This is a genomic window from Palleronia sediminis, from assembly GCF_004358695.1.
GTDB classification, from domain to species: Bacteria; Pseudomonadota; Alphaproteobacteria; order Rhodobacterales; family Rhodobacteraceae; genus Palleronia; species Palleronia sediminis.
The window spans coordinates 54118-110733 of record NZ_SNAA01000011.1; the positions used below are offsets into that span (position 1 = coordinate 54118).

The window sequence follows — 56616 nt, forward strand, 5'->3', positions numbered from 1 at the left end:
CTCAGTTCGCTGCGCGCGAGATTTATCGCCAGATCCAGAAGGAACCGTGCGTGATCGCGGGCCGCCGGACCGCGCATCCGGCGCGGACGGTCGATCGCTACAGGGCCTTGCGGGTTCAGTATGAGGTTCTTGGCCGCAAAATCCCCAAAGACGCGCACCTCGTCGCAAGGCGCTCCGGTCAACGCCGACGCGCGCCGGTCCAACGCCGCAAGTGCGGCGGCGCAGTTCGGCCCAAGCGTTCCGGCCGCGCGCAGATCAGCAAGCGGGTCGGTCAGCAGTTCGGGCGCGAAGGCCCGCAGCCCCACCGCACCGCGCCGGTGCCAATCGGCCAGCCACTCGCCGGCAGCGACGATCTGGACTTCGCGTGCCGTGGCATTCTTCGACAGCGCCTCGATCATCGACTCATCGCCGGCCCAAGCCGTGGCAACGATCCCGTCGGCATCGTCGCAAAACAATGGGCGCGCGACACGTGCACCCAAAAGCCATGCCTCGCTCATCCCCTCGAATTGCGGGCGCGCCATGTCCCGGCGATCATAGACCTTGATCGCGATACGCCGCCGCGAGACCGGGGCGCGTGCCTCGATCACATCACGCCGTCCACGAGGCGGCGAGGCGGTCCAGATCGTTCGAAGCCGCCAGCCCGGCCATCGCCCTTCACGCATGTGGGATGCAAGTGCGCGGGCCGCGCGGGTTTCGGGGCTGTCGTGAAAGGAGTCGATTCGCGGCGCTATCGTCATCCGCGACGATCTAGGGCCGGTCGGGCGCCCCGGCAATCGCCGCGGCGCCCGGTGGCCGTGTCAGGTCACGTTGAAGCGCAGCGGGCGCACCGCGTTGAACACGCCGCTGTCGCGCAGCTTGTCCAGCACCTCGGCCGCGGGGTCCGCGTCGAGATAGAGCAGCGCGATGGCGTCCTTGCCGCGCTCGGACCGGCCCAGCGTGAAATTGGCGATGTTCACGTCGTTCTCGCCCAGGATCCGCCCCAGGGTTCCGATGATGCCGGCGCGATCCTCGTTCGTGGTATAGAGCATGTGCGCCCCGACCTCGGCGTCGATGTTGATGCCCTTGATCTGGATGAAGCGCGGCTTGCCGTCCGAGAACACGGTGCCCGCGATGGAGCGGGTCCGCTTGGCCGTCTTCATCGTGACCTTGACGTAGGATTCGAACACGCCAGTCTGATCCTGCGTCGTCTGGGACACCTCGATGCCGCGGTTCTTTGCCATGATGGGCGCCGAGACCATGTTCACCTCGGGGCTGCCGGCCTGCATCAGGCCCGCCACCACCGAATTGCGCAGGGCCGAGACGTTCATGCCCGCCACCGCGCCGTCGAAGAGGATGTTGACCTCCTGCACCGGCTCTTCGGTCATCTGGCCGATGAAGCTGCCCAGGTATTCGCAAAGCCGCAGCCAAGGCCCCATGACCGCGGCCTCTTCGGCGGTGACGGAGGGCATGTTGAGCGCATTGCTGACCGCGCCCGTCAACAGGTAGTCCGACATCTGCTCGGCCACCTGCAGGGCGACGTTCTCTTGCGCCTCGGTCGTGGCCGCGCCCAGATGCGGCGTCACGACGACATTGGGCAGGTTGAACAGGGGGCTGTCGGTCGCGGGTTCCTCGGCAAAGACGTCGAAGGCGGCGCCCGCCACGCGGCCCTCGGTCAGGGCCTCGGCAAGCGCGGCCTCGTCCACCAGCCCGCCGCGGGCACAGTTCACGATCCGCACGCCGGGCTTGAGCCTGGCGATATTGGCGGCCGACAGGATGTTGCGCGTCCTGTCGGTCAGCGGCACATGCAGCGAGATGAAATCGGCGCTGGTCAACAGCTCGTCCAGATCGGCCTTGCGGCAGCCCAGTTCGGTCGCGCGCTCTTCGGAGAGGAAGGGATCGTAGGCGATGACCTTCATCCGCAGGCCCAGCGCCCGCGCGATGACGATCGAGCCGATATTGCCCGCGCCGATCACGCCCAGCGTCTTGCCGCTCAGCTCGACCCCCATGAAACGCGACTTTTCCCATTTGCCCGCATGGGTCGATGCGCTCGCCTCGGGGATCTGGCGCGCCACGGCGAACATCATGGCGATGGCATGTTCGGCGGTGGTGATCGAGTTGCCGAAGGGCGTGTTCATCACGATCACGCCCTTGGACGAGGCGGCGGGCAGATCGACATTGTCCACGCCGATCCCGGCGCGGCCGATGACCTTGAGCCGGGTCGCGCGGTCCAGCAGCTTGGCCGTGACCTTGGTGGCGGACCGGATGGCGAGGCCGTCATAACGGTCAATGATTTCGGCCAGACGTTCCTTGTCCTTGCCGAGACCGGGCTCGAAATCGACCTCGATCCCGCGGTCGCGAAAGATCTGGACGGCGGTTTCGGACAGCTTGTCCGAGACGAGAACCTTGGGGGCCATGGGGGGCGCTCCTTCAGTGAAAGGGGGTATGTGGCCCCCGGCGCGGGGCCGGGGGCGGAAAGCTCGGGGACAGGGGCGCGCCGGTCAGCCGGCGGCGGCACGCTCGGTCGCGTAGGCCCATTCGATCCAGGGCAAGAGCGCCTCGATATCCGTGGCCTCGACGGTGGCGCCGCACCAGATGCGCAGGCCCGGCGGTGCGTCGCGATAGCCGCCGATATCGTGCGCCACGCCTTCGGCATCCAGCCGTTGCGCCACGGCCTTGGCAAAACCCCCGTCCCCCGCGACGGCGGGGTCGGTGAACTGGAGGCAGACGCTGGTATTCGACCGCGTCGCCGGATCGGAGGCGAGATTGGCGATCCAGTCGCGCGCGTCGACGAAATCCTGCACCAGCGCGGCATTACGGTCGGCGCGCGCCATCAGCCCGGCAAGCCCGCCCACCGAGCGGCCCCAGTCGAGCGCCTGCAACCAGTCCTCGACACAGAGCATCGAGGGCGTGTTGATCGTCTCGCCGCGAAAGATCCCCTCGATCAGCTTGCCGCCCTTGGTAAGGCGGAAGATCTTGGGAAGCGGCCAGGGCGGGCTGTAGCTTTCCAGCCGCTCGACGGCGCGCGGACCCAGCACGATCATGCCATGCGCCGCCTCGCCGCCCATGACCTTCTGCCACGAGAACGTCGCCACATCGAGCTTGTCCCACGGCAGATCCTGCGCGAATGCGGCCGAGGTCGCATCGCAGATCGTCAGGCCCTTGCGGTCGGCGGGGATGACATCGCCCGAGGGCACGCGCACGCCGCTGGTCGTGCCGTTCCAGGTGAAACACACGTCCTTGTCCCAATCGACGGCGGCCAGATCGACGATCTCGCCGTATTCCGCCTCGCGCACGGTGTTGTCGCTCAGCTTGAGCTGCTTGACGGCGTCCGTCACCCAGCCCTTGCCGAAACTCTCCCAGGCCAGCGTTTCCGAAGGGCGCGCGCCCAGAAGAGACCACATCGCCATCTCGTAGGCGCCGGTATCCGAGGCGGGCACGATCCCGAGGCGATAGCCCTCGGGCAGGTTCAGCAGCTCGGCCGTCTCGTCGATGGCCCGCCGCAGCCGCTCCTTGCCGGGCGCGGCGCGGTGCGACCGGCCGAGCGGAGCGTCCGAGAGGAGGTCGAGCGAATAGCCGGGGGGTTTGGCGCAGGGGCCGGATGAAAAACGCGGATTGCCCGGCCGCGTCGCCGGTCTGGTCGTGCTCATGCTGGTATCCTTGCAGATATGCGCCCTTCGTTGGGGAAGGGTGTCCCGCCGCCGGACATAAGGCGCGGCGGCGGGGCGGGCAATGGCGATCTTGCCAAACCGGGCCCGCCGCGCGATCACGCCGCCGACGCCCCTGCCGGAGCCCGCCCGATGTATGTTGCCACGCTGATCGCCCCCGACGGGCTCGACCCCGCGCTTGCCGACAGCCTGCGCAATGCCTGGGGCGGGGGCGATATCCAGTGGCTCTCGCCCGATCGCGCGGCCGAGTTCGCGCTGGCCACGCGGCCCGCAAACCTCGCCGACGTGCAGTCCGATCTGCGCGGGATGCGCGTCGACAGCGCCGTTCAGCCGGCCGCGGGGCGGCGCAAGCGGGTGCTGATCGCCGACATGGATTCGACCATGATCGGGCAGGAATGCATCGACGAGCTGGCCGACCTCGCCGGCGTCGGTCCGCGCGTGGCCGAGATCACCGCCCGCGCCATGAACGGCGAGCTCGATTTCGAGGGCGCGCTGCGCGAACGGGTCAGGCTGCTGGCCGGGCTTCCGATCGAGGCCATCGAGCGCGTCTGGTCCGAGCGCATCACCCTGACACCGGGCGGGGCCGCGCTGGTGGGCACGATGCGCGCGCATGGCGCGACCGCCGCGCTGGTTTCGGGCGGGTTCACGGGCTTTACCGCCCGCGTGGCCGAGGCGCTCGGCTTCGACCGTCACCAGGCGAACCGGCTGATCGCGCGGGACGGGCGGCTGACGGGCGAGGTGGCCGAGCCGATCCTCGGGCGCGCGGCCAAGGTCGAGGCGCTAGAGGCGCTTTGCGCCGAGCTCGGGGTCGGCCCCGAGGCGGCCATGGCGGTGGGCGACGGGGCGAACGACCTGGGCATGATCGGCCTTGCCGGGGCCGGGGTCGCGCTTCACGCCAAGCCTGTGGTGGCGGCCGCGGCCGGGCTCAGGGTCGATTTCTCGGACCTGACCGCGCTCCTTTACCTTCAGGGCTATGCCGACACCGAGTTCGCCACCTGAGAACCGGCCCCGCGCGTATCAGGCCGGAAAGCCCGCCATCGCCTCGATCCGCCCGACCTCGAGCCCGGCGCGGTTGACGATGGGCACCCCGAGCCGGCGGCGCGCGGCCGGGTGCTCGGGATCGAGCGCGCCCAGATGCACCAGGATCGCCGCGATCGCCGCCTCGGAGGCGCGGGTGGCGCCATCCGCGATCTTGAGCGCGACGCCCATGCCGCGCTCGGGCAGGATCGCGACGAACACGCCCTCGGCGCCGGTCTTGATCGCCGCGGGGGTCGTGCAGGCTGCCATCAGCTCGGTGCAGGCGCGGCCCTCGCCTGCCACCAGCATCGGATGCGCGATCATCGCGTCGCGCAGCGCGGCCATGGCGCCGTCGCGGCCGCCACCGCCCTGCCCCGCCGAAGCAAATCGCTGCATGGCCCGCGCAAGGCCCGTGGTCGTGGTGGCAAAATTGGGGGCCGAGCAGCCGTCGAACCCGAAACCCGGACTGTCCTCGCCCGTCACCTCCTCGAAGGCGGCGCGGACGGCTTTCTGCACCGGGTGATCGGGGTCGACATAGGCCGGCCCGGCGCCGAGATGGCGGGTCAGCGCGAGAAACCCGGCGTGTTTGCCCGAACAGTTGTTATGGACCTGCCCCGGCGCCTCGTGCGCCCGGATCATCGCGTGCCGCAGATCGGTGTCGCGCGACGGCTCGGGCCCGCACATGAGGTCATCCTCGCCCAGCCCCATATCCGCAAGCCAGTGCCGCACGCCCTCGACATGCAGGGCCGCGCCCTGATGCGAGGCGCAGGCCAGCGCCATCCGCTCGGACGGAAGGTCGACCCCCGCCTCGATCAGCGGCAGGGCCTGGAGCATCTTGCACGACGACCGGGGATAGATCACGGCATCGGGGTCGCCCCAGGCCATCGCGATGCCGCCCGCATCCATCACGACGGCATGGCCGCGATGCGTGGATTCGACGAGATCGCCGCGCGTGGCGCGGATCATGTCCTGGGCGTCGGGCATGGGCGGGGTCCTCGGTGCTGTTCAAACGCTATCACGGCGCGGCGATTTTTCGCCACAGGGCCTTTCGTCCTTGCGCCGTCATCCGCTAAGGTCGCACCGCCCGTCGGGAAATGGAACCGGCGATCGATCCGGACCAGGCATCCGGCACGCAAAGGCATGGCAGATGGAGGCCTTAGAGCAGATGACAGCACGTCTTGCACCCGTCGCAATGGGCGCGGCAATCGCCATGGTCCTCGCAGGGGCGCCGCTTGCCGCGTTCGCCCAGGACGAAAGCACCAATAGAGTCGCGGTCGAAACGGCGTGGAGCGTTTTCGTCGAGGACGACCCCAAGGAGTGCTGGAGCGTGTCCAGCCCGACCCGCACCGTGAACACGCGGGGCGGCCAGGTCGTGTCGGTGCGGCGCGGCGACATCCTGATGTTCGTGACTTTCCGACCCGGCGCCGACGTGGAGGGCGAGGTGTCGTTCACCGGCGGCTATCCCTTTGCCGACGGCTCGACGGTCGAGCTCGACGTGGGCGGAACCAAGTTCGACCTGTTCACCGATGGCGAATGGGCCTGGCCCGCCTCGGCCGCGCAGGACGACCAGATCGTCGCCGCGCTGAAGCGCGGGGCCGATGCCACGCTCACCGCGCGGTCGAGCCGCGGCACCCAGACGGCGGACACGTTCTCGCTGTTCGGGTTCACCTCGGCCCTCGAAGAGGCACAGGGCCGCTGCGCGGAATAACCGCGCGCACGGCCCTGCGATTCGTCCCGTCACGGGGCTGCGGGCTTTATTTGATCCGCGGCCCTGTCTATATGCCCTGAATTCCGCAGGACCGAGGCCCGCGCCATGACAGATGCGCCCCAAGCGCCGATCACGCAGGACGTGGTGACGTTCCCCCGCAAGGTCGAGGACGGCCCGCGCCGCAATCTCGTCGGGCTCACGCGTGCCCAGTTGCAGGCCGCGCTGATCGAGGCCGGCACGCCCGAGAAACAGGCGCGGATGCGCACGGGACAGGTCTGGGCCTGGATCTACCAGCGCGGCGTGCGGTCCTTCGACGAGATGACGAACCTCGCCAAGCCGTTCCGCGCTCTTCTGGCCGACCGGTTCGAGATCGCCCTGCCCGAGGTGGTGCGGCGCGAGGTCTCGTCGGACGGGACGCGCAAATACCTGCTGCGCATCGCCGGCGGCCACGAGGTCGAAACCGTCTATATCCCCGAGGAAAACCGCGGCACGCTCTGCATCTCGAGCCAGGTGGGCTGCACGCTGACCTGTTCGTTCTGCCACACCGGCACGCAACGGCTGGTGCGCAACCTGACCCCCGGCGAGATCGTGGGACAGGTGATGGTCGCGCGCGACGACCTTGGCGAATGGCCCGAGCCGGGGCGCAACCCCAAGGACGAGACGCGGCTTCTATCGAATGTCGTTCTCATGGGCATGGGCGAGCCGCTCTACAATTTCGAGAACGTCCGCGACGCGATGAAGATCGTGATGGATGGCGAGGGCATCAGCCTCAGCCGCCGCCGGATCACCCTATCGACCAGCGGCGTCGTCCCCGAGATCGCGCGCTGCGCCGAAGAGATCGGCTGCCTGCTGGCGGTCAGTTTTCACGCGACCACGGACGAGGTCCGCGACCGTCTGGTGCCCATTAACAAGCGTTGGAACATCGCGGCGCTGCTCGACGCGCTGCGCAGCTATCCGCGGCTGTCGAACTCCGAGCGGATCACCTTTGAATATGTCATGCTCAAGGGCGTGAACGACAGCGACGAGGACGCGCGCCGCCTGGTCGAGCTGATCGCGGGCATCCCGGCCAAGATCAACCTGATCCCCTTCAACGAATGGCCCGGCGCCCCCTACGAGAGGTCGTCGAACAACCGCATCCGCGCCTTTGCCGACATCATCTACAAGGCGGGCTATGCCTCGCCCATCCGCACGCCGCGGGGCGAGGACATCATGGCCGCCTGCGGACAGCTCAAGTCCGACACCGAGCGGGCGCGCAAGTCCCGCGCCCAGATCGCCGCCGAAACCGGTGCCTGACGCGGCGCCGGCCGGCGGGGGTCATTCCCCGTCGGCCGCGTTGCGCCCCGGCACGCTCGTGCGCTTCCCGCGATGCGGCCACGTGTCGATGGTCTCGAGCGCCTCTTCGGCCGTCTCGACAAAGGCGAACAGCTCGAGATCGTCGGGCGAGATGGTGCCTGCCTCGGCCAGCGCCTCGAAATTCACGATCCTCTCCCAGAAGGCGCGGCCGAAAAGCAGCACGGGGATCCGCTCCATCCGGCCGGTCTGGATCAGGGTCAGCGCCTCGAACAGCTCGTCCAGTGTCCCGAACCCGCCGGGAAAGACGCAAAGCGCGCGCGCCCGCATCAGGAAATGCATCTTGCGGATCGCGAAATAGTGGAAGTTGAAGCACAGCCCCGGCGTGACATAGGCATTGGGGGCCTGTTCGTGCGGCAGCACGATGTTCAGCCCGATGGAGCGTCCGCCCGCCTCATGCGCGCCGCGGTTGCCCGCCTCCATCACGCCGGGGCCGCCGCCCGTCACGATGACATGGCGCCGCCCGTCGCTTTCCAGCGAACGCTCGGTCATCAGCCGCGCGAAACGCCGCGCCTCGTCGTAGTAGCGCGACAGGTCGGACAGCGTCTCGGTCCGCGCCTCGTCACGGGACGCGGGCGCGGGGATGCGGGCACCGCCGAACAGCACCACGGTCGAGGTTATGCCCTCTTCGGCGAGCGCCATCTCGGGCTTGAGCAGTTCGAGTTGCAGCCGCACCGGGCGAAGCTCTTCGCGGCAGAGGAAATCGTCATCGGCAAAGGCCAGCCGGTAGGCCGGGGCGCGGGTCTGGGGCGTGTCGGGTATCTGCTCGGCCGTGGCCCGGTCGGTATGCGCGTCGCGAAACCGGGTGTTGCGGTCGTCTTTCATCTGCATCCTCCTGCCATTGCGCAGTGCAGGTAGCGGGCTTATAGCCTCGCGGCCAGCAGGAACCGCCACCAGACAAGGAGCGCCCGATGGCCCACCCCGAGCTTCAAACCGCGATCGAGGCCGCCTGGGAAGATCGCGACGCGATCACCCCGCAGACCGGCGGCGAGACCCGTGAGGCGATCGAGGCCACGCTCGAGGCGCTCGATACCGGGGCGCTGCGCGTCGCCGAGAAAGGCGCGGACGGCGCCTGGTCGGTGAACCAATGGGCGAAAAAGGCGGTCCTGCTGGGCTTTCGGGTCCGCGACATGGAAATGCAGCCGGGCGGCCCGCAGGGCGGCGGCTGGTTCGACAAGGTCGACAGCAAGTTCGCCGGCTGGGGCGAGAACCGCTGGCGCGAGGCCGGGTTCCGCGCCGTGCCGAACGCGGTCGTCCGCCGCTCGGCCTATATCGCGCCGGGCGTGGTGCTGATGCCGTCCTTCGTCAATCTCGGTGCCTATGTCGACAGCGGCACCATGGTCGATACCTGGGCCACGGTCGGATCTTGCGCGCAGATCGGCAAGAACGTGCATCTCTCGGGCGGTGTCGGCATCGGCGGCGTGCTCGAGCCGTTGCAGGCCGATCCGACCATCATCGAGGACAACTGCTTTATCGGCGCCCGCTCCGAGGTGGTCGAAGGCTGCATCGTGCGCGAGGGCGCGGTGCTGGGCATGGGCGTCTATATCGGCAAATCCACCAAGATCGTGGATCGCGAGACCGGCGAGGTCATGTATGGCGAGATCCCGCCCTATTCGGTGGTCGTATCGGGGTCGATGCCGTCGAAGAACGGGATCAACCTCTATTGCGCGGTGATCGTGAAACGGGTGGACGAACGCACCCGCTCCAAGGTCGGCATCAACGAGCTTTTGCGCGATTGAGGCACCCCTGCGCTTGACGGATGGATTTGCCGGGCAAGATTGACCCGGATGTTCGATGATCTTTCCGTCACGCTTCTGATGACATTTTTCGCCATCGCCGGTGCGGCGGTGGTGCTGTCGTCGATCAAGGCGACCGAGCTTGCCGACATCATCGCCGACCGCACCCGCATGGGCGAGGCGATGGCGGGCGGGCTGATCCTCGGGGCGGCGACCTCGCTTGCCGGGGTCGTCGTCTCGGTCGACGCGGCGATGTCGGGCGATGCGTCCTACGCCTTTTCGAACGCGGTCGGCGGGATCGCCGCGCAGACGCTGTTCCTGGCGCTGGCCGACATGCTGCACAAGAACGCCAATCTCGAACACGCGGCGGCCGAACCGGCCAACCTGTTCCAGGCGGTGATGCTCATCATGCTGATGAGCCTGCCCCTGGCCGCGATGGCCGGCCCCGAGATGGCCTATCTCGGCATCCATCCCATGTCGGTGCTGCTGTTCCTCGCCTATCTCTACTGCGCGCGCACCGCGGGCTATGTCGCGGACGACCCCATGTGGAAGCCCGTCCAGACCGGCGACACCCGCGAGGACGAACCCGAAGACCCCGAAGAGGCGGACCGTTCGGCGTTCCGGCCCGCCATGACCTTTGTCGGGCTGGTGGCGGTCATGGGCGCGGGGGGCTGGGTCATCAGCCAGATCGGCGGCACCTTCATCACCCGGTTCGGCCTCGCGTCGAGCCTTGTCGGGTCGCTCATCACCGCGGTCGTCACCTCGTTGCCCGAGCTGGTCACGACGCTGGTCGCGGTGCGCCGCGGCGCGCTTCAGCTTGCCGTGGGCGGGATCATCGGCGGCAACACCTTCGACACGCTGTTCCTCGTGGCCTCGGATGTCGCCTATCGCGACGGGTCGATCTATCACGCGGTCGGCGCGTCGGATCTCTACTGGCTGGCCACCGGCATCCTGATGACCGCGATCCTGCTGGCCGGGCTGATCCTGCGCCAGCGCCGCGGCCCCGCGCGGATCGGGGTCGAAAGCGTCGCCATGATCTGCGTCTATGGCGCGGCGGTGCTGCTCGAGGTGTTCGGGCGCGGTGGCGGTGGCGGGACGGGCGGATGAACCCCGCACGGCGCCCGCCCGATGGAACCGCCTGCGCCGCCTCCGTGTTCTCGAGCCTGTAACGAAAGCCGAAAGGACTGACATGGGCTGGCTAATCACTATCATCCTCGGCGGGCTTGCCGGCTGGATCGCCGAAAGGATCATGAAGGCCGATACCGGCCTCCTGATGAACATCATCCTCGGGATCGTCGGCGCCGCGGTGCTGAACTTCCTGCTTAGCACGATCTTCGGCCTCTACCCCGCCGACAACTGGTTCGCCTATCTCGTCGTGGCAATCGTCGGCGCCTGCGGGTTGATCTTTGTCTGGCGCGCGATCGCCGGGCGAAACTGACTGCGCATCCTTGCACCCCGCATTTTGCGCCGGGGGTCCGATCGGGCCCCCGGCGCCGTCATGCGCGGTGCGAATTGACAGATGCCGATCCGGCAGGCACTCCGACCCGATGGACAAAAGCCCCGACAAGAAACGCCAGCAGGTCTTTACCCTCGCCGTCGAGGTCGGGCGCGCGCCCGGCGACGACCTGCCCGAGGGATCGACCGGCGCGATGCTGCTATGCTACGCCTCGGGCATCGACGAGGCCGAAGCCGTGCGCGAAACGGTGGCCGTGCTCAAGCAGGCCGGGCTCAACCCCATCGAGGTCGAGGGCCACGGCACCCGCGCCGAGCGCGAGGCCGACGGCGACGAGATCGACGAGGACGAGGGCGCGCTGATGGATCGCGCGCTCGAACAGAACGCGGTGATCGTCGCCCTGATGACGCCCACCCATGACGAGGACTGACCGGGCGCAGGCGCGTATCGCGCCCGCGCCCCGCCCCATCCCCGCCCGCGAGGAACGCGCATGACCGTCGATCCCGTCGAACTCACCCAGGACCTGATCCGCCTGCCCTCGGTCACGCCCGAAAGCGAGGCCCCCATCGCCATGCTGCACGCGCTGCTCGAGGATGCGGGGTTCCTATGCACGCGGGTCGATCGCAACGGCATCCCGAACCTTCATGCGCGCTGGGGTCGCAAGGGGCCGGTGCTGGGGTTCAACGGCCATGTCGACGTGGTCCCGCCGGGCGATCCCGATAGCTGGACCAGCGACCCGTTCGGCGCCGAGATCCGCGACGGGTTCCTCTATGGCCGGGGGGCCTGCGACATGAAATCGGGCGTCGCGGCCTTCGTCGCCGCCGCGATCGAGGCGACCGAGCGCGACATCGACGGCTCCGTCGTGCTCGCCATCACCGGCGACGAGGAAGGCGACGGCATCGACGGCACCGCCGCCATTCTCGACTGGATGCGCCAGACCGGCGAAGGGATGGACGCCTGCATCGTGGGCGAACCGACCTGCCCCGACCACATGGGCCAGATGATCAAGATCGGGCGGCGCGGGTCGCTGACCGCCTGGATCACGGCCATCGGCCAGCAGGGCCATTCGGCCTATCCGCACCAGGCGCGCAACCCGATCCACGGCATGATCGAATTGCTGGCACGGCTGCGGGCCTTTCCGCTCGACGACGATTCGGACCATTTCGACGAGACGACGCTTCAGGTGACGGGGTTCGATACCGGGAACGCGGCCAATAACGTGATCCCGGCGCGGTGCACCGCCATGGTGAACATCCGATTCAACGACGCGCATAGCGGGGTGTCGCTGTCGAACTGGCTGCGCGCCCAGGCCGAAACGGTCAGCCGGGCGACCGACATCCGCTTCGACACCGATATCAAGGTGTCGGGCGAAAGCTTCGTGACCGCGCCGGGGCCGCTGACCGACATGGTGCAGCGCGCGGTGGGCAACGTGACCGGCATCGTGCCGAGCCTATCGACCACGGGCGGCACCTCGGATGCGCGGTTCCTGGCGCGGCACTGCCCCGTGGTCGAGGTCGGGCTGGTCGGCGCCACCATGCACAAGGTGGACGAACAGGTGGCGGTCGACCATATTCACCAGCTGAAGGCCATCTATGGCCGGATCATCGAGAGTTATTTCGCATGAGCCTCATCATCGGCCGCAGCCCGGACCTCGCCGCCTGCCATTCGGTGCGCCGCGCGGTGTTCATCGAGGAACAGGGGATTTCCGAGGCCGACGAGATCGACGACCTCGACGCGGGCGCCATCCATATCCTCGCACAGCAGGAGGGTCTGCCGATCGGGACGGCGCGCATCCTGCTCGACCCGCCCGTGGGCAAGATCGGACGGATCTGCGTGCTCGCGCCCTATCGCGGCACCGGGCTCGGGCGCAAACTGGTCGAGGCCGCGCTGGGCATCCTGCGCGAGACCCCCCGCATCGACGAGGCGGTTCTGGGTGCGCAGCTCCATACGCTCGATTTCTACCGCAAGCTCGGCTTCGAGGCCGAGGGGCCGATCTTCGACGACGCGGGGATTCCCCATCGGCTGATGCGCCGTGCGCTGTGACATGCCCGCCCTGTCGCTTTGCCGCGCGACGCGCTAGGTCGGGTTCATGGCCCGTATCCCCTCGCGCGACGAGATCATCGACTGGATCTCGCAAAACCCCACGCAAAGCTCGAAACGCGACATCGCGCGCGCCTTCGGAATCAAGGGCGCGGATCGCGTCGACCTGAAGCGCATCCTCAAGGATCTCGAGGATGACGGGCACCTGACCCGACGCCGCAAGACCTATCGCGACCCCGAGGCGCTGCCGCCCGTCACGGTCTGCGAAATCACCGGCCCCGATGCGGATGGCGACCTCTTTGCCCGCCCCGCCGTCTGGGACGGCGACAGCCCGGCGCCGCGCATCCTCGTCACGCTCGGCCGGGGCGACGCCGCGCTGGGGCGCGGCGACCGTGCGCTCTTGCGGCTCGCCCCCGCCGAGGCGACGGACCACGCCTATACGGGGCGGCTCATCCGTCGCCTGCCGCAAACCGTGCAGCGCCTGCTGGGCATCTTTCGCGAGGATCCGCATGGCGGGCGCGTCGTGCCCGTCGACAAGAAGGCCGACCGCGACTGGCTGGTACGCGCCCGCGACACCGACGGCGCGCACGACGGCGAACTCGTCGAGGCCGAGCGGACCGGCGGCAAGGGCGATATGGGCCTGCCGCAGGCCCGCATCGTGGCGCGCCTTGGCGATCCGACGGCACCGCGCGCCGTCTCGCTGATCGCGATCCACCAGCACGACATCCCCCATGTCTTTCCGCAAGAGGTGCTCGACGCGGCCGAGGCCGCGCGCCCCGTCCCCGCCGAGGGGCGCGAGGATCTGCGCCACCTGCCGCTCGTCACCATCGACCCGGCGGATGCGCGCGACCACGATGACGCGGTGCTGGCGATGGCCGATGACGATCCGGCCAATCCCGGCGGGCATGTCCTGTGGGTCGCCATCGCCGATGTCGCCCGTTACGTCCGCCCCGGAACGCCGCTCGACCGCGAGGCGCTGAAGCGCGGGAACTCGTCCTATTTCCCCGACCGCGTCGTGCCGATGCTGCCCGAGGCCCTGTCCAACGGGCTGTGCTCGCTCCACCAGGGCGAGGATCGCGCCTGCATGGCCGTCCGCATGGTGCTCGATGCCGAGGGCAACAAGACCGGCCACCGCTTCGTGCGGGGCATCATGCGCTCGGCCGCTTCGCTGACCTATCAAGAGGCGCAGGCCGCCCGCGACGGCACGCCCTCGGATCGCGCGGCCCCGCTGGTCCAGACCGTCATCGACCCGCTCTACGCGGCCTATGCCGCGCTCAGGGCGGCGCGAGCCCGGCGGCAGCCGCTCGAGCTCGACCTGCCGGAACGCAAGATCGAGCTGGACGAGGACGGGCGCGTGACCTCGGTGGCCTTCCGCGAGCGGCTCGACGCGCACCGCCTGATCGAGGAGTTCATGGTCCTCGCCAATGTCGCCGCGGCCGAGGAACTGGCCGCGCGCCGCCAGCCGCTGCTCTACCGCGTCCACGAAGAACCCTCGCCCGAAAAGCTCGAGGCCCTGCGCGAGGTCGCCGAGGCCTCGGGGCTGGGTCTCGCCAAGGGGCAGGTCCTGCAAACGCGGCAGCTCAACCGCCTGCTCGCCCAGGCCGCCGAGACCGAGTTCGCCGAGCTTCTCAACATCTCGACGCTGCGCGCCATGACGCAGGCCTATTACAGCCCCGACAATTTCGGCCATTTCGGCCTGGCGCTGCGCAGCTACGCGCATTTCACCTCGCCGATCCGCCGCTATGCCGACCTCGTCGTGCATCGCGCGCTCATTTCGGCCCATGGCTGGGGCAAGGACGGGCTCGGGGGGACCGATGCCGAGGACCTGCGCGGGATCGGCGAGCACATCTCCTCGACCGAGCGCCGTTCGATGCTGGCCGAGCGGGACACGACCGACCGCTATCTCGCCGCCTATCTCGCCGACCGGATCGGCACCGACCTGCCCGGCCGCATCTCTGGGGTGCAACGGTTCGGCCTGTTCGTGAAACTCGACGAGACGGGCGCCGACGGGCTGATCCCGGTACGCGCGCTCGGGGCCGAGTTCTTTCACCACGATGCCGACAGTCAGACCCTGACCGGCGCCGATAGCGGGCTGACGCTGGGGCTGGGCCAGCGCGTCGTCGCCCGCCTCGTCGAGGCCGCGCCGATCTCGGGCGGTATGATCCTCGACCTGATCGAGGTCGAGGGCGCGCCGCTCGCGCGCGGACGCGGCCACCGCCGCCCCGGCACCGCCCCCAAACGGGCCGAGGCGCGCAGCAAGGCGCGCCGCGCCGCCGCGGCCAAAAAGGAAAAGCGCAAGGTCACGCGCAAGCGCAAGGGCTGACCGCGCCCCCCCGCCGCCGCACCGGCACCGGGCGCGCGCCCTGCCTTCTCTGTTTCCCCAAATACTCACCGGCCGGACGCCGGCCATCCATGCGCATCGGCGGGGCGGCGTTGACAAGGCCCCGGCCCGGTGCAACCCAAGGTCCAGCATAACCGCCCGAGGCTTCGACATGCGCGACCGGACCCACGCCCTCATCGTCATCGACATGCAGAACGATTTCTGCCCCGGCGGCGCGCTCGGCGTGGCGGGGGGCGATGCGCTGGTCGGCGGGATCAACGCGCTTATGGACGATTTCCCGGCCGTGATCCTGACGCAGGACTGGCACCCGGCGGGCCATTCGTCCTTCGCCTCGTCGCATGAGGGCCGCGCACCGCTCGAGACGATCGCCATGCCCTATGGCCCGCAGGTGCTTTGGCCCGATCACTGCATCCAGGGCAGCGACGGCGCCGCCTTCGTGCCGGGGCTCAGGCAGGATGCCGACATGATCCTGCGCAAGGGGTTCCGCCGCGAACTCGACAGCTATTCGGCGTTCTTCGAGAACGACCACGAGACGCCCACCGGGCTCGAGGGCTACCTGAGGTCGCGGGGCCTCAGCCGGCTGACCCTCGTGGGGCTGGCGCTCGATTTCTGCGTCGCGTGGTCGGCACGGGACGCGGCGCGGCTGGGCTTCGAGGTCGCCGTCGTCCCGGAACTCTGCGCGGCCATCGACCTCGACGGCTCGCGCGACGCCGCCCTTCACGACATGAGGGATGCCGGGATCGCGCTCGGCTGATGGATGCCCGCGCGATCCTGCTGGGGCTGGGCTTTGCGGTCATGTGGTCGTCGGCCTTCACCTCGGCCAAGCTGATCGTCGCGGATGCCCCGCCGCTCTGGGCACTGGCGCTGCGGTTTCTCATCTCGGGCTTGCTGGCCATCGGCATCGCGCGCGCTCTCGGCCAGAGCTGGCAGCTGACGCGTGCGCAATGGCGGCTCACGATCCTCTTCGGGCTGTGCCAGAACGCGCTCTATCTCGGGCTGAACTTCGTCGCGATGAAGACCGTGCCGGCGGGGCTTGCCTCGATCATCGCGTCCTCCATGCCGCTCCTCGTGGCTTTCGCCGGCTGGGTCGCGATGGGCGAGCGGCTGGGCCGTGTGGCGGTGGCGGGGCTCGTCGCGGGGTTTGCCGGCGTCTCGCTCATCATGGGCACGCGGATCTCGGGCGGAGTCGACCTGTTCGGCCTCTCGCTTTGCCTGATGGGGGTGGTGGCGCTGGCGGTGGCGACGCTCTCGGTGCGCGGCGCGGCCTCGGGGGGCAACGTGCTGATGGTGGTCGGGCTTCAGATGCTGGTGGGCTCGGCCATCCTCGCCGCCGTGGCGGCGGCGACCGAACCGCTCGTCTTCGACCCGACGCCGCGGCTGGCACTGGCCTTCGCCTACACGACGCTCGTGCCGGGCCTCGCGGCGACGCTGGTGTGGTTCATGCTGGTGCGGCGGATCGGGCCGGTACGGGCCGCGACCTTTCACTTTCTCAATCCGTTTCTCGGCGTCGCGATCGCGTCGCTGATGCTGGGCGAACGAATCGGCCCTCTCGATATCGTCGGGGTGGCGATCATCATGGCCGGGATCCTCGCCGTGCAACTGTCACGCGCCCCGGCGGCCCCCCGCGCGGTGCGACGCTCCACCGTCTGAATGCAAGGTGGCGGTCGTCGGTTTGCCGCATCTCCCCGTGGCGACCGAGAACAGTACCGTTATGCCGGCAACGAAAGGGCGCAGGTCATGCAACGCGGCATCAGCGTGCCATCGTACATTGCGACCAACCGATCCCGCCGGGCGCGACGGCTGAAAAGTGTTTCCTGTCCGGACCCGTTCAGGCAGATGATCGGACTACAGCGAAACGAGGCGTGACATGCACGTTCTGAATGGCGCCGACCTTGTGGACGTTCCGTGGAAGAACGGGGGCGGCATCACGCGCAGGATCGCGCGCGGCATGTCCGGGGATCGCGTTGTCTGGACGCTCAGCCGGGCGGATGTGCGCGAGGATGGGCCATTCTCGAATTTCGAGGGTTTGCAGCGCATCCTTACCGTGGTCTCGAACAGCGGAATGGATCTGGTGCACAAGGGCGGCTCGCTGACCGCCCCGCCCTGTCTGCCGGTCGCCTTCGACGGTGGATTGCCGGTGACGGCCCGGCTGCATGACGGGCCTTTGACGGATCTCAACCTTATGTTCGATGCGTCGATCTGCGCGGGCCGTGTCACGCCGCATCACGGCCCGACCGACATCGAATTGCGCCCGGCCGGGACGGGCCTGCTGGCAATTCACGTCATCTCCGGCACACCGGAGATCGGCGGCAGAACCCGCGGGGCGGCCGACACGCTCTTTGTGACCACGCGTCTGACCGCACGGCTCGCCGCAGGCGACGCGATCCTCGAGATCGCGCTCGACTACCGCGATCAGAGTGCGGACATCACGCTGGCCATCGCGTCCTTGTAGGCCTGCACCACCGCATCGCGGGCGACGTGACGCCCGCCCGTCACGGCATGGCGACCGGCGGACCACACGTCGGTCACGACGCGGTCCGTCGCGGCAAAGACCAGCCCATCGAGAAGCTGGTTCTGCCTCAGCGTACAGAGCGCCGTGTCGTTCGAATCGATGGCGACCAGGTCGGCCAGTGCGCCGGTCTCGATGCGGCCGGCATTGCGGCCGAGCGCCTTTGCGCCTCCGCGTGCGGCCCCGAGATAGAGGCGTTCACCCACCGAACCTTCACCGACGACCATCACGTTACGCGCCACGTCGCGCAAGCGCTGCGAATACTCCAGGATGCGCAGCTCTTCGGTGAGTGAAATCAGCACATTGCTGTCGGAACCGATGCCGAATGCGCCACCGGCCTTCAGATATTGCGGCCCGTTGAAGGGCCCGTCGCCCAGATTGGCCTCGGTTATCGGACAGAGACCCGCAACCGCCCCCGACGCGGCAAGACCCTGCGTCTCGGCCTCGGTCATGTGGGTTGCATGGATGAGGCACCAGTCGGGACCGACCGGCGCGTTGCGCAAAAGCCAGTCGACGGGGCGCGCGCCCAGCCACTCGGAGATGTCGGCGACCTCTTTCGGCTGCTCGGCCACATGGATATGAACGGGCCCCCCCTCATGCGCGGCCAACACGCGCGTCAGATCCCGCGGCGACGTGGCCCGCAGGGAATGCGGCGCGATGCCCACGCGACAATCCTCGGGCAGCGCACCCACCGCGGAACGCGCGCGGGCGACGAGGTCGGCAAAGCGATCGACGTCATTGCCGAACCGCGCCTGACCTGCCTGCAGCGGCGTCTCACCCGCGCCTCCGTACGTATAAAGCACCGGCAGATGCGTCAGGCCGATCCCCGTCCGGTCGGCCGCCGCGGCGATCCGCACCGATAATTCGCCCAAATCTGCATAGGGCGTGCCGTCGGGCTGGTGATGGAGATAATGAAACTCCCCAACGCTGGCATAACCAGCCTCCTGCATCTCGAGGAAAACGAAGGCGGCGATGGCCTCGATCTGATCGGGATCGAGATGCGCGGTGAAGCGATACATCAGTTCGCGCCAGGTCCAGAAGCTGTCCCGACCGGCCATACGGTATTCGGTCATCCCCGCCATCGCCCGCTGAAAGCTGTGACTGTGCAGGTTGGCCAGCGCCGGAAGAAGCGTATCGACCACCGCGTCGCCGGGCCGGGCAGCGGCCCCTTTCTCGATACGCGCGATCCTGCCCCCCTCGATCGAGACCCTGACATTGCAGGCCCAGCCATGCGCGAGAAGAGCCCGATTTGCGAAAATCATTTGACTGCCTTTCGTAAGCTTATGTATAGACATAAACTGAGTAAGACGCCTCTGGCAAAGCGAATCTTGAGCCATTCCGGACAATCCATGACAAATAGCCGAACCCTCTACGTCGATTTGACCGCATGCACGATGACGACGGGGGGAGTGCCCTATGGCTTGATCGCGAACGCTGCGATCGTGGTCGAGGATGGGCGGATCGGCTGGGTCGGACCCGAAGCGGATCTACCGGGAACATATGCGCATGCCGCTCGCCACAGCTTGGGCGGCCGCCTCGTGACACCCGGCCTGATCGACTGCCACACCCACATCGTGCATGGCGGCGATCGTGCGGGCGAGTTCGAGATGCGTCTCAACGGCGCCAGCTACGAGGAAATCGCGCGCGCCGGGGGCGGCATCGTCTCGACCGTGGAGGCGACGCGGGCGGCCGATCTCGAGACGATGGTGGCGTTGGCCCTGCCGCGCGTCGATGCCCTGCTGGCCGAAGGGGTCTGCACACTCGAGATCAAGTCAGGCTACGGTCTCGATACCGAGACCGAGCTGCGGATGCTGCGCGCCGCACGCGAGATCGGGCGCGTGCGACCGATGCGGATCTGCACCACGTTCCTCGGCGCTCATGCGGTGCCCCACGAATACGAAGGCCGGGCCGACGCCTATATTGACGAGGTCTGCATTCCCACTTTGCGCCGGGCACATGCCGAAGGGCTGGTCGATGCGGTCGATGCCTTCTGCGAGGGCATCGCCTTTTCACCCGAGCAGGTATCGCGCGTTTTCGACGTTGCGGAAGATCTGGGCCTGCCGGTCAAGATCCACGCCGAGCAGCTTTCGAACCTCGGCGGCGCAATCATGGCGGCCGGGCATGGCGCGATGTCGGCGGACCATGTCGAATATCTGGACGATGCGGGCGTTGCCGCCCTGGCCGAGGCCGGCACCGTCGCCGTCATCCTGCCGGGCGCCTTCTATACGATCCGCGAGACGCAAGCCCCGCCCATCGAGCGCCTGCGCGAAGCGGGCGTCCCGATGGCGCTGGCATCCGACAACAACCCGGGATCGTCCCCGCTGACCTCGCTCCTTTTGACCATGAACATGGCCTGCACCCTGTTCCGCATGACGCCCGAAGAGGCGCTGAGCGGCGCGACACGCAATGCGGCCATCGCCCTCGGCCTGGGTGATTGCGGCATTCTCGCCGCCGGCAAACGTGCCGATCTGGCCGTGTGGGACGCGAGGACCCCGGCCGAGCTGAGTTATCGCATCGGTTTCAACCCGCTTCATACCCGCATTTTCGGAGGAACTTCGTGATCACTCTCACCCTCACGCCCGGCGCCGTGACCCTCGACCACCTGGCGCAGATCTATTGGGGCGAGGCCGTGGTGCGGCTCGATCCGGCGTGTCATCGCGATATCGAGCGGGCGAACGAACGCATTGCCAAGGCCGTGGCGGGATCGGACGCAGTCTATGGCGTGAATACCGGCTTCGGCAAACTGGCGTCGGTCAAGATTGCGGCCGAGGACACGGCGACCCTGCAACGTAACCTGATCCTGTCGCATTGCTGCGGGGTCGGCCCGGCAATTCCGCGTCGTGTGGCCCGGCTGATGATGGCGCTCAAGCTGCTCAGTCTCGGGCGCGGTGCATCGGGGGTGCGACTCGAAGTAACGGAATTGATCGAGGCCATGCTGGAGAAGGGCGTCACGCCGCAGATCCCGGCGCAGGGCTCGGTCGGCGCATCGGGGGATCTGGCACCGCTGGCGCATATGAGCGCCGTGATGATGGGCCATGCCGAGGCCGAATATGGCGGCGAGGTGATGCCCGGCGACAAGGCCCTCGAGGCCGCGGGCCTTGCCCCGGTCGAGCTTGGCCCCAAGGAAGGGCTCGCCCTCATCAACGGTACGCAATTCTCGACCGCCTTTGCGCTGGCGGGTCTTTTCGGCGCGTGGCGTGCGGCGCATGCGGCACTGGTGACGTCGGCCCTGTCGACGGATGCGATCATGGGGTCCACCGCGCCGCTTCAGCCCGAGATCCACGCGTTGCGGGGCCATCGCGGTCAGATCGAGGCGGGCAAGACGATGCGCGCGCTGCTGGACGGCTCCGAGATCCGCGAAAGCCATGTCGAGGGCGACGCGCGCGTGCAGGATCCTTATTGCATCCGCTGCCAGCCGCAGGTGACGGGCGCCGCGATGGACGTGCTGCGCCAGGCGGCAGGCACGCTCGAAATCGAGGCGAACGCCGCCACGGACAACCCGCTGGTTCTGACCGAGGCCGACATGATCGTCTCGGGCGGGAACTTCCACGCCGAGCCGGTGGGCTTTGCCGCCGACATGATCGCGCTCGCCGTGGCCGAGATCGGTGCCATCGCGCAACGCCGCATCGCGCTGATCGTCGATCCCGTGCTGAGCCACGATTTGCCGGCCTTCCTCACACCGCGGCCGGGGCTCAACTCCGGCTACATGATCGCCGAGGTCACGACCGCCGCGCTGATGAGCGAGAACAAGCATCTCGCCAACCCATGCGTCACCGACAGCACGCCCACCTCCGCCAATCAGGAGGACCACGTCAGCATGGCCGCGCACGGTGCCCGCCGGTTGATCCCCATGCTCGAGAACCTCAACCGTATTCTCGGGGTCGAATTGCTATGCGCCGCGCAAGGTGTGGATTTTCGTGCCCCACTGAGTACGAGTGCGGCATTGCAGCGCGTCATGATGCATCTGCGGCAGGAAATCGGAGTCCTTGGCGACGACCGCTACATGGCCCCCGAGATCGAGCGCGCGGCCGAAATGATCGCCTCTGGCGAGATCACCGAGGCGACATCCACCCCCATGCCCAGGCTGGGCGAATGACCCCCGTCGAGATCACCCGCGGGGACAGCCCCGTGGTGCTCGGCCTTCCGCACACGGGCACTTGCGTGCCGGAGGACGTCCGCGCCGATCTGAACGCGCGGGGCCGCGGCCTCGACGATACCGACTGGCATATCCACAAGCTCTACGAGGGCCTTTTGCCGGGTGCGACAAGCGTGCGGGCGACGTTCCACCGTTACGTGATCGACGCCAATCGCGATCCGTCGGGCGCGTCGCTCTATCCGGGTCAGAACACGACCGCCCTCGTCCCGCTGACCGATTTCGACGGATACGATATCTGGGACCGCACGCCCGATGACGCCGAGATCGAGAAACGCCGCGCAACCTATCACGCGCCCTATCACGCCGCACTGGCCGCCGAGCTCGAGCGGGTACGCGCCCGTCACGGCGTGGCGATTCTCTATGACTGCCATTCGATCCGCTCCGAGATCCCCTTTCTCTTCGATGGGGTTTTGCCCGATTTCAGTATCGGCACCAACATGGGCGAAACGTGCGATCCCGCGATCGAGCGTACCGTAAGCGCGGTGTGCGATCGGGCCGAGGGCTACACCGGCACCATCAACGGCCGCTTCAAGGGCGGCTGGACGACCCGCCATTACGGCCGACCGCAAAGCGGGCTCCATGCGATCCAGATGGAACTGGCGCAATCCACCTATCTCGACGCCGAAGCCGCACCCTGGCGCTATGACGCGGCCAAGGCGGACCGACTGCGCGCGCATCTTGCCGAGATCCTGACCGAACTGGCCGATCTGGCCCCTACCCTGCCCAAACCTACCGGAGACCAAGCATGAGCGATCCGCGCAAGAACACCCGTGACGTCCATCCCGCGACCGGCACCGCCATAACGGCGAAAAGCTGGTTGACCGAGGCGCCGATGCGGATGCTGATGAACAACCTGCATCCCGACGTGGCGGAGAACCCTCACGAGCTGGTCGTTTATGGCGGGATCGGCCGCGCGGCGCGCACATGGGCCGATTTCGACAGGATCGTCGACAGCCTCAAATCACTCGACGAGGATCAGACCCTTCTTGTGCAGTCGGGCAAGCCGGTCGGCGTGTTCCAGACCCACAAGGATGCACCGCGCGTGCTGATCGCCAACAGCAATCTGGTGCCGCATTGGGCGACATGGGATCATTTCAACGAGCTCGATAAGAAGGGTCTGGCGATGTATGGCCAGATGACGGCTGGTTCGTGGATCTATATCGGCTCGCAGGGCATCGTGCAGGGCACCTACGAAACCTTCGTGGAGGCCGGGCGGCAGCACTACGATGGCAACCTCAAGGGCAAGTGGATCCTGACCGGCGGGCTTGGCGGCATGGGCGGTGCGCAGCCGCTGGCCGCCGTGATGGCGGGCGCCTGCTGCCTTGCCGTCGAGTGCAATCCCGACAGCATCGATTTCCGCCTGCGCACCCGTTATGTGGACGAGCGCGCCGACACGCTGGACGAGGCGCTCGAGATGATCGAGCGCTGGACCGAGGCGGGCGAGGCAAAGTCGGTCGCGCTACTCGGTAATGCCGCCGACGTGTTCCCCGAACTTGTCAGGCGCGGCGTGCGCCCCGACATGGTCACGGACCAGACCAGCGCGCATGACCCGATCAACGGCTACCTGCCGCAGGGCTGGACCATGGCCCAATGGCGCGACAAGCGCGAAAGCGATCCCAAATCCGTCGAAAAGGCTGCGCGTGCCAGCATGAAGGTGCATGTCGCCGCGATGGTCGATTTCTGGAACGCGGGCGTGCCGACGCTGGATTACGGCAACAACATCCGGCAGGTTGCGCTGGAAGAGGGGCTGGAGAACGCCTTTGCCTTCCCCGGCTTCGTGCCCGCCTATATCCGCCCGCTGTTCTGTCGAGGCATCGGCCCGTTCCGTTGGGCGGCCCTCTCTGGCGATCCCGAAGATATCTACAAGACCGACGCCAAGGTGAAAGAGATCCTGTCGGAGGACACGCATCTGCATAATTGGCTCGACATGGCGCGCGAGCGCATCAGCTTTCAGGGGCTTCCGGCGCGGATCTGCTGGGTCGGCCTCGGAGTGCGGCACAAGCTCGGCCTGGCCTTCAACGAAATGGTCCGAAATGGTGACCTGAGCGCCCCCATCGTGATCGGGCGCGATCACCTGGACAGCGGGTCGGTCGCCTCGCCCAATCGCGAGACCGAAGCGATGAAAGACGGCTCGGATGCCGTTTCGGACTGGCCGCTGCTGAATGCCCTTCTCAACACCGCGTCGGGCGCGACCTGGGTATCGCTGCATCATGGTGGCGGGGTCGGGATGGGCTTCAGCCAGCATTCGGGCATGGTCATCTGCTGCGACGGAACCGAGGATGCGGACCGCCGTATCGCCCGCGTCTTGTGGAACGACCCCGCCACCGGGGTCATGCGCCATGCCGATGCGGGCTATGAAGAGGCGCTGGACTGCGCCCGTCAAAACGGTCTGGACCTTCCGGGCATCCTCTGAGCCCGACCGTCGCCGGATCCGTCACGGGGCCGGCGACACCATCCCGACATCTGGCACCCCACGACCGCGACCCGATGATCGGGGGTCCCGCCTGGGCACAGAATATCGAGTAAGTGGATTCCCGAGGCCTGTAACCCACCGGGCCGGGACGCATGGCCGAATTTCGAGACAATCGCAGCCACGCGCCGTCATGCCTTGCCCGAGAGGGAGACATTGAGCGCGTCGACGAATGGGGCACTCAGGCCCTGGGTCTTTCGCGGGCTTACCTCGATCAGTAGCGCGTCGTCATCCGGTGTCCGGGTCGGTATGTCAGCCTGACAAAGGTGTTCGCGTCCCCTTCAAACCAGGTCGCCCTTTCGATGGTGAAAACCGGTGCCCCGGCTTCGCAAGCAAGACAATCGGCCAGTTCCTTGTCGGCCAGCGCCGCCGAAAAGCTGATTTCGGCGGTCGAAAACGGGATGGTGGCGACCAGCCATTCGTTCGGGCCGGTCTGGGTGAAATCCGCATCGCGCGCCTGAGGCAGGACTTCGAGATTGATCCAGCGATCCTCGTGCTGAAAGGGGTCGCCATTGGCGTAATGCATGCAGACCAGATGCAGCGCCTGTGCATCTGCACCCAGTTGAAGCCGCGCCCGCAGCCAGCCCGGCGCCTCGTCGATGGCGCGGGAGACGAGGCTATAGCGATACTCCGCGCCCTTGTCCTCGATCTCGCTGCGCACCAGCGGAATGTCGAAACGCGCCTGCCGCACCGGGCTGGCGCGGACACGCGTTCCGGCTTTCCGGCGCCGCTCGATCAGCCCGTCATCGGCCAGTTCGCGCATGGCGCGATTGACCGTGGCGCGCGCGCAACCATAGCTTTCGGCAAGCTCGACCTCGTTCGGAATGAGGCTGCCGGGTGCCCATTGGCCCTTGGTGATCCGGCACAGAATATCCGCCTTGACCTCGCGATAGGTGGCTTTCATGGGCAGCCTTTCTCAAATGCTCGCACTAAAGCTTATGTAGTCTAGATTTATATTTGTACCAAGACATGCAGTCCGCGGTGGCCCTTTAGACACGCTAAACAGTAATGCAGGTATGCTACTTTTGCCGCTCTATACGTCGCGCCCCGGCGCAGAATATGATCTAGACATAAGCTCTATATAGCGGACAAAAACTGGCACCATGAGAGCGATCCTGTCGATCATCCTGAAACGCTTGCTGGTCGGCTGCATCACGCTGTTCGTCGTGACGCTGATCATTTTCGGCGCGATCGAGATGCTGCCCGGCGACATCGCCACCGAGCTGCTCGGGCAGGCCGCCACCGAAGAAAGCCTGAATGCGTTTCGCGAGAAATACGATCTGAACCGTTCCCTGCCCGCGCGCTACCTGTCATGGCTCGGCGGCGCAGTGACCGGCGATTTCGGCATCAGCCTCGCCAATCAGCGCCCCATTTCAGAATTGATCGGGCAGCGCGCGGCCAACACGTTTTTCCTCGCGGGGTATGCGGCCGCGATCGCCGTGCCCATCGCAGTCGTCTCGGGGATGCTGGCGGCGCTTTACAACGGGTCGGTCTTCGACCGGATGCTCAGCAGTTCCACCCTTGCTGCCATCTCGTTCCCCGAGTTCTTCGTGGCCTATATCCTGATCCTCATCTTCGCCGTCGGATTGGGCTGGTTCCCGAGCCTCGCCAATGTCGATCCGGGAATGGGGCTGGGTGAACGGCTTTACCTCACCTTCCTGCCGGCGATGACCCTGACGCTGATCGTGCTGGCCTACATGATGCGGATGACCCGTGCGGCCATCCTCAACCTGCTGGCCATGCCTTATATCGAGATGGCCCACCTCAAGGGAATGAAGCGGTGGCGTGTGATCGCGGTACATGCGCTGCCAAATGCGCTCGCGCCGATCATCAATGTCATCGCGCTGAACCTGGCATACCTGATCGTCGGCGTGGTGCTGGTCGAGGTGGTCTTTGTCTATCCCGGTCTCGGTCAGATCCTCGTCGATGCGGTCTCGAACCGGGATGTGACCGTGGTGCAGGCCGCCTGCCTGATCTTCGCGGCCACCTACATCCTGCTCAACCTCGCCGCGGACATCCTGTCGATCATCGCGAATCCCCGCCTTCTGCATCCGAGGTAGCGCCCATGCATCAGACGCTCCACGCGCTGCGCGACGCCCCGGTCTCGGCATGGATCGGAATCGTCATCGTCACCTTCTACGCCATCCTCGCCATATTGGCGCCATTGCTCGCCCCTTTTCCCGAGGCGGCGTCCATCGGCGCGCAGTATCAGCCATGGGAGGCACCGCATTACCTGGGAACCGACGCGCTAGGGCGCGATGTCCTGTCGCGGTTGATCTATGGGGCTCGCAACACGGTCGGGATCGCACTGGTCACGACCGCACTGGCCTTTCTGCTGGGGACCAGCATGGGCCTCCTGGCGGCGGTCATCGGCGGATGGTTCGACGCGCTGACGGCGCGGGTGGTCGACGTGCTGATGGCGATCCCCCCGCTCATCTTCGCCCTCCTGATCCTGACGATCACGGGCACCTCCGTACTGTCCCTGGTGCTCGTGATCGCCGTGCTCGACAGCACGCGCGTCTATCGCCTGTCGCGCGCCGTGGCGCAGGGGATCATGACGATGGACTACATAGAAGTGGCGCGGATGCGTGGCGAAGGGCTTAGCTGGCTCATTCGGCGCGAGGTGCTGCCGAACGCCTCGGCTCCGCTCATCGCCGAGTTCGGATTGCGGTTCTGCTTCGTCTTCCTGTTCATCTCGGCGCTGTCCTTCCTGGGGCTGGGCCTGCAACCGCCGACTGCCGACTGGGGCGGGATGGTCCGCGAAAGCGCCAAGCTCATCGGCTTTGCCAATTTCTCGACATGGCAGACCGCGACGTTCGGGCTTGCGCCGCTCCTGCCGGCCGGCGCCATCGCGCTGTTGACCATCGGCGTGAACCTGATCGTCGATTGGGTGCTGCACATGTCTTCGGGCCTCAAGGAATAACGCATGGCGGACGCGCTGCTGGACATTACCGATATCCGCATCGAAGGCCGGTCGGACCGGAAATGGAAACCGATCATCAAGGGCGTCGACCTGGTACTGAACAGGGGCGAGATCCTCGGCCTCATCGGCGAGAGCGGTGCAGGGAAATCCACGCTTGGCCTCGCCGCGATGGGCTATACCAAGGGGGGCTGCCGCATATCGGGCGGCTCGATCAGATTCGACGGTCAGGAACTGGTCGGCGCGGGCGAAAAGACCCTGCGCAAGCTGCGCGGCAAGCGCATCGCCTATGTCGCGCAATCCGCGGCGGCTGCCTTCAACCCCGCCTACAAGCTCATCGACCAGTATTGCGAAGGCCCGGTGAAACACGGCGTCATGAGCCGGCCCGAGGCGCAGCGTGATGCGGTGGAACTCTACCGCAAGATCCGTCTGCCGGACCCCGATCAGATCGGCTTTCGTTATCCGCATCAGGTTTCCGGCGGGCAGCTTCAACGTGCGATGACGGCGATGGCGATGGCCTGCCGGCCCGATCTCATAATTTTCGACGAACCGACGACCGCGCTGGACGTGACGACCCAGATCGAGGTGCTGGCCGCGATCCGCGACATCGTGCGCGAATACGACACGGCCGCGATCTACATCACCCACGACCTCGCGGTCGTCGCGCAGATGGCCGACAGGATCAAGGTGCTCTTGCGTGGCGAAGAGGTCGAGGACGCCCCCGCACGAGAGATGCTGGCGAACCCGCGCGAAGACTATACCAAATCCCTCTGGGCCGTGCGCGACTTCCGCCGGGAGCCGATGCCCGCACCCGATATCGGGGCCACGCCGCTCTTGCAGATCGATAACGTCACGGCCGGGTATGGTGCGGTCAACGTGCTGAAGGACATCGATCTGAGCATCGCCGGCGGTTCGACCGTCGCGATCGTCGGCGAGAGCGGATCGGGAAAATCGACATTGGCCCGTGTGGTCATGGGCCTCCTGCCGCCGAGGAAGGGCTCGATCCGGTTCGACGGCACGCCCCTCCCCCCCTCGAGCCGCGACCGCACGCCGGACCTTCAGCGCCATGTGCAGATGATCCACCAGATGGCCGACACAGCGCTCAACCCCAAGCAGCGCATCCGCGACGTCATCGGCCGCCCGCTGGAGTTCTTTCTCGGGCTCAAGGGCAAGGCCAGGGAAACGCGCACGCGCGAGCTGCTGGCCCTGATCGAGCTCGACCCGGACGAGTTCATCGACCGTCTGCCCAACGAGCTTTCCGGTGGGCAAAAGCAGCGCATCTGCATCGCCCGAGCGCTGGCCGCCGAGCCCGAATTCATCATCTGCGACGAGGTCACGTCGGCGCTGGACCAGTTGGTGGCCGAGGGCATCCTGCGCCTGCTGGACCGGCTGCAACGCGAGATGCGTTTGACCTACATGTTCATCACCCACGATCTGGCCACCGTACGCTCGATCGCCGACACGGTTGTCGTCATGCAGCATGGCGTCGTCGTCGAGCAGGGCAGCAAGGACGATATCTTTTCGCCGCCGCACGCGGATTATACCGAGCTGCTCCTGTCGTCGGTTCCCGAGATGGACCCCGATTGGCTGACCGACCTTCTGGCCGAGCGGGGCGTGCGATGACGCTCCGTTTCGGAAGCGTTTCGAGTGACCTGGACCTCGATGCGCGCGGCAGACGGGCGGGGCAGTTCGGGCTGACCCATTCGAGCGATCGTCATGCCTTTTCCACGATCCGCGCCCCGTTGGGCGTCATCCGCGGCGACGATGGCCCCACCGCGCTCGTCTGCGCGGGCAATCACGGTGACGAATACGAGGGACAGATCATCGTGCGGCGCCTCTTCGAGCGGCTTGCGCCCGAAGACGTATCCGGCCGGCTCATCCTCGCCCCCGCGCTCAACATGCCCAGCGTCGAGGCGGCTACGCGGCTTTCGCCGCTCGACGGCGGCAATCTCAACCGGTCGTTTCCCGGCCTGCCCTTCGGCGGGCCGACATGCGAGATCGCGGGCTTCGTCGCCACACAATTGATGCCGCTGGCCGATCTCGCGGTGGATCTGCATTCGGGCGGGACCGGCACGGAATACCTCGACGCCGCCTATCTATGCCTCACCGGCATATCCGCACGCGATGCACAGACCCGCGGTCTGGCGCTCGCGATGGGCCTGCCCTTTGCCATGGTCGTGCCACCCGGCGACACGCCCGGTGATTTCGACAGCGCCGCCCATGATGCGGGCTGCGCCATGCTGTCCTGCGAATCGGGCGGCGAGGGCAAGGTATCGCGCCGCGCGCTTGAGGCAGGATGGCAGGGCGTGCTGCGCGTCCTGGCCGATCAGGGCATGCTGGCCGATGGCGTGGCCGAGCGGATGGGGGCGACGCCTGCACAACAGACGCGTTTTCTGGATCTGGGTGCGGGCGCGGCGCATCTCACCTCGGATCATCACGCGCTGGCCGAACCGTTGGTGCGGATCGGGCAAACGGTGGAAACGGGGCAGCCCGTCACGCGGCTGCGCGACCTCCACAGGCTGGACGCGGGCGTGCTGGACCTTATCGCGCCCTGCGACGGGGTGGTGGCGATCCGGCGTTCGACCGGGATCGTCGCACCGGGCGATCATCTGGCCGTCATCACGCCCGAGCTCGATGCCCGCAGCCTCGATGCGCTGCTGAACCAGGCATGCGCCGCGTGACGCCGCGGCGCCGCCCGATCAGAGATCCAGCACCACCGGACCCTTTGGCCGCGCGCAGCAGATCAGCACCTTGCCCGCTTCGGGTGGGCTGAGCGGCTCTTCGAAATACTCGACCTCGCCTGAAACTATTCCGCACTTGCAAGTATTGCAGATCCCCGCCCGGCAGCTGAAGTCAGGATCGAGACCCGCATTCTCGGCCAGTTCCAGCAGGGATGCCGCAGCCCCGTCCCAGTGTGCCGACACCCCGGAACGGCGGAAGCGCACATCTGCCTTCATGGCATCGAGCGATGGCTCCTCGGCGATCTTCACCACGGTTTCGGCCGTGGCCCAGGCGTCGGGATCGGTCAGATGCGCAAGCGCGCGGATCGTCGGCGCCGCATCGCGTGCGGCACGCGCGGCTGTCGCGGCGGGGATTTCGGGTTCGGCTATCGCGTCGAGCGATGTCGCCTTGCCGAAAAACTCGTAGGCGATCCGGTCCTTGGGCAAGCCCAGCCCCTGCAAAAGCTGATACATGGCCGCCATGAAGGGCACGGGGCCGCAGATATATGCCTCGTAATCATCGAGCGGCAGATGGCGTTGGAGGAATGCCTTGTCGATCATGCCCTCGGCGTGAAAGGCGTCTGCATCGCGATCTGCTTCGCTCGGAGTTCGATAGACGAACAGCGTGCGGATCCGGTCATCCGCGAGCCCCATGACCTCGTCGCGCAAAGCGTGAACGGCACCATTTTCGCAGGCATGGATGAACCAGACGTCGCGCCCGCCGCCCTTGAGGCTGTGCAGCATAGACACCAGAGGCGTCAGTCCGACCCCGCCCGAAAGCAGGATGACCGGCCGCCGGCTATCCGCGTCCAGCACGAAATGACCACGCGGCGGAGCGATCTCGATCTCGTCTCCGACCTCGATCCGGTCGTGCAGCCAGCACGAACCAAGCCCATCTGGCGCGCCGTCCCGCCCCGCCTCGCGCTTGACCGTGATGCGGTGATAGCCCGTCTCGGCCCCGGCATTCGAAACCGAATAGGTCTTGAGCACCGGCGCACCGTCGCCCGGCATTTTCAAAGTCAGATACTGCCCCGGCCGGACCGGCCAGAGCGCCCCGCCATCGACCGGGCAAAGATGGAAGGACGTGATGATATCGCTTTCGCGCCGCTTGTCCGCGACCCGAAAGGCACGAAAACCGGTTCCCATCCTAGACGCTCAGCTTGGCGTCGACCATGGCCTCTTCGGCGATCATCGCCTCGAGCTGCCGGCGGAATCGCAACTGGCCCGCGTCGATATGCAGGTCGATATGCGGCGAGGTCTTTTCGTTCATGCCGATCTGCACCTCGTTGAGCACCGCGCGGTCCTCTTCGAAAGCACCGCGGACGTCCTCGCTCATCATTTTCGACAGTTCTTCGTCGTCGGGGCGGACATTGCGGAGCTGGAACCAGTAATAGCGCGTCTCGGTCTCGGTCGTCGGCGTCATGAAGTTATAGCTGTCCATGACGAAAGTCTTTTCATGCAGCGGTCCGTCGACGCCACCCGTGCCGGCGGGAGTGAACACCGCGCGGATCAGCGCGTGACTGGGATAGCGGACCTCATAATGCTGAAGGCGGTCGCAATTGCCCTCGAATTCGATGACCTTCTTGTAGAAAGGCGCCGGCTCGTGATCCATCATCCAGCGGTGCACGATGACGCCGGTGTCGGTTTTCGTCACACGCAGGGGCGTGTCCTTGGTCGCGGCGGCGGCAAAGGACGACTCGTGGACCCAAGCCACATGGGTGGGATCGAGCAGGTTATCGCACATCAGAAGATAGTTGCAGTTCAGCTCCATCGCGGCACCGCGATTGATGCCCCATTCGGGACTGTCGAAATTCGGAATGTCGATGATGTCTTCGGGATCGGCGATGGCGGCATTGCCCATCCAGATCCAGACGAGCCCGTATTTTTCATGCACCGGATAGGGTCGCACACGCGCGGCCGAGGGGATGCGCCCGCCACCCGGCGCCCACACGCACTGCCCCGCGCAATCGAAGGTCAGGCCGTGATAGCCGCATTCGATATTGTCATCCTTGATCCGGCCCTTCGAGAGCGGCAGCTTGCGGTGGGGACAGGCATCCTCCATCGCGATGACCTCGCCCTCGGAATTGCGGAACATGCAGATCTTTTCGCCGAGGACCTTGACCTGCTTGAGTTCGCCGACGATCTCGTTGCTCCATGCTGCGACATACCAGGCGTTTTTCAAGAACATGCAGGGCCTCCTGACCGTGTTGCGGTTGGCTGGAATTGAACGATCTATATGGAAAACGGCGCGAAAATAAACGTTGATATCCATCGCGACAGTTTAGTTTTCCTGCATCAATCCACCCGCGCCTCGGACTGGATCCAGTTCAGGAATGCGCGCGCGACATCGTTCTCCAGCAGCATGGACGCCCAGCAGATATAGTAGGGCTCGGGCATCGGGATGGCGGCTTCGGACAGTCGAACAAGACGACCCAAGCGCAGATCCACCGATGCGAAGGAGTGCTGTGCGAGTGTGATGCCCTGCCCGCTGGCCGCAGCCTCGAGGGCGGATCCCGAAAGCGAATGCACGGATAAGGGTTTCGCGCGGGGGAGCGGTGCGCCCTGCGCACGCAACCAGTCCCCCAGGCGCGGGATACCGGCGTAAGCCGGCCCCCAGTCGATATCGACCCACGGCAGCCCACCCATGTTTTCGGGCCTTGCTGCGTCGGGGTTGCGTGCGAGAAACTCGGGCGAGCACACCGGAAAGCAGACATCGTGGAAAAGTGCGCGGCGGTGCGGATGCATCTCCGAAGCCATTCCGTAGGTCAGCCGGAACATACGGTTGAGAAACTGCGCCTCGGGCTCCACATGCGTGGCCTCGAGCCGGAATGAAACCGTCCCCTGCGGGGCGCTGAAGCGGTGCAGGCGAGGGTTGAGCCATTTGAGCAGCAAGGTGGGCAGGCCCGAGATCTCGACCTCGCGATCCTCCATCCGCTCGGCCAGAAGGCCTTGCGCCCGCCGCAGCTTGTCGAAGCCCGACGAAAGCAGTTCGTGATACGGTCGCGCGGCCGGCGCGAGCGAAGCGCGGCGCCCGTCTTTCATGATGAGAGGCATCTTGAGCTGGGCCTCGAGGATCTTGATTTGCTGGCTGATTGCGCCGGCCGTTACACCCAGTTCACGCGCCGCGGCCGTGACCGAACCGAGACGGCCGAAACTCTCGAAAGCCTGTAACGCACGCAGCGGTGGGAGAGACGATTGCATGACCTGCCTTCAAGATCGGTTTCGAGGGTGATGCCTTAGATTTCCTAATGCATGCATGCGTAATTCTGATTTGTCACGACTTAAGGCGCGAACTTATCATAATAACAATAGACATAATAAACCAGCTCCTGTCACCCTTCCAGAGCGGTGCCGATCAGCAGGAGCCGATCACAGGGAACGCTCTCATGACATTTTCGATGAACCGCCGCGGTCTTCTGTTGGGCGCCGGCGCAATGGGCGGTGCAGCCGTCCTCGGCCTTTCCGGCCAGCCGCTATACGCCGCGACGCCGCAGTCCGGAGGCACACTGCGCCTCGGGATCGGCAGTTTCGACTCGGGCGAAACGCTGGATCCGCAGGTGAACGAGACAAAGTTCATGCAGAACCTGCAATGGCAACTGCGTAACAACCTGATCGAGATCGGCGCCGGCGGCGTCCTGATCCCCGAACTGGCCACCAGCTGGGAGCCGAACGACGATCTGACCGTCTGGACCTTCAAGCTGCGTCAAGGCGTCGAGTTTCACAACGGCAAGACGATGGACGCCGACGACGTCGTCTTTTCGATCAACCTGCACCGCGGCCCCGATACGATCAGCCAGACCAAATCGCTGGTAGCGGTCATGAAGGACGTTCAGGCCACCGCACCCGACGAGGTGACGATCACGCTCAACGGGCCGAACGCGGGCTTCCCTCCGGTTCTTGCGCTGACCACGATGGTGATCGTCCCCAAGGATGACATGAACTTCGATGCCGGCATCGGCACCGGCGGCTATATCCTCGAGACCTACGAGCCGGGCATCAAGTCCGTCGTGAGAAAGAACCCCAATTATTGGAAGTCGGACCGCGCCCATTTCGACGCAATCGAGACCCTGGCGATCCGTGACGTCAATGCGCGCACCACCGCGTTGCAGACCGGTCAGATCGACGTGATGAACTCGGTCGATCCGACCACGGCGAATCTCATGGCGATCATGCCGGGCATCGATCTGGTCCAGACGCGCGGCAAGGTGCATTACTGCTTCAGCATGTACACGACAGATCCGCTTTTTCAGGACGTCCGTGTGCGCAAGGCGATGAAGCTGGCGATCGACCGGCAGGACATGGTGGACAAGATCCTCAACGGCTATGGGTCCATCGCCAACGATCAGCCGATCTCCGACGCCTATCGGTTCCACAACCCCGACCTTCCCCAACACAGCTATGATCCCGATGAGGCCAGGGCATTGCTGCAGGAGGCCGGCGCCGAAGGGCTGACGACCACGCTCCATGCATCGAACACGCCGTTCACCGGCGCGGTCGAGGCCGCACAGCTTTTCGCCGAGCATGCCGCCGCGGCGGGCATCACGATCAACGTCGCACGCGAACCCGAGGATGGGTACTGGTCCAACATCTGGGGCAAGAAGCCGTTTTTCGCCTCGCGCTGGTCTGGACGGGCCAACGAGGATCTGATGCTGACCCTTGCCTACTCCAAGGAGGCACTGGGCGGCTACAATGCCACCAATTGGGACAATGACGCCTTCAACGCCGCGCTCATCGCCGCCCGCTCCGAGAAAGACGAAGCGAAGCGTCGCGAGCTCTATTATGAATGCCAGCGCATCCTGTCCGAAGAAGGCGGTATGATCGCGCCGGTTTGGGCCGATTTCCTCGACGCAAAGGCCTCCAAGGTCGGCGTGCCCGAGGAAATTTCGGGCGATTGGGATCTCGACGGCAACCGGTGCGGCGAGCGCTGGTGGTTCAACGCCTGATCCGGCACGGCAAACCCGACGCGGGCCGCCCCTCTCATCGGGTGGCCCGCGCCCTACAAACGGCTTGAGGCGGCGAACCCGGTGGACATACCTTGCAGGGCCGATGGCATCGCGACGGCAGTGAATGACCTGCGCTGCCTTTTCGGCGAACGTGTAACGACCTCGGATGCGATGCGTGAACATCATGGCGCGGGCGAGTCGCATTTGCCGGCACAATGGCCCGACGCGGTTGTCATGGCCCGATCGACCGAAGAGGTCGCAGAGGCGGTGCGCATCGCGCACCGCCTCTGCGTACCGATCATTCCCTACGGCGCGGGATCGTCGCTCGAAGGGCAGATCCACGCTCCGTTCGGCGGCATCAGCCTCGATCTGTCGCAGATGGACAGCATCATGGCGGTCAATCCCGAGGACATGGATTGCACCGTCGCCTGCGGTGTCACGCGGCAAGCCCTGAACGAGCATCTGCGCGATACCGGGCTCTTCTTCCCGGTGGATCTGGGCGCACATGCAAGCCTCGGAGGCATGGCCTCGACCCGCGCCTCGGGAACGACCACCGTGCGCTACGGCTCGATGCGCGATCTGGTTCTTGGCCTTACGGTTGTGATGCCGGACGGGCAGATCATCAAGACCGGCGGGCGCGCGCGCAAATCCGCCGCCGGATACGACCTCACGCGGCTCATGATCGGCTCCGAAGGGACATTGGGCGTCATCACCGAACTCACCCTGCGGCTTTTCGGCATCCCCGAGACCGCGCAAAGCGCAATGTGCAGCTTTGCGAGCATCGAGGAAGCGACCGAGACGGTCGTCGAGGCCCTGCAATGCGGTCTTTGCCTCAACCGGATCGAGCTGGCCGACGCCGTGCAGATGAACGCGATCAACCGGTATTCCGGCACCGACCTGCCCGAACAACCGACGCTCTGGATCGAACTCACCGGTTCGTCGGTGCAGGTCGCGCATGACATGGCACTTCTGCGCGACCTGGCCGAGGGCTCCCTCCGCTTCGATGTCGCCGAGACCGCCGAGGCGGCATCGAAACTCTGGCGCATCCGGCATACCGCCCTTTATGCCGCACGCGCCTTGAGGCCCGGCATCAAGGGGATTTCCACGGATGTCTGCGTTCCCGTCTCAAAGCTGCCCGCCTGCATCAGTGCCATCCTCGAGGTGATCGCGACGACCTCGATCGTCGCCCCGCTGATCGGACATGTGGGTGACGGCAATTTCCACCTTGTGCTGCTTCACGATCCAGCCCGGCCGGACGAGGTGGAGGAAGCCCGGCACATCAACAGCAACCTGATCCGCATCGCCATCGAGATGGGCGGCACCTGTACCGGCGAACATGGCGTCGGCCTGGGCAAGAAGCCTTACCTCGAGGCCGAGCATGGCCCCGCGCTGGACGTGATGCGCGGGATCAAACGCGCGCTCGACCCGGCGAACATCATGAACCCCGGCAAGATTTTCGATCTGTGATCGCAAGGATACCCGCAATGACCACCACCCTGCCGCATGATCTGATCCGCAAGGATGTCCGGGATCTGCCCGACTACAATGCCGGCCTCGCACTGGACCGCTTTCGCGAGGCCTACGGCATGGATTGTGTCGCAAAGCTTGACAGCAACGAGAGCCCCCTTGGCCCTTCGCCCCGCGCCATCGAGGCGATGCGGAAGGCCGCGGAAGGCGTTTCGCGATACCCGGATGCAACGAACGCCGCCCTGCGCGCGGCGATCGCGCGCCACACCGGCGCCGAGACGGATCGCATCATCGTCGGGAACGGCTCGGAGGATCTGATCGGCGCGCTTTTCCGGGCCGTCATCCGTCTGGGGGATCACGTGGTGACGATCTGCCCCAGCTTCGGCCTGCACGAATTCGGTGCGCTGACTTTCGGCGCACGGGTGACGAAACTGCCTTTCGAGGCCGAATGGTCCTTTCCCGTCGAGGCGATGACGGCCGAGTTACGCAACGCCCCCCGCGTACTGATCTTCTCGTCGCCCAGCAATCCGGCAGGGCCCGTGATCGGCAAGGACGCGTTCCGCGCCATCGTGAACGCCGCCGACCCCGCCACCTTGATCTGCTTCGACGAGGCATATGTCGAGTTCATCGAGCCGCGGCTCAGGTTCGACGCGCTGGAAATTCTCGGGGCGTCAGGCAAGCCTCACATCGTTCTCCGCACCTTTTCAAAAGCCTACGGTCTTGCAGGTGCGCGTGTGGGATACGGCATCACGAGCACTGCCGAAATGACCAAGGCCCTGATGAAGACGCGCAATCCCTTCGGGGTCAACGCAATGGCGGCCGCGGGCGCGATCGAGGCGCTGGCGGATACCGCTCATCTGGACCGGGTGCTGCATGATGCGATGGCCGAACGGAAAAGGGTGGCCGCTGTCCTCACCGAAAAGGGCTATCCCTGCGCACCCAGCCAGACGAATTTCCTCTTCTTCGACACTGGCAAGGCGGCGCAGGAATTTGCCGAGGATCTGCGCCGACGCGGTGTGCTGATCAAGGCGTGGCAGGAGGCGCCGTTCACGAGTTGGGCGCGCGTCACCATGGGCATCCGCGCCGAGAACGACGCCTTTCTCGGAGCCGTGCCGGACAGGAGCGACAAGGTGGCCTGACCGTCACGGCGTTCCGCTGGAAAGGATGCGGGCCGAACGCCTCGGCCCGAGCGGATCGACACCGGCCCCGCCGTCACTCTACTGCGCGAAAATGCGCCGGCAATCCAGTCGCCCGGCCGGAATCAGGCGCCTTTCTGAACCGCTACTATGGCAACCATCCCCACACGCATCTTTCGCTTTCGCGTTTCAATCGTTGTCGCCGAGAGCCGATCCCGCACCCGCGCGAGACGCTTCCGATGCCGGAACGGTGGTCCGCATCGCAAAGGCGTTGAGGATCGCGATGGTTTCGGCCGCGGTGTGGGCATTGGGGATCGGCGCGGCGCTCGGCCTGCCGGGCGCGGCGGGTTCGGCATCGAGCGTCAGGTCGAGGGTCTTGCACCCCAGCAGGGCCGCGGCCGCCGATAGTTCCGTCCCGCCCGCCCCGATCCGGGCCATTCCACCGGGCCACGACAGGGCGATGGCCAGACCTCTGGCCTGCGCCAGATAGGCGAGAAAGGGCACCAGCAGGATCGGCATGCCTACGGGGCCGAACTCGATCCGTCGCCCTGCGGCTGCGCCTTGGGGAAGGTCTGCATGATCGCAGATCGTTGCGCCCAGAATGATGGGGCAAAGGGTTCTGCCATCCGCGTTGCGCCACTTGCCGGGGGTGGGCGTCGGGCATAGTTCGGACCATGCCATGCCGTCCGCCTGTTCGAGATGAGCGCTCAGATATCCGGGCCCGTCGACACCATGCGAAACGAGCCAGGCTGCGGCAAATCCGGCCTCTTCGGCCATGCCCCAACTCATGCCAGCACCGCGTGCGGCCTTTGTGCATAGCGAAGCCACTTCGTTGCGGGATAACGGCGCCGGCTGCAAATCCCTGAAGAACGCAGTCGAATCGCCGCGGGTCTGATCGTGGGGAACGGTCGTCATGCCTCGATCTCCGATGCGATTTCTTCGGGGAAAGGCGCTCCGGCGAAGAGGTTGATACGCACCCACCGGTCCGACCTCGGGTCGAACTGGCTGGCGCCGAAAAAGGCGAGCTTGCATCGCAACAGGTCGATCGGCAGCATATCCGCGGCAATGAGGTTGTCGCGAACCTCGGCGAAAGGATGATCCCGCGCGATCTGCGCCCGCCGCACCGAGAAGCGGTGTTCCGGGTGGCTCAGGAGAAGTTCCGCGACAGGCGCACCGGCGTCGTGGTTCCTGACCGTCGTATAGAGCTCGCTCATCAGGCGTGCGATGCAAAGCGGCTGTTCCAGCGTCGCGCCGTCCTCGGTCGCGCGCTCTCCCAATCGTGGTTCGAGCTTTTCCTCCGAGACATACCAGAAACGTGCGACGTTCTCCGGGGTGTCGAAGTCGATGGCGAGCGCCCAGTCGTATTCGTTCTCGAGGATCTCGCGCAGCTTTCCGACCGGCATCGCTCCATCGAGCCGAAACCGGGCGGCTTCGTCCGCGCCCATGCATTCGGCCAGGTCGTCCACGAGATCCCCGTGCGGCTCCAGCATCAACGAAAGCAGCGCTTCCTGCCCCTCGCAGGTCAACGTCCTGTCCCCCCAGCGCCACAGCGCGTCCCACGGCCGCACGGCGCCCAAATCCCAGTCGTCCAGCCGGGCGGAAATCAGCCCGAGATCGTGACGAAGGTCGTGCAGCTTGCGCTTTTGCACGGGGTGTTCGGAGTGCCAGACTTCGGCGTTCGCAAGAGCATGCCCCAGTGCCTGACGCAGCCCCGCCACCGCTTCGGGGCGGGAACCGGCCTGCGCCCGGACGCGTGCCAGGGCTTCTTCGCGGGCGATCATCCAGTTGTTGAGCAGGATCGGGTGGCGCACGAGGAAAGGAGCCATGCCGAGGCCGGTGGAATTGCCGACGCCGAGGGTGCGGCGCATTGCCGGATCGAGCTTTGCCGCCCGTTTCCCGCCCCGCGCCGCCGCAATATGCTCGACGATATCCACGGTGAAGGCGCGGATCAGCCAGACGGTCAGCATCTCGACCTGAAAGGGCGCCGAGAGTTCGGGACGCTCGGCGATGTCGGCGCGGTCGCATGCGCCGAACTTGCCCGAACCGTAAACGGCCGTGGTGCGCATGAGATAGCCCACCGCCTCGATTTCCGCGGCGTCCGGTTGCCGACCCGATGACAATGCGGCCACCACATGATCGAAAAGGCGGACCGAGCGATTGGCGCGGGCCAATGTCAGTTCGCTGGGCGTGATGCGTCCCGCCTCCTGGTACGGGACGTTACGGCCCAGGCGCGCGATATCTTCGGCCGTCGGATCCCCGTCGAATAGCGCAAAGGTTGCATCCCAGGCCGTTGCGATCACCCGATCCGAGCGCATCTCGGGGGGCAGATCATGGGCGAAGGCCACGAGGCTATAGGTCCGCTCCGGCCCCTTGGCGCGATAGACGCCGTGGCCGACCCCCTTGTCATCGACCTCCCAAACGGGCCTGTCGAAGGTCCAGCCCTCATCTCGCAGGCGCCGCAGCATGACCCGCAGGAAAGACAACCGGCTCGGGTGAAAGCTGCCCATCCTGGCAAGGCGCATCACCTCGGACGGCGGGCGGCGGAACCGCGCGGTGTCGTCTGACGTCTCGTGTTGAATCAAGGTCATCGCAGCCCCTCCCGACAGGCGAAATAGTCCCGGCCCCGGCGCATCATGCGCCGGGGCCGCTCGGCGTCAGTCGCGCGTTACGCGCGGGCCACCTGAGGGGCACGCCCCAGCATCAGGGTGATCCGCAACGCGTCCCAGAGCGAGGGCAGCAGGATGAGCGAGACCGGTACAGCCGTCACGACGATGAAGCTTTGCAGCTTGCCGATGCCGCCCGCTCCGGTCGAGATCAGGATGAGGGCCATCACACCCATCGCCAGCCCCCAGAATGCGCGCAAACCGGCCTTGGGCTCGCCATTCGTCATGGCTGCCGAGATGACGTAGCTCATCGAGTCGCTGGTGGTCGCGACGAAACACATCGTCAGCACCAGAAACAGGATCGACAGGATCAGGCCCATGGGCATGGCCTGCGTGATCGCAAGCAATCCGGCGGGCAGGTTGAACCCCTCGAACGGCCCCGAGATGACACCCGGCGCGGCGATCTCAAAGAAAATGCCGGAACCGCCGATGATCGTGAACCAGAAGTTCGTGATGATCGGCGCCACGATCGAGAGCACCAGGATGATCTGCCGGATCGAGCGGCCGCGGCTGATGCGCGCGATGAAGATCGCCATCAATGGACCGTAGCCCATGAACCAGCCCCAGAAGAACACCGTCCACCAGCCCAACCAACCGGGATCGCCGAAGAAATTGGCTTCGCCGCGATAGAGCGCCATGCCGAAGAAATTGGTGAGATAAACCCCCATCCCACCGAAGAAGCCCGAGAAGATCTGCATCGTCGGCCCGGCCACGAGCATGAAGGCAAGCAGGACGAAAGCGAGGATCACGTTCACCCGCGACAAAAGCTGGATGCCCTTGGCGAGCCCGGTTACGGCCGAGACGGTATAAATGCCGACCAGCGCCAAAATGGCGACGGCCTGCGTGGCGAAAGTGTCGGGTATCCCGGTCAGCGCGTTCAACCCATAGGACATTTGCAGGCCGAGAAAGCCGATCGGACCCACCGTGCCCGCGACGACGGCAATGATGCACGATGCATCGGCGATCAGGCCGATGGGGCCGTGGATCGCCCGATCCCCGAACACCGGATAAAGCAATGTGCGCGGCGCGAGAGGCAGACCCTTGTCATAGTGGTAGTGCATGAGCATCACGGTCGTCAGCGATCCGAGGATGGCCCATGCAAGGAACCCCCAGTGCAAGAAGCTCTGCGCGAGGGCCATATGGGCACGGGTTTGCTGACCGGCCGCGTCTTCGCCGAAGACAGGCGGCACCGAAAGAAAATGCGCGATGGGTTCGCCGGCGGCCCAGAACACCCCACCGCCCGCCAGCAGGGTGCACATGATCATCGAGCCCCAGCTGAAGGCCTTGAACTCGGGCGCCGCAAGATCGCCCATGACAGTCCGCCCGCCGGGCAGGATGCAAAGCACAAGCCCGATAAGGAAAGTCGCCAGCAGCAGGATCTGCCAGTACAGGCCGAAATAGCGGGCCGAAAACGCGAAGCCCGCATCGACGAGTGCCGAAAGGCCGTCGATGTCGAAGAACGCATATGTACAGAAGAGGGCGATAAAGCCGCCCGTGATCGCGAAGAGGGCCTTGTCCGTCCTCCCGGACGACCCTCCGTTCACCTTGGTCGTGTCGCTCATAACAGTCCCTCCCTGTGAGCTATGTGCCGTGAACTACTCCGCGGCGTTCAGTTGGGCGGCCTCGGGATGGCACTCTGCGCCGAAGCTCTTTCCGAAAAAGGCGTGCCAGTTATCGCCCATGATCCCGTCTGCCGTCGCCTCGTCGAGGCCGGCGGCCCGCAGGCCGGCGCGGATGCCGGCGAGGTCGCGATTGTCGCGAAACCAGTCCGGCATCGCGGGAAAGCCGGTCTCGGTCGCGCTGCCCTCGCCATAATCGATGCGTTTGGTCCAGCGGCCGACGCGCATCCATTCGACGACGCTGTCGGGTTGGTCCTGACACAGGTCGGTGCCGATCCCGACATTGCCCGGACCGACCAGATCGACTGCCAATGCAGCCATGTCGCACCAGGATTGCAGGCTGCAGGATCCGCCGCCCCGCAGGTGGTGCGGGTAGGCGGACAGCCCGAGAAAACCGCCCGCCGCGCCGAGTGCGCGCAGCAGGTCGTCGGACTTGTTGCGCCGCGCCGGGTACCAGGATGCGGGATTCGCATGGCTGATCGTGATCGGTCGCGTCGAATGCTCGATCGCTTGATGGGTCGAGCGCTCGCCCGAATGGCTCATGTCCACGACCAGACCGACGCGGTTCATCTCGGCCACCACCTCGCGGCCCATGCGCGTCAACCCGGTGTCCTCGTCTTCGTAGCAGCCCGTCGCGAGCAGCGACTGGTTGTTGTAGGTAAGCTGCATGAATCGCAGGCCGAGGGTGTGCAGCACCTCCACCAGGCCGATGTCGTCCTCGATACAGGACGGGTTCTGCGAACCGAAGAAGATGGCCGTGCGTCCGGTTTGACGCGCCTTGGCCACGTCTTCGGCCGTGCGGCCTTGAAAGATGAGATCCGGGTATAGCTCGAACCAGCGATTCCACCGCTCGATCACCGAGACCGTTTCCCGAAACGTCTCGTGATAGGCGATCGTGACATGGACGGCGTCCACGCCCCCCGCCCGCATCTGGCGGAATATCCTTTCGGACCAGTTGGCATATTGCAGCCCGTCGATCAGATAGGTCATGCGGGCTCTCCGGCAGAGACATAGGCCGTCTTGACGGTGGTATAGAACTCCGCGGCATAGCTGCCCTGTTCGCGGGGGCCGAAGGACGATGCGCCGCGCCCGCCGAAGGGCACGTGGTAATCGGTTCCGGCGGTGGGCAGATTGACCATCACGGTGCCCGCACGCATGTTGGCGCGGAAATGGCTCGCACGGGCGAGCGAGCGCGTCATGATCCCCGCGGTCAGTCCGAAGGGCGTATCATTGGCCAGGCTCAGCGCCTCGGCGTAGCTGTCGGCTTTTTGCACGGCGGTAATCGGTGCGAACATCTCTTCGCGGTTGATCCGCATGTCGTTGCCCGTATTCGCGAAAACGGCGGGCGCCATGTAATGGCCGTCCGTCGGCATCTCGAGACGCTCGCCGCCGCACAGCAGTTCCGCGCCCTCGTCACGGCCGATGCCCACATAGTCCAGATTCTGTTCGAGCTGGTTCGCACTGACGACGGGGCCGATCTGCGTCCCCTCCCCGAGCGCGTGCCCGACCTTCAGGGATCTGGCAGCGGCTACCAGTCTCTCGACGAACTCGTCATGCACGGCGGCATGCACGATGAGGCGGCTGGCGGCGGTGCATTTCTGCCCCGTTCCGCCAAAGGCCGAACCCGCGGCATGGGTGACGGCAAGATCCAGATCGGCATCGTCCATGACGATGAGCGGGTTCTTGGACCCCATCTCCATCTGTACCTTGGTCATGTTGCCGACTGCCGCCGCCGCGATGCCTCGGCCCACGGACACGGACCCGGTAAAGCTGATCGCGTCCACCTTCGCGCTCTCGACAAGCCGCTGTCCGACGTCGCCGCCGGGCCCGGCCACCAGATTGAACAGCCCCGCGGGAATGTCCTGGCGCGCGATGATCTCGGTCAGGGCACAGGCCGAGGCGGGGGTAAGGTTTGCGGGTTTCCAGACCACCGCGTTGCCGAAGGCCAGCGCGGGCGCGATCTTCCAGGCGGGGGTGGCGGCGGGAAAGTTCCAGGGGCTGATGATCGCGACGACGCCCACCGGTTCGCGGCGCACGTCGATCTCGGTTCCGGGACGCACGCTTTCGGCAAGATCACCGTGCTGGCGCAGCGCTTCGGCGGCGAAATAGGTAAAGAACTGGCCCGCGCGATAGACCTCTCCCTTGCCTTCGGCAAACGGCTTGCCCTCTTCACGCGACAGAAGGCGACCGATCTCGTCAGCGCGGGCCATCAGTTCGGTGCCGATGGCCATCAGCACGTCATGGCGTTTCTGGATCCCGGCGGCCCACCACCGCGGCTGGGCCGCCCGCGCGGCGTCCAGCGCGGCCTCCAGATGCTCGGCATTCGCCTGCCCGTAATGTCCGATCAGGTCCGAGACGTCGGACGGGTTGCGGTTCTCGACCTGCGAGGCGCCGGCCATCCATTTGCCGTCGATGAAGATCCCGGTCTGTTCAGTCATAGGGCACTCCTGTTGCTGAAACAGCTATAGACAGATCGGCGAACTCCAATCATTCTGGAACTTCTGAAGTTTTTTTCAGGAAACCTGAATGTCGATAAAGCTGGAGGCGTTCCGCGTCTTTCGTGCAGTCGCCGAAGCGGGCACCCTGGCCGCCGGCGCCCGCGCCGTCGGTCGCACCCCGTCGGCCGTGTCCATGACACTCGCGCAGTTGGAAACCGAGATCGGCGCGCCACTGTTCGAGACAGACCGCAAGAACCGCCTGACGCCGCTCGGCCACCGCGTTCTGGAGGAAAGCAGCCGCGCCACGGATGTCTTCGATCGCGCTGTCAGCGCCATTCGGCGCCACGCGATTTCATCGGCAGGGAGCGTGCGGATCGCCGCCGTGCCATCCGCCGCGATCGCGCTTCTGCCCGAAACGATCGAGAGATTCCGCCGCGAGCATCCGCACGTCCGTATCGAGATCGCCGACACAGATACCACGGCTGTGCGCAGACGGGTGCGGACCGATGAGGCCGATATCGGGATCGTGTCGGCCGGATCGAGCGACCCGCCGCAAGGTGCGTTGATCCGGCGGGACGATCTCGGGGTGGTCTGTACCGAAGGGGGGCCCATTCATCGCGCCCACCTCGCGGAGGCGGGATCGTCGTCCTGGCGGATCATGGAACTCGAACCGCTTATCGCGAACCCGTTATGCCAGCTCGTGGATCACCCGGCGATCCGCGACCTGCTTTCGACGAGCGCGCTGGAGGCCCGCAATACGACGGCGATCCTCACCTTTGTCCGTCAAGGCCTGGGCGCCAGTATCCTTCCGTTCGATTCGGTCAGGGGTCAGCCGGACGGTATCGAATTCTTTGTCCCGTCCGATCCCGCGACGCAGCGCGAGCTTCGCAAGATCAGGCAGGACGGGAGCCGCATGACGACTCCGGCCGAAAGATTCTGGGAAATGCTATGACACCGGAGCACGCATCGCGGAAAAACCGCGATCTAGCGTGGTGAGCCGACAGGGGCTCGAACCCTGGACCTACTGATTAAAAGTCAGTTGCTCTACCAACTGAGCTATCGGCTCACGCGAGGGGCGACGTAACCGTGTCGCTCTGGCCCGTCAAGCACAAAGCCCGGCCTTTTCTCGATCCGCTGCCATGTCTATATGCGGCGCTCTATGGCCGGGCGCATTTCAGACCTGCCGTTCATGAAGATGCATGGACTGGGCAACGACTTCGTCGTGATCGACCGCCGCGGCCGCGCGGTCGAGGTCACGCCCGCGCTTGCCCGCGCGCTGGGCGACCGGCGCCGGGGCATCGGGTTCGACCAGCTCGCCACCATCGACCCCTGCGACGGGGCGGATGCGCGCCTGACCTTCTGGAACGCGGACGGCTCGCGCTCGGGCGCCTGCGGCAACGCCACGCGCTGCATCGCGCGCTGGCTGATGGAGGATGGTGGCCGGTCGGAGGTGACGCTGCTCACGGAACGCGGGGCGCTCGCCTGCCACGACGCGGGCGGGGGGCTGACGGCGGTGAACATGGGGGCGCCGATCCTCGACTGGCGGGCGATCCCGCTGGCGCGCGAGGTCGATATCGACGCTCTCCCGCTCGACGGGGCGCCGGTCGCGACCGGCATGGGCAACCCGCATTGCACCGTTTTCGTCGAGGATGCCGAGACGGTCGACCTGGCCCGCGACGGCGCCCGGTACGAACACGACCCGCTGTTTCCCGAGCGTACCAACGTGCAGTTCTCCCACGTCGCAGGGCCGGACCGCCTGCGGGTGCGCGTCTGGGAACGGGGCGCGGGGGTGACGCTGGCCTCGGGGTCGTCCTCCTGCGCGGTGGCGGTCGCCGCGCATCGCCGGGGTCTGACCGGGCGGCGCGTGACGATCGCGCTGGACGGGGGCGAGATCGAGATCGACTGGCGCGATGACGGCGTCTGGATGACCGGCCCCACCGTGCATGTCGCGGACGGCCGGCTGACCGCGCAGTTCCTCGGGGGGCTGGGATGAGCGCGCCGGTCTTTTCCAACCACGGCTGCCGGCTGAACGCCTACGAGACCGAGGCGATGAAGCGTCTGGCGGAGGAGGCGGGCGCGCGCGATGTCGTGGTGGTGAACACCTGCGCCGTCACCGCCGAGGCCGTGCGCAAGGCCCGCCAGGACATCCGCCGCCTGCATCGCGACAATCCCGATGCGCGGATCGTCGTCACCGGCTGCGCCGCGCAGACCGACCCCGAGAGCTTTGCCGCCATGCCAGAGGTCGCGCGCGTCGTCGGCAATGCCGAAAAGATGCGCCCCGAGACATGGGCCGCGCTCGCCCCCGATTTCGTCGGCACGGCCGAGAGGGTGCAGGTCAACGACATCATGTCCGTGACGGAGACCGCCGGGCACCTGATCGACGGGTTCGGCACACGCTCGCGCGCCTATGTGCAGGTCCAGAACGGCTGCGATCACCGCTGCACCTTCTGCATCATCCCCTTTGGGCGCGGCAATTCGCGCAGCGTCGCGGCCGGTGTCGTGGTCGAGCAGATCCGCCGGCTCGTCGCCTCGGGCTTCGAAGAGGTGGTGCTGACCGGCGTGGACCTGACCTCGTGGGGGGCCGACCTGCCGGGCCATCCGCGGCTGGGCGACCTGGTGCGGCGCATCCTCAGGCTGGTGCCCGATCTCGCCCGGCTGCGCATCAGCTCGATCGACTCGATCGAGGCCGACGACGCGCTGATGCGCGCCATCGCCGAGGAAGAGCGGCTGATGCCGCATCTTCACCTGTCGCTGCAACACGGGGCCGACCTGATCCTCAAGCGGATGAAGCGGCGCCATCTGCGCGGCGACGCCATCGCCTTTTGCGACGCCGCAAGACGGCTGCGGCCCGACATGACCTTTGGCGCCGACATCATCGCCGGCTTTCCCACCGAGACCGAGGCGCATTTCGCCGACAGCCTCGCGCTGGTCGAGGCCTGCGGGCTGACCTGGCTGCATGTCTTTCCCTATTCGGCCCGTCCCGGCACCCCCGCCGCGCGGATGCCCGCGCTGGACGGCGGTCTGGTGCGCGAAAGGGCTGCGCGGCTGCGCGAGGCGGGCACGCGCGCGGTCGCGGCGCATCTGGCCGCGCAGGTCGGGCGCGATCACCGCGTCCTGATGGAGAGCCCCCGCATGGGCCGGACCGAGCAGTTCGCCGAGACGGTGTTCGAGACCGACCGCCCCGTGGGCCGGATCGTCGAGACGCGCATCGCGGGCCATGACGGCGCACGGCTCAGCGCCGCCTGATTGCGTCTGGCGCCCACGGGTGAAATGCCGCAGGGTCCGCCCATGATGGAGCTGTTCTATTCCCCCGCCTCGCCCTTTGCCCGCAAGGTCCGCATCGTGCTGCACGAAACCGGGCGGACCGGTGACGTGGCGCTTGTCCATTCGGTGCAGACCGCGTTCAGCCCCAACCCGGCGAACCAGAACCCGCTGGGCAAGATCCCCTGCCTGACGCGCGCGGACGGCCCGGCGCTTTACGACAGCCGGGTGATCTGCCGCTTTCTGGCCGAGACGGGCGACGCCGACCTCTATCCCCGCCCCCGCCTGTGGGAGGTTCTGACTCTCGAGGCCACGGCCGACGGGATCATGGATGCCGCCCTGCTGATGGTCTACGAGCATCGTCTTCGCCCCGAGGACAAGCGCCTTGCCGAGTATGTCGAGGCGCAGTGGTCCAAGGTGTCGCGCGCGCTCGACGCGCTCGAGGCGCGCTGGATGAGCCATCTCGCCGGGCCGCTCGACATCGGGCAGATCGCGGTCGGCGCGGCGCTCGGATATCTCGATTTCCGCCATCCCGAACGCGACTGGCGCGGGCCCCGCCCCGCGCTCACCGCCTGGGCGGCCCGCCTGATGGACCGCGAATCGTTCCGCGCCACCGCGCCCGAGGGCTGACCGCGACCCGCCTCGGGATCGCTGCATCGCCGCATCGCGCCCCAATCTCCGCCCCGTGCGGTCCTTTGTCCGCTGGACCCGAAGCCGCGGGACGGCTAGAGAACCGCAAACGCGCAGGATGCCGTCCGTGCGGGCCCTCCATTCCTGCCCGTGCCCCGGCCCGCTAGAAGGAGAGTGTTCCCGTGTCACATACAGACGATCAGTCCGGCACGCGCCGCGATTTTCTGTTCTACGCGACGGGCGGCGCCGGCGCCGTCGTCGCGGGGGCGGCCGTGTGGCCCCTCATCAACCAGATGAACCCTTCGGCCAGCGTCCAGGCGCTGTCGTCGATCCGCGTCGATATCGACGGGGTCGAGCCGGGAACCCAGCTTACCGTGCAATGGCTCGGCAAGCCGGTCTTCATCCGCCGCCGCACCCAGGCCGAGATCGACGAGGCAAATGAGGTCGACGTGTCGACCCTGCCCGACCCGATCGCGCGCAACGCGAATATCGACGGCACCGCACCGGCCGATGACGCGAACCGCACCGTCGCGCCCGAGGGATCGGACAGCGAGGAGTGGCTCGTCATGATGGGCGTCTGCACCCATCTCGGCTGCGTGCCGCTGGGCGACGGGGCCGGCGACTTCAACGGCTGGTTCTGCCCCTGCCACGGCTCGCATTACGACACCTCGGGCCGCATCCGCCGCGGCCCCGCCCCCGAGAACCTGCCGGTGCCCGTCGCGGCCTTCGACGGCGAAACCACCATCGTACTGGGATAAGGAGGTCCGATCATGGCCGGAATACCGCACGACCATTACGAGCCGAAGACCGGGGGCGAACGCTGGCTGCACAAGCGGCTGCCCGTGATCGGCCTGCTCTATGACACGATCATGATTCCCACACCCAAGAACCTCAACTGGATGTGGATCTGGGGGATCGTCCTGACCTTCACGCTGGTGCTGCAGATCGTCACCGGGATCGTGCTCGTCATGCACTACATCCCGTCGACCGATGCCGCCTTCGCCAGCGTCGAGCACATCATGCGCGACGTGAACGGCGGCTTCATGCTGCGTTACCTGCACTCGAACGGCGCATCGCTGTTCTTCGTCGCGGTCTATCTGCATATCTTCCGCAACCTCTATTACGGCTCCTACAAGGAACCGCGCGAGGTGACGTGGATCATCGGCATCCTGATGTACCTGCTGATGATGGGCACCGCCTTCATGGGCTACGTCCTGCCCTGGGGCCAGATGTCCTTCTGGGGGGCGACCGTCATCACCGGCCTCTTCGGCGCGATCCCCTTCATCGGGGAGCCGGTGCAGACCTGGCTGCTGGGCGGGCCCGCCGTGGGCGAATACACCCTGACGCGGTTCTTCTCGCTGCACTACCTCATGCCGATGATCCTGGCCGGCCTGACGATCGTCCATATCTGGGCCTTCCACACCACCGGCAACAACAACCCCACCGGGGTCGAGGTGCGGCGCACGTCGAAAGAGGACGCGCAGAAGGACACGCTGCCCTTCTGGCCCTATTTCGTCATCAAGGACCTGTTCGCGCTGGCGATCATCCTCGCGGTGTTCTTTGCCATCGTCGGATTCATGCCGAACTATCTCGGCCACCCCGACAACTACATCGAGGCGAACCCGCTGGTGACGCCCGCGCATATCGTGCCCGAATGGTACTTCCTGCCGTTCTACGCGATCCTGCGCGCCTTCACCGCCGAAGTGTGGGTCGTCCAGGCCGCGAGCTTCATCACGGGCGGCATCATCGACGCCAAGTTCTTCGGCGTGCTGGCGATGTTCGGGGCCATCGCGGTCATGGCGCTGGCGCCGTGGCTCGACACCTCTTCGATCCGGTCGGGCCGCTACCGCCCGATGTTCAAGTGGTGGTTCGCCCTGTTCGTCGTGAACTTCTTCGTCCTGATGTGGGCGGGGGCCATGCCGGCCGAAGAACCCTACGCCACGATCTCGCTCATCGCGTCGGCCTACTGGTTCGCCTATTTCCTGGTGATCCTGCCGCTGCTGGGCGTGTTCGAAAAGCCGCTGCCCCGTCCCGCGACGATCGAGGAAGACTACGCCAAGCACTATTCCTCCGCGACGGGTGGCACGTCGACCGTCGTGAACCCGGCCGAGTGAAAGAGAGAGAGACGATGATAAGAACCCTGACACTCTCGTTCGCCATCGCGCTCGGTCTTTCCGGCGCGGCGGCGGCCGCCGAGGGAGAGTCGAAAGTCATTGACTACGACTTTTCCTTCGAAGGTCCGTTCGGAACCTACGACCAGTTCCAGCTTCAGCGCGGCCTCCAGGTCTTTACCGAGATCTGTTCGGCGTGCCACGGCCTGAAATACGTCGCCTTCCGTACGCTCGGCGCCGAGGACGGGCCGGGCCTGCCCGAGGAGCAGGTTCGCGCCTTTGCCGCGAATTACGAGGTCTTCGACGAAACGCTGTTCGACGGCGAGGGCGATTTCCGCCCGGCCAAGCCGACCGATCACTTTCCCGAATCCTCGCTGTCAAACGCCCCCGACCTCAGCCTGATGGCCAAGGCGCGGGCGGGCTTCCACGGGCCTTACGGGCTGGGCATCAACCAGTTCATCCGCGGCATGGGCGGGGCGGAATATACCGCGTCGCTGCTGACCGGCTATACCGGCAACGACAAGGAAGAGGCGGGCGCGATCCTCTACGAGAACACCGCCTTCCCCGGTGGCTGGATCGCCATGCCGCCGCCGCTTTACGGTGACGACGTGGTCTATGCCGACGGCACCGAGGCAACGGTCGAACAGGCGTCCAAGGATGTCGCGGCCTTCATGATGTGGACGGCCGAGCCCAAGCTGGCCGCCCGCAAGCAGGCCGGTTTCGCCGGAACGCTCATGCTGACGCTGCTGGCGGTGCTTCTGTACCTCACCAACAAGCGGATCTGGGCGCCGCACAAGCGCAAGGTCAAGCACCCGGCCGAGTGATCGGCGCCGCCTGACGACAGACCAGAACCCGGCCCGTGCGGCCGGGTTCTTTCGTTTCAGCCGAGGTAATCGCGCAGCCCGGCCGGTGGATCGGCCAGCAGGGGCCCGGTCTCGAACGGCCCGGTCACGGCGCCCCCGGCCACCACCAGCGTCTGCCCGCCCAGCCTCAGCGCGTCGGCAGGCTCGTGCGTGACCATCAGCACGGTCAGCCCCCGTCGGGTGGCGATGCCGTGCAGCAGATCGATCATCTCGGCCTTCAGGGCGGGGCCCAGTGCGGCAAAGGGTTCGTCCAGCGCGAGGATGGGCCTGTCCTGCAACACCGCGCGGGCCAGCGCGACGCGGCTTTGCTGGCCGCCCGACAGCTGGCCGGGCTTGCGGTCGCCCATGCCGGGCAGGCCGACGGCGCTCAGAATCGCCTCGACCTCGACCCTGTCGCGCGCGGACATGCGCCCGTTGGGCCTGAGCCCCAGCCCGACATTTCGCGCCGCGGTGAGGTGCGGAAAGAGGTTGTTGTCCTGGAACAGCGTCGCCACCGGCCGTTCCGCCGGGGCCAACCCGTCGATCCGCGTCCCGTCCCAGACGATCCGCCCCGCCGCCGGATCGACAAAGCCCGAAAGCGCCGCGAGAAAGGTGGACTTGCCCGCGCCCGACGGCCCGATGATCGCCAGATGCGCACCGCGCGGAATCGAGACATGCGCGGTCAGGGCGAAATCGTCCTGCCGGATCTCGAGCCTGTCGAACTCAAGCATTCACGCGCCCTCCCCGGTCGAACAGCCAGAACAGCGCGAGGCTCAGCCCCAGCAAGAGCAGTGCGGCGCCCGCCGCGTCATCCATCCGATAGGCACCCATCAGCCGGAAAAGCTGTAGCGGCAGCGTCGCGCTTTGCCCGTCTGCAAAGAGCGTGACCACCCCGAGATCCCCCATCGACAGCGCGGCGGCCAATCCCCCGGCGAATCCCAGCGGGCGGCGCAGGCGGGGCAACAGGACCAGCCGCAGCCGCGCCCACCCCCCCATGCCCAGCGACTGGGCGAGGCGCGACCAGTCCCGCTCGACCTCGGCCACGGCGGGGCCGAGCGCGCGTAGCGCAAAGGGCATGGCCATCACCGCGTTGACCAGCCCCGTGACCGCCAGCGCGATCGCGCCGGGGGCGACAAAGGGAAAGGTGACGATGAACAACCCCGTGCCGATCACCAGCGGCGAGGCGGCGATGCCCAGCATCCCGGCCACCTCGAGCCCGCGCCCCGCGCGCCGCCCCGTCCGGTGGATCGCCACGGCCAGCGGCAAGGTCAGCACGAGGCACAGCGCCGCCGACGCGACCGCCACCGCCAGCGACCGCCCGGCGGCCGCCCAGACCACGGGCGGCAGCGACAAGAGCGACGGCGCACCCCGAGTGACGAGCGCGGCCAGCGGCACCAGCAGGAACGCCGCCGCCAGCGCGATGGCCAGCGCATCGGGCCATCCCGGCGCCCGGTCCCAGCGCCGCACGACCCGGTCGAGCCCGGCGCCCAGCGCGCTGGGGACCGCGACCGACAGCGCCAGCGCCCCGGCGGCCAGCGTCACCGCCAGCTGTACCACCGCCAATAGCGCCGCGCGCCCGAGGTCGAAATCGAAGCGGAATGCCTGATAGATCGCGAGTTCCACCGTGGTGGCCCTCGGCCCGCCCCCCAGCGTCAGCGCGACTGCAAAGGACGAGGTGCAGACGAGAAAGATCACCAGCGCCACGCCCGGCAGGACGGCCCGCAGCATCGGTGCCTCGATGGTGCGAAAGATCGCCCCCGCCCCCATCCCGAGCGAAGCGGCGAGCCGGAACCGTTCGGCCGGGACCGACAACCAGCCCTGCAGGATCAGCCGGACCGCGAGCGGCAGGTTGAAAAAGACATGGCCGAGGATCACCCCCTGAACGCCGTAGATCGCGACCGATGGCAACCCCACGGCGCCCAGCGCATCATTCACCCAGCCGGCGCGGCCGAACACCATGAGCAGCCCCAGCACGGCCACGATCACCGGCAGGATGAAGGGCGCGCCCAGCAGCGTGATCAGCAGCCCGCGCCCGAGGAACCGCCGCCGCGCCAGCGCCCGCGCGACCGGAATCGCCAGCGCGACCGACAGCGCCGAGGACAGCGCCGCCTGCCACAGCGTGAACCGGATGGCGGCCCAATCCGCCGGGCCGAGCGCGCCCGCGCCTTCGGCCCGCGCGAATACGGCGATCACGGTGCCAAGGACCAGCGCGGCGACGAGAGCCGCGCTGCCCAGACCCGCGACCGTCAGCGGGCGAGCGCCGCGCGCCATTCGGCCAGGGCCGTCTCGGTCATGGCGGGAACGTCCTCGGGGTCGAGCGTGAGCGCGCGGTCCGGTGTGATGAGCGTCTCGAACCCGTCGGGCAGCCCGTCACCGGGCAGGATCGCGGGATACATCCAGTTCGTCGTGACCAGCGTGGATTGCACCGTGTCCGACAGCAGGAACCTCAGGAAATCCTGCGCCAGCCGGGGCTGATCGCTGGACGCGACGGCGGCCGCGACCTCGATCTGCAGGTAATGCCCCTCGTCGAAAGGGGCGGCGGCAAAGCCCGAATCCTCTTCGGCGATCAGGTGATAGGCCGGAGAGGTGGTGTAGCTCAGCACCATGTCAGCCTCGCCCTCGAGAAACAGGCCGTAGGCTTCGGACCAACCTTGGGTCACGGTCACGATATTGTCCGACAGCCCCTCCCAGATGGCCGGGGCCTCGTCGCCATAGGCGGTCTTGACCCAGAGCAACAGACCCAGTCCGGGCGTCGAGCTTCGCGGGTCCTGGATCAGGATCGACGCATCGCTTTCGGCGAGTTCGCGGAAATTCGCGGGCGGGGTGAAGCCCTCGCGATGAACGAAGGCGAAATAACCCCAGTCGAACGGGACGAACGTGTCGTCCGTCCAGTCGAGCGGCAGATCGAACTCGGGCGATGTCAGCTCGGCCGTGGTGAACAGCCCGGCCTCACGCGCCTTGGCCATCAGGTTCGTATCGAGCCCAACCACCACGTCGGCCTCGGTCCGCGGCCCCTCGATCTGGACGCGCGACAAGAGCTCGGCCGCGTCGCCCAGCCCGGTAAAGCGCAGGTCGCAATCGCAGGTCTCCTCGAACGCAGCCTCGATCGCGGGGCCGGGGCCCCATTCGCTGGTGAAACTGTCATAGGTATAGACATCGAGAACGGGCCGATCCTGCGCGATGGCGGGCGCGGCCAATCCGACAAGGGCGAGCATGGAAACGGTGTAGCGCATCACAACCTCCTTAACGATGATCGAAGGGGTTGGGGCCAGATGCGTTCGACCTTCCCTCCGCCGGCATTGCCCGGTTCAGGTTCTACGGGTCCGCGCAAACGCGTCTCAGCCGGTCAAGGCACCCCGAGGTGAGGCCGACGCTAGGCGCCACCGCGGCGCGCCGCAAGGGGGAAACCGCTTGAGCCGACGACGACCGGCCGATAACGACATTGCGTCAGGAAAGGGCGCGCGATGAGTTTCAACACCTATGGCCACCTGTTCCGCGTCACGACGTGGGGCGAAAGCCACGGACCGGCGCTTGGCGCCACGGTCGATGGGTGCCCGCCGGGCGTGCCGCTCGATGCGGCGGCGATCCAGGTCTGGCTCGACCGGCGCAAGCCCGGCACGTCGCGATATACAACCCAACGGCGCGAGGCCGACGAGGTCGAGATCCTGTCGGGCCTCTACGAAGGACAGACCACCGGAACGCCGATCCAGCTCATGATCCGCAACACCGACCAGCGGTCCAAGGATTATTCGCAGATCGAGGACAAGTTTCGCCCCGGTCATGCCGATATCACCTATTGGCAGAAATACGGCATCCGCGATCCGCGTGGCGGCGGGCGGTCCTCGGCCCGCGAGACGGCGGCGCGCGTCGCGGCGGGCGGGGTCGCGCGCGCGGCACTGGGCGTTCTGGCGCCCGAGATGACGATCACGGGCTACATGATCCAGATGGGCGACCGGCGGATCGACCGCGACCGGTTCGACATGGACCAGATCGACCGCAACCCGTTCTGGGTGCCCGACGCCGAGGCCGCCGGGGAATGGGGCGCCTATCTCGACGGGCTGAGGAAGGACGGCCAGTCGGTCGGCGCCATGATCGAGTTGCGGATCACGGGCGCCATGCCGGGGCTCGGCGCGCCGGTCTATGCCAAGCTCGACACCGATCTCGCCGCCGCGATGATGTCGATCAATGCCGTCAAGGGGGTCGAGATCGGCGAGGGCATGAACGCCGCCGCCCTGACCGGCACCGACAATGCCGACGAGATCACGATGGGCCCCGACGGGCCGGTTTACGGCTCGAACCACGCGGGCGGCATCCTCGGCGGGATCGCCACGGGGCAGGACATCGTTCTGCGTTTCGCGGTCAAACCCACCTCGTCGATCCTCAAGCCGCGCCGGACGATCACGCGCGGCGGGCAGGAGACCGAGATCGTCACCACCGGGCGCCACGACCCCTGCGTCGGCATCCGCGCCGTGCCGGTGGCCGAGGCGATGGCGGCGGCGGTCATGCTCGACCATGTGCTGTTGCACCGCGCGCAGGTCGGACCGACCCCGCGCGGCCGGATCGGGCAGCCCTAGCGCAGCGCCTCGAGCACGCTGAGCGAGGCATATCCATCGGGCAGCAGCCCCTCGGCGCGCTGGTAGGCGCGCAGCGCGTCGATGGTGGCGGGGCCGATCTTGCCATCCACGCCGCCGGTATCGAACCCGGCCTGCGTCAGGCGAAGCTGAAGCTCGGCTTGCTCCTCGGGCGTCAGCGCCCGGTCGTCGCGGGGCCATTCCGAGGCCAGCGGCCGCGCCCCCTCGAGCCGGTCGGCCAGATGCCCCACGGCCAGCGCATAGGCATCGGCATTCGCATAGCGTTCGAGCACGTCGAAATTGCCGAACCGCAAGAAGGCCGGGCCGTTCGCCCCGGCGGGCAGAAGCAGCGTCGCCGGGCCGTAATCGGCGATAGGCGCCCCATCGGTGTCGGTCACGCCGAGCCGCGCCCATTCCGACGGCAACCGCGGGGCGGACAGTTGCAGGCCCTCGACCTCGTCGGGCAAGAGCACCTCGACCCCCCAGGGCACGCCGGCCTCCCAGCCGTGGCGGGCCAGAAACGCCGCGGTCGAGGCCAGCGCATCCGCCGCGCTGTCGGACCAGATATCGCGCCGCCCGTCGCCGTCGAAATCGACCGCGTCGACGATATAGGTGGTCGGGATGAGGCTGGTATGGCCCATGGTCCCCGACCACGCGCCGCGCAGCTTGTCGCGCGCGACCTCGCCCTCCTGCAGGATCTTGAGCGCGGCGACGAGCTGCGCCTCGAAGAAACGGGGGCGGTCGCTGTCGTAGGCCAGCGTGGCCAGCGCCGCGATCACGTCCGCGTCGCCCCGCTGCGTGCCATAGGCGCTTTCGACACCCCAGATCGCCGTCAAGATCTCGCGGTCGACCCCATAGCGCGCCTCGAGCG

At 66.7% G+C, this 56616-nt stretch carries 51 protein-coding genes, 1 tRNA gene and 1 riboswitch (2 of these 53 cut by a window edge); of the genes, 32 read left to right on the top strand and 20 right to left on the bottom strand.

Annotated features, from left to right (window positions below):
• The 3 genes from E2L08_RS10775 to E2L08_RS10785 form a co-directional block, all read right to left on the bottom strand.
• On the bottom strand, positions 1 to 521 hold the 5' portion of the coding sequence (locus E2L08_RS10775) for a hypothetical protein (protein ID WP_168771119.1). Its footprint begins 31 nt before the window's first position; only the first 521 of its 552 coding nucleotides appear in the window; the start codon lies at positions 519 to 521; the stop codon falls past the left edge of the window.
• Positions 522 to 797: 276 nt separating this feature from the next.
• Positions 798 to 2393 carry a phosphoglycerate dehydrogenase gene (gene serA, locus E2L08_RS10780; protein WP_133397091.1) on the bottom strand — a complete coding sequence of 532 codons (1596 nt, stop codon included), beginning with the start codon at positions 2391 to 2393 and terminating at the stop codon, positions 798 to 800.
• Between the two features lie 84 nt (positions 2394 to 2477).
• Positions 2478 to 3626 (bottom strand): phosphoserine transaminase, encoded by a 1149-nt coding sequence (locus tag E2L08_RS10785; protein WP_133397092.1) that lies wholly within the window; start codon positions 3624 to 3626, stop codon positions 2478 to 2480.
• A gap of 150 nt (positions 3627 to 3776) precedes the next feature.
• On the opposite strand from E2L08_RS10785, the gene serB reads away from it, so the two are divergent.
• Entirely contained in the window at positions 3777 to 4643 is an 867-nt protein-coding gene (serB, locus tag E2L08_RS10790) for a phosphoserine phosphatase SerB (RefSeq protein WP_133397093.1), read from the top strand.
• An 18-nt stretch (positions 4644 to 4661) separates the two neighbouring features.
• On the opposite strand, the gene E2L08_RS10795 is transcribed toward serB, so the two are convergent.
• The gene (locus tag E2L08_RS10795; protein WP_240758199.1) at positions 4662 to 5645 is read right to left on the bottom strand and encodes an asparaginase; all 984 of its coding nucleotides are present in this window, start codon (positions 5643 to 5645) and stop codon (positions 4662 to 4664) included.
• Positions 5646 to 5853: 208 nt separating this feature from the next.
• Here E2L08_RS10795 and E2L08_RS10800 point away from each other — a divergent pair, with 208 nt between their 5' ends.
• Both E2L08_RS10800 and rlmN read left to right on the top strand, forming a co-directional pair.
• The gene (locus E2L08_RS10800) at positions 5854 to 6369 is read left to right on the top strand and encodes an invasion associated locus B family protein (RefSeq protein ID WP_133397151.1); all 516 of its coding nucleotides are present in this window, start codon (positions 5854 to 5856) and stop codon (positions 6367 to 6369) included.
• A gap of 105 nt (positions 6370 to 6474) precedes the next feature.
• A complete protein-coding gene (gene rlmN / locus E2L08_RS10805) occupies positions 6475 to 7662 on the top strand; it encodes a dual-specificity RNA methyltransferase RlmN (RefSeq protein WP_133397094.1) in 1188 nt (395 codons plus the stop codon).
• A gap of 21 nt (positions 7663 to 7683) precedes the next feature.
• On the opposite strand, the gene E2L08_RS10810 is transcribed toward rlmN, so the two are convergent.
• Positions 7684 to 8544 carry an LOG family protein gene (locus tag E2L08_RS10810; RefSeq protein WP_133397095.1) on the bottom strand — a complete coding sequence of 287 codons (861 nt, stop codon included), beginning with the start codon at positions 8542 to 8544 and terminating at the stop codon, positions 7684 to 7686.
• Positions 8545 to 8630: 86 nt separating this feature from the next.
• On the opposite strand from E2L08_RS10810, the gene dapD reads away from it, so the two are divergent.
• From dapD to E2L08_RS10860, 10 genes are all read left to right on the top strand, one after another.
• A complete protein-coding gene (gene dapD / locus E2L08_RS10815; protein WP_133397096.1) occupies positions 8631 to 9458 on the top strand; it encodes a 2,3,4,5-tetrahydropyridine-2,6-dicarboxylate N-succinyltransferase in 828 nt (275 codons plus the stop codon).
• Positions 9459 to 9506: 48 nt separating this feature from the next.
• Positions 9507 to 10562, top strand: coding sequence for a sodium:calcium antiporter (locus tag E2L08_RS10820; RefSeq protein ID WP_133397097.1), 1056 nt, complete (start codon positions 9507 to 9509; stop codon positions 10560 to 10562).
• An 82-nt stretch (positions 10563 to 10644) separates the two neighbouring features.
• Positions 10645 to 10893, top strand: coding sequence for a GlsB/YeaQ/YmgE family stress response membrane protein (locus E2L08_RS10825; protein WP_133397098.1), 249 nt, complete (start codon positions 10645 to 10647; stop codon positions 10891 to 10893).
• A gap of 109 nt (positions 10894 to 11002) precedes the next feature.
• The gene (locus E2L08_RS10830) at positions 11003 to 11338 is read left to right on the top strand and encodes a DUF8846 family protein (RefSeq protein WP_133397099.1); all 336 of its coding nucleotides are present in this window, start codon (positions 11003 to 11005) and stop codon (positions 11336 to 11338) included.
• A 60-nt stretch (positions 11339 to 11398) separates the two neighbouring features.
• Complete coding sequence (gene dapE, locus E2L08_RS10835; RefSeq protein WP_133397100.1) at positions 11399 to 12532, top strand: succinyl-diaminopimelate desuccinylase; 1134 nt, start codon at positions 11399 to 11401, stop codon at positions 12530 to 12532.
• Positions 12529 to 12951: a GNAT family N-acetyltransferase gene (locus tag E2L08_RS10840; protein WP_133397101.1), complete on the top strand. Its 423-nt coding sequence runs from the start codon at positions 12529 to 12531 to the stop codon at positions 12949 to 12951. The genes dapE and E2L08_RS10840 overlap by 4 nt, the downstream gene beginning before the upstream one ends.
• A gap of 46 nt (positions 12952 to 12997) precedes the next feature.
• Complete coding sequence (gene rnr / locus E2L08_RS10845; protein WP_133397102.1) at positions 12998 to 15271, top strand: ribonuclease R; 2274 nt, start codon at positions 12998 to 13000, stop codon at positions 15269 to 15271.
• A gap of 169 nt (positions 15272 to 15440) precedes the next feature.
• On the top strand, positions 15441 to 16043 hold the full coding sequence (gene pncA / locus E2L08_RS10850; RefSeq protein WP_133397103.1) for a bifunctional nicotinamidase/pyrazinamidase: 603 nt from the start codon (positions 15441 to 15443) through the stop codon (positions 16041 to 16043).
• Positions 16043 to 16939 carry a DMT family transporter gene (locus E2L08_RS10855; protein WP_133397104.1) on the top strand — a complete coding sequence of 299 codons (897 nt, stop codon included), beginning with the start codon at positions 16043 to 16045 and terminating at the stop codon, positions 16937 to 16939. The genes pncA and E2L08_RS10855 overlap by 1 nt, the downstream gene beginning before the upstream one ends.
• 217 nt (positions 16940 to 17156) lie before the next feature.
• Positions 17157 to 17741 (top strand): HutD/Ves family protein, encoded by a 585-nt coding sequence (locus tag E2L08_RS10860; protein WP_133397105.1) that lies wholly within the window; start codon positions 17157 to 17159, stop codon positions 17739 to 17741.
• On the opposite strand, the gene E2L08_RS10865 is transcribed toward E2L08_RS10860, so the two are convergent.
• Positions 17702 to 19060, bottom strand: coding sequence for a formimidoylglutamate deiminase (locus tag E2L08_RS10865; RefSeq protein WP_133397106.1), 1359 nt, complete (start codon positions 19058 to 19060; stop codon positions 17702 to 17704). The two genes, E2L08_RS10860 and E2L08_RS10865, sit on opposite strands and share 40 nt — an antisense overlap.
• Before the next feature lie 87 nt (positions 19061 to 19147).
• Between E2L08_RS10865 and hutI the strand changes: the two genes are divergently transcribed.
• From hutI to hutU, 4 genes are read left to right on the top strand one after another with little or no spacing between them, the layout of a single operon-like run.
• Positions 19148 to 20359, top strand: a complete 1212-nt coding sequence (gene hutI, locus E2L08_RS10870; protein ID WP_133397152.1) for an imidazolonepropionase — start codon at positions 19148 to 19150, stop codon at positions 20357 to 20359.
• Complete coding sequence (gene hutH, locus E2L08_RS10875; protein WP_133397107.1) at positions 20356 to 21894, top strand: histidine ammonia-lyase; 1539 nt, start codon at positions 20356 to 20358, stop codon at positions 21892 to 21894. Before hutI ends, hutH begins: the two co-directional genes overlap by 4 nt.
• On the top strand, positions 21891 to 22703 hold the full coding sequence (gene hutG / locus E2L08_RS10880) for an N-formylglutamate deformylase (RefSeq protein ID WP_133397108.1): 813 nt from the start codon (positions 21891 to 21893) through the stop codon (positions 22701 to 22703). Before hutH ends, hutG begins: the two co-directional genes overlap by 4 nt.
• The gene (gene hutU / locus E2L08_RS10885) at positions 22700 to 24367 is read left to right on the top strand and encodes a urocanate hydratase (RefSeq protein WP_133397109.1); all 1668 of its coding nucleotides are present in this window, start codon (positions 22700 to 22702) and stop codon (positions 24365 to 24367) included. The genes hutG and hutU overlap by 4 nt, the downstream gene beginning before the upstream one ends.
• A 271-nt stretch (positions 24368 to 24638) precedes the next feature.
• Here the strand turns inward: hutU and hutC are convergent, their stop codons facing one another.
• Positions 24639 to 25328 (bottom strand): histidine utilization transcriptional repressor HutC, encoded by a 690-nt coding sequence (gene hutC / locus E2L08_RS10890; RefSeq protein ID WP_133397110.1) that lies wholly within the window; start codon positions 25326 to 25328, stop codon positions 24639 to 24641.
• Positions 25329 to 25527: 199 nt separating this feature from the next.
• Between hutC and E2L08_RS10895 the strand changes: the two genes are divergently transcribed.
• From E2L08_RS10895 to E2L08_RS10910, 4 genes are read left to right on the top strand one after another with little or no spacing between them, the layout of a single operon-like run.
• Positions 25528 to 26484, top strand: a complete 957-nt coding sequence (locus E2L08_RS10895) for an ABC transporter permease (RefSeq protein ID WP_133397111.1) — start codon at positions 25528 to 25530, stop codon at positions 26482 to 26484.
• Positions 26485 to 26489: 5 nt separating this feature from the next.
• Positions 26490 to 27347 (top strand): ABC transporter permease, encoded by an 858-nt coding sequence (locus tag E2L08_RS10900; protein WP_133397112.1) that lies wholly within the window; start codon positions 26490 to 26492, stop codon positions 27345 to 27347.
• Between the two features lie 3 nt (positions 27348 to 27350).
• A complete protein-coding gene (locus E2L08_RS10905) occupies positions 27351 to 28967 on the top strand; it encodes an ABC transporter ATP-binding protein (protein ID WP_133397113.1) in 1617 nt (538 codons plus the stop codon).
• Positions 28964 to 30025: a succinylglutamate desuccinylase/aspartoacylase domain-containing protein gene (locus E2L08_RS10910; RefSeq protein WP_133397114.1), complete on the top strand. Its 1062-nt coding sequence runs from the start codon at positions 28964 to 28966 to the stop codon at positions 30023 to 30025. Before E2L08_RS10905 ends, E2L08_RS10910 begins: the two co-directional genes overlap by 4 nt.
• A gap of 18 nt (positions 30026 to 30043) precedes the next feature.
• On the opposite strand, the gene E2L08_RS10915 is transcribed toward E2L08_RS10910, so the two are convergent.
• The 3 genes from E2L08_RS10915 to E2L08_RS10925 all read right to left on the bottom strand — a co-directional run bounded on the left by E2L08_RS10915 (position 30044) and on the right by E2L08_RS10925 (position 33265).
• On the bottom strand, positions 30044 to 31210 hold the full coding sequence (locus tag E2L08_RS10915; RefSeq protein ID WP_133397115.1) for a 2Fe-2S iron-sulfur cluster-binding protein: 1167 nt from the start codon (positions 31208 to 31210) through the stop codon (positions 30044 to 30046).
• Between the two features lies 1 nt (position 31211).
• Positions 31212 to 32252 carry an aromatic ring-hydroxylating dioxygenase subunit alpha gene (locus E2L08_RS10920; protein WP_133397116.1) on the bottom strand — a complete coding sequence of 347 codons (1041 nt, stop codon included), beginning with the start codon at positions 32250 to 32252 and terminating at the stop codon, positions 31212 to 31214.
• Between the two features lie 107 nt (positions 32253 to 32359).
• Positions 32360 to 33265 carry a LysR substrate-binding domain-containing protein gene (locus E2L08_RS10925; RefSeq protein WP_133397117.1) on the bottom strand — a complete coding sequence of 302 codons (906 nt, stop codon included), beginning with the start codon at positions 33263 to 33265 and terminating at the stop codon, positions 32360 to 32362.
• A 185-nt stretch (positions 33266 to 33450) separates the two neighbouring features.
• Between E2L08_RS10925 and E2L08_RS10930 the strand changes: the two genes are divergently transcribed.
• The 3 genes from E2L08_RS10930 to E2L08_RS10940 all read left to right on the top strand — a co-directional run bounded on the left by E2L08_RS10930 (position 33451) and on the right by E2L08_RS10940 (position 37613).
• The gene (locus E2L08_RS10930; protein WP_168771120.1) at positions 33451 to 35007 is read left to right on the top strand and encodes an ABC transporter substrate-binding protein; all 1557 of its coding nucleotides are present in this window, start codon (positions 33451 to 33453) and stop codon (positions 35005 to 35007) included.
• Between the two features lie 81 nt (positions 35008 to 35088).
• Positions 35089 to 36474: an FAD-binding oxidoreductase gene (locus E2L08_RS10935; RefSeq protein WP_276321526.1), complete on the top strand. Its 1386-nt coding sequence runs from the start codon at positions 35089 to 35091 to the stop codon at positions 36472 to 36474.
• 17 nt (positions 36475 to 36491) lie between these two features.
• Entirely contained in the window at positions 36492 to 37613 is a 1122-nt protein-coding gene (locus E2L08_RS10940; RefSeq protein ID WP_133397120.1) for an aminotransferase class I/II-fold pyridoxal phosphate-dependent enzyme, read from the top strand.
• Between the two features lie 186 nt (positions 37614 to 37799).
• On the opposite strand, the gene E2L08_RS10945 is transcribed toward E2L08_RS10940, so the two are convergent.
• From E2L08_RS10945 to E2L08_RS10965, 5 genes are all read right to left on the bottom strand, one after another.
• Positions 37800 to 38525, bottom strand: coding sequence for a DUF3726 domain-containing protein (locus E2L08_RS10945; RefSeq protein ID WP_168771121.1), 726 nt, complete (start codon positions 38523 to 38525; stop codon positions 37800 to 37802).
• Positions 38522 to 40198: a hypothetical protein gene (locus E2L08_RS10950; protein WP_133397122.1), complete on the bottom strand. Its 1677-nt coding sequence runs from the start codon at positions 40196 to 40198 to the stop codon at positions 38522 to 38524. The genes E2L08_RS10945 and E2L08_RS10950 overlap by 4 nt, the downstream gene beginning before the upstream one ends.
• Positions 40199 to 40275: 77 nt before the next feature.
• Positions 40276 to 41835: a BCCT family transporter gene (locus E2L08_RS10955; RefSeq protein WP_133397123.1), complete on the bottom strand. Its 1560-nt coding sequence runs from the start codon at positions 41833 to 41835 to the stop codon at positions 40276 to 40278.
• 33 nt (positions 41836 to 41868) lie between these two features.
• Positions 41869 to 42882, bottom strand: a complete 1014-nt coding sequence (locus E2L08_RS10960) for a membrane dipeptidase (protein WP_133397124.1) — start codon at positions 42880 to 42882, stop codon at positions 41869 to 41871.
• On the bottom strand, positions 42879 to 44330 hold the full coding sequence (locus tag E2L08_RS10965) for an aldehyde dehydrogenase family protein (RefSeq protein ID WP_133397125.1): 1452 nt from the start codon (positions 44328 to 44330) through the stop codon (positions 42879 to 42881). Before E2L08_RS10965 ends, E2L08_RS10960 begins: the two co-directional genes overlap by 4 nt.
• Positions 44331 to 44418: 88 nt before the next feature.
• Here E2L08_RS10965 and E2L08_RS10970 point away from each other — a divergent pair, with 88 nt between their 5' ends.
• Positions 44419 to 45282, top strand: a complete 864-nt coding sequence (locus E2L08_RS10970) for a LysR family transcriptional regulator (RefSeq protein WP_133397126.1) — start codon at positions 44419 to 44421, stop codon at positions 45280 to 45282.
• A gap of 38 nt (positions 45283 to 45320) precedes the next feature.
• Here the strand turns inward: E2L08_RS10970 and E2L08_RS10975 are convergent.
• Positions 45321 to 45396, bottom strand: a tRNA-Lys gene (locus E2L08_RS10975).
• Between the two features lie 93 nt (positions 45397 to 45489).
• On the opposite strand from E2L08_RS10975, the gene dapF reads away from it, so the two are divergent.
• The 6 genes from dapF to E2L08_RS11005 all read left to right on the top strand — a co-directional run bounded on the left by dapF (position 45490) and on the right by E2L08_RS11005 (position 51156).
• Positions 45490 to 46323: a diaminopimelate epimerase gene (gene dapF / locus E2L08_RS10980; protein ID WP_133397153.1), complete on the top strand. Its 834-nt coding sequence runs from the start codon at positions 45490 to 45492 to the stop codon at positions 46321 to 46323.
• Positions 46320 to 47576 carry a tRNA (N(6)-L-threonylcarbamoyladenosine(37)-C(2))-methylthiotransferase MtaB gene (mtaB, locus tag E2L08_RS10985; RefSeq protein ID WP_133397127.1) on the top strand — a complete coding sequence of 419 codons (1257 nt, stop codon included), beginning with the start codon at positions 46320 to 46322 and terminating at the stop codon, positions 47574 to 47576. Before dapF ends, mtaB begins: the two co-directional genes overlap by 4 nt.
• Before the next feature lie 45 nt (positions 47577 to 47621).
• A complete protein-coding gene (locus tag E2L08_RS10990) occupies positions 47622 to 48221 on the top strand; it encodes a glutathione S-transferase (protein ID WP_133397154.1) in 600 nt (199 codons plus the stop codon).
• A gap of 182 nt (positions 48222 to 48403) precedes the next feature.
• A complete protein-coding gene (petA, locus tag E2L08_RS10995; RefSeq protein WP_133397128.1) occupies positions 48404 to 48979 on the top strand; it encodes a ubiquinol-cytochrome c reductase iron-sulfur subunit in 576 nt (191 codons plus the stop codon).
• A gap of 12 nt (positions 48980 to 48991) precedes the next feature.
• Positions 48992 to 50335 (top strand): cytochrome b, encoded by a 1344-nt coding sequence (locus E2L08_RS11000; protein ID WP_133397129.1) that lies wholly within the window; start codon positions 48992 to 48994, stop codon positions 50333 to 50335.
• A 14-nt stretch (positions 50336 to 50349) separates the two neighbouring features.
• Positions 50350 to 51156 (top strand): cytochrome c1, encoded by an 807-nt coding sequence (locus E2L08_RS11005; RefSeq protein WP_133397130.1) that lies wholly within the window; start codon positions 50350 to 50352, stop codon positions 51154 to 51156.
• A 56-nt stretch (positions 51157 to 51212) separates the two neighbouring features.
• On the opposite strand, the gene E2L08_RS11010 is transcribed toward E2L08_RS11005, so the two are convergent.
• From E2L08_RS11010 to thiB, 3 genes are read right to left on the bottom strand one after another with little or no spacing between them, the layout of a single operon-like run.
• Positions 51213 to 51905, bottom strand: coding sequence for a thiamine ABC transporter ATP-binding protein (locus E2L08_RS11010; RefSeq protein WP_133397131.1), 693 nt, complete (start codon positions 51903 to 51905; stop codon positions 51213 to 51215).
• Positions 51898 to 53445 (bottom strand): ABC transporter permease family protein, encoded by a 1548-nt coding sequence (locus E2L08_RS11015; RefSeq protein WP_133397132.1) that lies wholly within the window; start codon positions 53443 to 53445, stop codon positions 51898 to 51900. Before E2L08_RS11015 ends, E2L08_RS11010 begins: the two co-directional genes overlap by 8 nt.
• Positions 53421 to 54407, bottom strand: a complete 987-nt coding sequence (gene thiB / locus E2L08_RS11020; protein WP_133397133.1) for a thiamine ABC transporter substrate binding subunit — start codon at positions 54405 to 54407, stop codon at positions 53421 to 53423. Before thiB ends, E2L08_RS11015 begins: the two co-directional genes overlap by 25 nt.
• 35 nt (positions 54408 to 54442) lie before the next feature.
• A riboswitch (TPP riboswitch) is annotated at positions 54443 to 54543 on the bottom strand.
• A 95-nt stretch (positions 54544 to 54638) separates the two neighbouring features.
• On the opposite strand from thiB, the gene aroC reads away from it, so the two are divergent.
• A complete protein-coding gene (gene aroC, locus E2L08_RS11025) occupies positions 54639 to 55748 on the top strand; it encodes a chorismate synthase (protein ID WP_133397134.1) in 1110 nt (369 codons plus the stop codon).
• On the opposite strand, the gene E2L08_RS11030 is transcribed toward aroC, so the two are convergent.
• Positions 55745 to 56616 carry the 3' portion of a lytic murein transglycosylase gene (locus E2L08_RS11030; RefSeq protein ID WP_240758202.1) on the bottom strand. It continues 421 nt past the right edge of the window, so 872 of the gene's 1293 nt are visible here — the last part of the coding sequence; its start codon lies beyond the right edge, outside the window; its stop codon occupies positions 55745 to 55747. The two genes, aroC and E2L08_RS11030, sit on opposite strands and share 4 nt — an antisense overlap.

Coding starts and splice junctions, on each gene's coding strand:
- E2L08_RS10830 (WP_133397099.1), top strand. CDS start 11,003: ATGGACAAAAGCCCCGACAAGAAACGCCAGCAGGTCTTTACCCTCGCC.
- E2L08_RS11000 (WP_133397129.1), top strand. CDS start 48,992: ATGGCCGGAATACCGCACGACCATTACGAGCCGAAGACCGGGGGCGAA.
- E2L08_RS10840 (WP_133397101.1), top strand. CDS start 12,529: ATGAGCCTCATCATCGGCCGCAGCCCGGACCTCGCCGCCTGCCATTCG.
- E2L08_RS10915 (WP_133397115.1), bottom strand. CDS start 31,210: ATGGGAACCGGTTTTCGTGCCTTTCGGGTCGCGGACAAGCGGCGCGAA.
- rlmN (WP_133397094.1), top strand. CDS start 6,475: ATGACAGATGCGCCCCAAGCGCCGATCACGCAGGACGTGGTGACGTTC.
- E2L08_RS10925 (WP_133397117.1), bottom strand. CDS start 33,265: ATGCAATCGTCTCTCCCACCGCTGCGTGCGTTACAGGCTTTCGAGAGT.
- serB (WP_133397093.1), top strand. CDS start 3,777: ATGTATGTTGCCACGCTGATCGCCCCCGACGGGCTCGACCCCGCGCTT.
- pncA (WP_133397103.1), top strand. CDS start 15,441: ATGCGCGACCGGACCCACGCCCTCATCGTCATCGACATGCAGAACGAT.
- hutI (WP_133397152.1), top strand. CDS start 19,148: ATGACAAATAGCCGAACCCTCTACGTCGATTTGACCGCATGCACGATG.
- E2L08_RS10795 (WP_240758199.1), bottom strand. CDS start 5,645: ATGCCCGACGCCCAGGACATGATCCGCGCCACGCGCGGCGATCTCGTC.
- E2L08_RS10945 (WP_168771121.1), bottom strand. CDS start 38,525: ATGACGACCGTTCCCCACGATCAGACCCGCGGCGATTCGACTGCGTTC.
- dapF (WP_133397153.1), top strand. CDS start 45,490: ATGGCCGGGCGCATTTCAGACCTGCCGTTCATGAAGATGCATGGACTG.
- E2L08_RS10955 (WP_133397123.1), bottom strand. CDS start 41,835: ATGAGCGACACGACCAAGGTGAACGGAGGGTCGTCCGGGAGGACGGAC.
- rnr (WP_133397102.1), top strand. CDS start 12,998: ATGGCCCGTATCCCCTCGCGCGACGAGATCATCGACTGGATCTCGCAA.
- E2L08_RS10990 (WP_133397154.1), top strand. CDS start 47,622: ATGGAGCTGTTCTATTCCCCCGCCTCGCCCTTTGCCCGCAAGGTCCGC.
- hutC (WP_133397110.1), bottom strand. CDS start 25,328: ATGAAAGCCACCTATCGCGAGGTCAAGGCGGATATTCTGTGCCGGATC.
- thiB (WP_133397133.1), bottom strand. CDS start 54,407: ATGCGCTACACCGTTTCCATGCTCGCCCTTGTCGGATTGGCCGCGCCC.
- E2L08_RS10910 (WP_133397114.1), top strand. CDS start 28,964: ATGACGCTCCGTTTCGGAAGCGTTTCGAGTGACCTGGACCTCGATGCG.
- E2L08_RS10960 (WP_133397124.1), bottom strand. CDS start 42,882: ATGACCTATCTGATCGACGGGCTGCAATATGCCAACTGGTCCGAAAGG.
- E2L08_RS10900 (WP_133397112.1), top strand. CDS start 26,490: ATGCATCAGACGCTCCACGCGCTGCGCGACGCCCCGGTCTCGGCATGG.
- E2L08_RS11005 (WP_133397130.1), top strand. CDS start 50,350: ATGATAAGAACCCTGACACTCTCGTTCGCCATCGCGCTCGGTCTTTCC.
- E2L08_RS10860 (WP_133397105.1), top strand. CDS start 17,157: ATGCACGTTCTGAATGGCGCCGACCTTGTGGACGTTCCGTGGAAGAAC.
- E2L08_RS10950 (WP_133397122.1), bottom strand. CDS start 40,198: ATGACCTTGATTCAACACGAGACGTCAGACGACACCGCGCGGTTCCGC.
- dapE (WP_133397100.1), top strand. CDS start 11,399: ATGACCGTCGATCCCGTCGAACTCACCCAGGACCTGATCCGCCTGCCC.
- E2L08_RS10895 (WP_133397111.1), top strand. CDS start 25,528: ATGAGAGCGATCCTGTCGATCATCCTGAAACGCTTGCTGGTCGGCTGC.
- E2L08_RS10800 (WP_133397151.1), top strand. CDS start 5,854: ATGGGCGCGGCAATCGCCATGGTCCTCGCAGGGGCGCCGCTTGCCGCG.
- dapD (WP_133397096.1), top strand. CDS start 8,631: ATGGCCCACCCCGAGCTTCAAACCGCGATCGAGGCCGCCTGGGAAGAT.
- E2L08_RS10905 (WP_133397113.1), top strand. CDS start 27,351: ATGGCGGACGCGCTGCTGGACATTACCGATATCCGCATCGAAGGCCGG.
- hutG (WP_133397108.1), top strand. CDS start 21,891: ATGACCCCCGTCGAGATCACCCGCGGGGACAGCCCCGTGGTGCTCGGC.
- E2L08_RS10785 (WP_133397092.1), bottom strand. CDS start 3,626: ATGAGCACGACCAGACCGGCGACGCGGCCGGGCAATCCGCGTTTTTCA.
- E2L08_RS10970 (WP_133397126.1), top strand. CDS start 44,419: ATGTCGATAAAGCTGGAGGCGTTCCGCGTCTTTCGTGCAGTCGCCGAA.
- hutU (WP_133397109.1), top strand. CDS start 22,700: ATGAGCGATCCGCGCAAGAACACCCGTGACGTCCATCCCGCGACCGGC.
- E2L08_RS11010 (WP_133397131.1), bottom strand. CDS start 51,905: ATGCTTGAGTTCGACAGGCTCGAGATCCGGCAGGACGATTTCGCCCTG.
- E2L08_RS10965 (WP_133397125.1), bottom strand. CDS start 44,330: ATGACTGAACAGACCGGGATCTTCATCGACGGCAAATGGATGGCCGGC.
- E2L08_RS11015 (WP_133397132.1), bottom strand. CDS start 53,445: ATGGCGCGCGGCGCTCGCCCGCTGACGGTCGCGGGTCTGGGCAGCGCG.
- E2L08_RS10825 (WP_133397098.1), top strand. CDS start 10,645: ATGGGCTGGCTAATCACTATCATCCTCGGCGGGCTTGCCGGCTGGATC.
- serA (WP_133397091.1), bottom strand. CDS start 2,393: ATGGCCCCCAAGGTTCTCGTCTCGGACAAGCTGTCCGAAACCGCCGTC.
- E2L08_RS10810 (WP_133397095.1), bottom strand. CDS start 8,544: ATGAAAGACGACCGCAACACCCGGTTTCGCGACGCGCATACCGACCGG.
- aroC (WP_133397134.1), top strand. CDS start 54,639: ATGAGTTTCAACACCTATGGCCACCTGTTCCGCGTCACGACGTGGGGC.
- mtaB (WP_133397127.1), top strand. CDS start 46,320: ATGAGCGCGCCGGTCTTTTCCAACCACGGCTGCCGGCTGAACGCCTAC.
- E2L08_RS10930 (WP_168771120.1), top strand. CDS start 33,451: ATGACATTTTCGATGAACCGCCGCGGTCTTCTGTTGGGCGCCGGCGCA.
- E2L08_RS10820 (WP_133397097.1), top strand. CDS start 9,507: ATGTTCGATGATCTTTCCGTCACGCTTCTGATGACATTTTTCGCCATC.
- E2L08_RS10865 (WP_133397106.1), bottom strand. CDS start 19,060: ATGATTTTCGCAAATCGGGCTCTTCTCGCGCATGGCTGGGCCTGCAAT.
- E2L08_RS10920 (WP_133397116.1), bottom strand. CDS start 32,252: ATGTTCTTGAAAAACGCCTGGTATGTCGCAGCATGGAGCAACGAGATC.
- E2L08_RS10940 (WP_133397120.1), top strand. CDS start 36,492: ATGACCACCACCCTGCCGCATGATCTGATCCGCAAGGATGTCCGGGAT.
- E2L08_RS10855 (WP_133397104.1), top strand. CDS start 16,043: ATGGATGCCCGCGCGATCCTGCTGGGGCTGGGCTTTGCGGTCATGTGG.